At 65.0% G+C, this 55,804-nt stretch carries 52 protein-coding genes (1 of these 52 cut by a window edge); 28 read left to right on the forward strand and 24 right to left on the reverse strand.

Features of this window, described 5'->3' with window-relative positions; translation table 11 throughout:
- Positions 1 to 131 precede the first annotated feature (131 nt).
- The 5 genes from GRX31_RS21930 to GRX31_RS21950 form a co-directional block, all read right to left on the reverse strand.
- Positions 132 to 479, reverse strand: coding sequence for a rhodanese-like domain-containing protein (locus GRX31_RS21930; protein WP_016447089.1), 348 nt, complete (start codon positions 477 to 479; stop codon positions 132 to 134).
- A gap of 77 nt (positions 480 to 556) precedes the next feature.
- Entirely contained in the window at positions 557 to 1,267 is a 711-nt protein-coding gene (locus GRX31_RS21935; protein WP_016447088.1) for a protein-L-isoaspartate O-methyltransferase family protein, read from the reverse strand.
- Positions 1,268 to 1,310: 43 nt separating this feature from the next.
- Positions 1,311 to 4,538, reverse strand: coding sequence for an efflux RND transporter permease subunit (locus GRX31_RS21940; protein ID WP_160854784.1), 3,228 nt, complete (start codon positions 4,536 to 4,538; stop codon positions 1,311 to 1,313).
- A 2-nt stretch (positions 4,539 to 4,540) separates the two neighbouring features.
- Complete coding sequence (locus tag GRX31_RS21945; protein ID WP_047217030.1) at positions 4,541 to 5,782, reverse strand: efflux RND transporter periplasmic adaptor subunit; 1,242 nt, start codon at positions 5,780 to 5,782, stop codon at positions 4,541 to 4,543.
- Complete coding sequence (locus tag GRX31_RS21950; RefSeq protein ID WP_047473219.1) at positions 5,779 to 6,477, reverse strand: TetR/AcrR family transcriptional regulator; 699 nt, start codon at positions 6,475 to 6,477, stop codon at positions 5,779 to 5,781. The genes GRX31_RS21945 and GRX31_RS21950 overlap by 4 nt, the downstream gene beginning before the upstream one ends.
- A gap of 145 nt (positions 6,478 to 6,622) precedes the next feature.
- Between GRX31_RS21950 and msrA the strand changes: the two genes are divergently transcribed.
- From msrA to GRX31_RS21975, 5 genes are all read left to right on the forward strand, one after another.
- A complete protein-coding gene (gene msrA / locus GRX31_RS21955; protein ID WP_016447084.1) occupies positions 6,623 to 7,159 on the forward strand; it encodes a peptide-methionine (S)-S-oxide reductase MsrA in 537 nt (178 codons plus the stop codon).
- Between the two features lie 148 nt (positions 7,160 to 7,307).
- Positions 7,308 to 7,763: a transcriptional repressor gene (locus GRX31_RS21960; RefSeq protein ID WP_160854786.1), complete on the forward strand. Its 456-nt coding sequence runs from the start codon at positions 7,308 to 7,310 to the stop codon at positions 7,761 to 7,763.
- 48 nt (positions 7,764 to 7,811) lie between these two features.
- Positions 7,812 to 8,132 (forward strand): hypothetical protein, encoded by a 321-nt coding sequence (locus GRX31_RS21965; protein ID WP_016447082.1) that lies wholly within the window; start codon positions 7,812 to 7,814, stop codon positions 8,130 to 8,132.
- Between the two features lie 209 nt (positions 8,133 to 8,341).
- Complete coding sequence (locus GRX31_RS21970; protein WP_237426746.1) at positions 8,342 to 8,710, forward strand: hypothetical protein; 369 nt, start codon at positions 8,342 to 8,344, stop codon at positions 8,708 to 8,710.
- A gap of 237 nt (positions 8,711 to 8,947) precedes the next feature.
- Positions 8,948 to 11,146: a TonB-dependent receptor domain-containing protein gene (locus GRX31_RS21975; protein WP_160854790.1), complete on the forward strand. Its 2,199-nt coding sequence runs from the start codon at positions 8,948 to 8,950 to the stop codon at positions 11,144 to 11,146.
- A 35-nt stretch (positions 11,147 to 11,181) separates the two neighbouring features.
- On the opposite strand, the gene GRX31_RS21980 is transcribed toward GRX31_RS21975, so the two are convergent.
- Positions 11,182 to 12,243 (reverse strand): tyrosine-type recombinase/integrase, encoded by a 1,062-nt coding sequence (locus GRX31_RS21980; protein ID WP_160854792.1) that lies wholly within the window; start codon positions 12,241 to 12,243, stop codon positions 11,182 to 11,184.
- A 276-nt stretch (positions 12,244 to 12,519) separates the two neighbouring features.
- On the opposite strand from GRX31_RS21980, the gene GRX31_RS21985 reads away from it, so the two are divergent.
- Entirely contained in the window at positions 12,520 to 13,473 is a 954-nt protein-coding gene (locus tag GRX31_RS21985) for an AEC family transporter (protein WP_160854794.1), read from the forward strand.
- A gap of 31 nt (positions 13,474 to 13,504) precedes the next feature.
- Here GRX31_RS21985 and pdxH read toward each other — a convergent pair whose 3' ends face one another.
- Positions 13,505 to 14,152 (reverse strand): pyridoxamine 5'-phosphate oxidase, encoded by a 648-nt coding sequence (gene pdxH, locus GRX31_RS21990; RefSeq protein ID WP_017405177.1) that lies wholly within the window; start codon positions 14,150 to 14,152, stop codon positions 13,505 to 13,507.
- A gap of 52 nt (positions 14,153 to 14,204) precedes the next feature.
- Between pdxH and GRX31_RS21995 the strand changes: the two genes are divergently transcribed.
- Complete coding sequence (locus GRX31_RS21995; RefSeq protein ID WP_160854840.1) at positions 14,205 to 14,777, forward strand: nucleotidyltransferase family protein; 573 nt, start codon at positions 14,205 to 14,207, stop codon at positions 14,775 to 14,777.
- A gap of 2 nt (positions 14,778 to 14,779) precedes the next feature.
- Here the strand turns inward: GRX31_RS21995 and GRX31_RS22000 are convergent, their stop codons facing one another.
- The gene (locus tag GRX31_RS22000) at positions 14,780 to 15,346 is read right to left on the reverse strand and encodes a MarR family winged helix-turn-helix transcriptional regulator (protein ID WP_013802266.1); all 567 of its coding nucleotides are present in this window, start codon (positions 15,344 to 15,346) and stop codon (positions 14,780 to 14,782) included.
- 243 nt (positions 15,347 to 15,589) lie between these two features.
- Here GRX31_RS22000 and GRX31_RS22005 point away from each other — a divergent pair, with 243 nt between their 5' ends.
- Genes GRX31_RS22005 through GRX31_RS22025 form a run of 5 tightly spaced genes read left to right on the forward strand, consistent with a single transcriptional unit; the run spans position 15,590 to position 21,027 of the window.
- Positions 15,590 to 16,573: a Bug family tripartite tricarboxylate transporter substrate binding protein gene (locus GRX31_RS22005; protein ID WP_160854796.1), complete on the forward strand. Its 984-nt coding sequence runs from the start codon at positions 15,590 to 15,592 to the stop codon at positions 16,571 to 16,573.
- 1 nt (position 16,574) lies between these two features.
- Positions 16,575 to 18,869, forward strand: coding sequence for a xanthine dehydrogenase family protein molybdopterin-binding subunit (locus tag GRX31_RS22010; RefSeq protein WP_160854798.1), 2,295 nt, complete (start codon positions 16,575 to 16,577; stop codon positions 18,867 to 18,869).
- Positions 18,862 to 19,758: an FAD binding domain-containing protein gene (locus tag GRX31_RS22015; RefSeq protein WP_016447072.1), complete on the forward strand. Its 897-nt coding sequence runs from the start codon at positions 18,862 to 18,864 to the stop codon at positions 19,756 to 19,758. Before GRX31_RS22010 ends, GRX31_RS22015 begins: the two co-directional genes overlap by 8 nt.
- Positions 19,755 to 20,261: a (2Fe-2S)-binding protein gene (locus tag GRX31_RS22020; RefSeq protein ID WP_016447071.1), complete on the forward strand. Its 507-nt coding sequence runs from the start codon at positions 19,755 to 19,757 to the stop codon at positions 20,259 to 20,261. Before GRX31_RS22015 ends, GRX31_RS22020 begins: the two co-directional genes overlap by 4 nt.
- Positions 20,251 to 21,027: a CoxG family protein gene (locus GRX31_RS22025; RefSeq protein ID WP_046985491.1), complete on the forward strand. Its 777-nt coding sequence runs from the start codon at positions 20,251 to 20,253 to the stop codon at positions 21,025 to 21,027. Before GRX31_RS22020 ends, GRX31_RS22025 begins: the two co-directional genes overlap by 11 nt.
- A 21-nt stretch (positions 21,028 to 21,048) precedes the next feature.
- On the opposite strand, the gene GRX31_RS22030 is transcribed toward GRX31_RS22025, so the two are convergent.
- A complete protein-coding gene (locus GRX31_RS22030; protein WP_046985507.1) occupies positions 21,049 to 21,660 on the reverse strand; it encodes a superoxide dismutase family protein in 612 nt (203 codons plus the stop codon).
- 150 nt (positions 21,661 to 21,810) lie between these two features.
- Positions 21,811 to 22,434, reverse strand: coding sequence for a gamma-glutamylcyclotransferase (locus tag GRX31_RS22035; protein ID WP_047473238.1), 624 nt, complete (start codon positions 22,432 to 22,434; stop codon positions 21,811 to 21,813).
- A gap of 238 nt (positions 22,435 to 22,672) precedes the next feature.
- Here GRX31_RS22035 and GRX31_RS22040 point away from each other — a divergent pair, with 238 nt between their 5' ends.
- Positions 22,673 to 23,197 carry an OmpA family protein gene (locus GRX31_RS22040; RefSeq protein ID WP_160854800.1) on the forward strand — a complete coding sequence of 175 codons (525 nt, stop codon included), beginning with the start codon at positions 22,673 to 22,675 and terminating at the stop codon, positions 23,195 to 23,197.
- 94 nt (positions 23,198 to 23,291) lie between these two features.
- Here GRX31_RS22040 and gloA read toward each other — a convergent pair whose 3' ends face one another.
- Positions 23,292 to 23,741 carry a lactoylglutathione lyase gene (gloA, locus tag GRX31_RS22045; protein WP_026062330.1) on the reverse strand — a complete coding sequence of 150 codons (450 nt, stop codon included), beginning with the start codon at positions 23,739 to 23,741 and terminating at the stop codon, positions 23,292 to 23,294.
- Between the two features lie 348 nt (positions 23,742 to 24,089).
- On the opposite strand from gloA, the gene GRX31_RS22050 reads away from it, so the two are divergent.
- The 4 genes from GRX31_RS22050 to GRX31_RS22065 are packed head-to-tail and all read left to right on the forward strand — an operon-like array spanning position 24,090 to position 29,637.
- Entirely contained in the window at positions 24,090 to 24,746 is a 657-nt protein-coding gene (locus tag GRX31_RS22050; protein ID WP_016447065.1) for a response regulator transcription factor, read from the forward strand.
- Between the two features lie 19 nt (positions 24,747 to 24,765).
- Positions 24,766 to 25,938: an EAL domain-containing response regulator gene (locus tag GRX31_RS22055; protein ID WP_160854802.1), complete on the forward strand. Its 1,173-nt coding sequence runs from the start codon at positions 24,766 to 24,768 to the stop codon at positions 25,936 to 25,938.
- Between the two features lie 25 nt (positions 25,939 to 25,963).
- Positions 25,964 to 28,897: a hybrid sensor histidine kinase/response regulator gene (locus tag GRX31_RS22060; protein WP_160854804.1), complete on the forward strand. Its 2,934-nt coding sequence runs from the start codon at positions 25,964 to 25,966 to the stop codon at positions 28,895 to 28,897.
- Positions 28,898 to 28,944: 47 nt separating this feature from the next.
- Positions 28,945 to 29,637: a response regulator gene (locus tag GRX31_RS22065; RefSeq protein ID WP_016451730.1), complete on the forward strand. Its 693-nt coding sequence runs from the start codon at positions 28,945 to 28,947 to the stop codon at positions 29,635 to 29,637.
- Positions 29,638 to 29,644: 7 nt separating this feature from the next.
- Here GRX31_RS22065 and GRX31_RS22070 read toward each other — a convergent pair whose 3' ends face one another.
- Positions 29,645 to 30,433: an Hpt domain-containing protein gene (locus GRX31_RS22070; RefSeq protein ID WP_237426747.1), complete on the reverse strand. Its 789-nt coding sequence runs from the start codon at positions 30,431 to 30,433 to the stop codon at positions 29,645 to 29,647.
- Positions 30,434 to 30,701: 268 nt separating this feature from the next.
- Positions 30,702 to 30,977: an H-NS histone family protein gene (locus GRX31_RS22075; protein WP_016447060.1), complete on the reverse strand. Its 276-nt coding sequence runs from the start codon at positions 30,975 to 30,977 to the stop codon at positions 30,702 to 30,704.
- Between the two features lie 454 nt (positions 30,978 to 31,431).
- Between GRX31_RS22075 and GRX31_RS22080 the strand changes: the two genes are divergently transcribed.
- The 5 genes from GRX31_RS22080 (at position 31,432) to GRX31_RS22100 (ending at position 37,804) form a co-directional block, all read left to right on the forward strand.
- Complete coding sequence (locus GRX31_RS22080; RefSeq protein WP_016447059.1) at positions 31,432 to 31,719, forward strand: hypothetical protein; 288 nt, start codon at positions 31,432 to 31,434, stop codon at positions 31,717 to 31,719.
- Positions 31,720 to 32,348: 629 nt separating this feature from the next.
- Positions 32,349 to 32,936 carry a (2Fe-2S)-binding protein gene (locus tag GRX31_RS22085; protein WP_016447058.1) on the forward strand — a complete coding sequence of 196 codons (588 nt, stop codon included), beginning with the start codon at positions 32,349 to 32,351 and terminating at the stop codon, positions 32,934 to 32,936.
- Positions 32,933 to 35,233: a xanthine dehydrogenase family protein molybdopterin-binding subunit gene (locus GRX31_RS22090; RefSeq protein WP_160854806.1), complete on the forward strand. Its 2,301-nt coding sequence runs from the start codon at positions 32,933 to 32,935 to the stop codon at positions 35,231 to 35,233. Before GRX31_RS22085 ends, GRX31_RS22090 begins: the two co-directional genes overlap by 4 nt.
- Positions 35,234 to 35,250: 17 nt before the next feature.
- Positions 35,251 to 36,582, forward strand: coding sequence for a c-type cytochrome (locus GRX31_RS22095; protein WP_160854808.1), 1,332 nt, complete (start codon positions 35,251 to 35,253; stop codon positions 36,580 to 36,582).
- Positions 36,583 to 36,664: 82 nt separating this feature from the next.
- A complete protein-coding gene (locus GRX31_RS22100; protein ID WP_160854810.1) occupies positions 36,665 to 37,804 on the forward strand; it encodes an acyl-CoA dehydrogenase family protein in 1,140 nt (379 codons plus the stop codon).
- Between the two features lie 4 nt (positions 37,805 to 37,808).
- Here GRX31_RS22100 and GRX31_RS22105 read toward each other — a convergent pair whose 3' ends face one another.
- A complete protein-coding gene (locus GRX31_RS22105) occupies positions 37,809 to 38,435 on the reverse strand; it encodes a TetR/AcrR family transcriptional regulator (protein ID WP_160854812.1) in 627 nt (208 codons plus the stop codon).
- Positions 38,436 to 38,577: 142 nt separating this feature from the next.
- On the opposite strand from GRX31_RS22105, the gene GRX31_RS22110 reads away from it, so the two are divergent.
- The 3 genes from GRX31_RS22110 to GRX31_RS22120 are packed head-to-tail and all read left to right on the forward strand — an operon-like array spanning position 38,578 to position 41,552.
- Positions 38,578 to 39,633, forward strand: a complete 1,056-nt coding sequence (locus GRX31_RS22110; RefSeq protein ID WP_043820442.1) for a sugar phosphate isomerase/epimerase family protein — start codon at positions 38,578 to 38,580, stop codon at positions 39,631 to 39,633.
- A 39-nt stretch (positions 39,634 to 39,672) separates the two neighbouring features.
- A complete protein-coding gene (locus tag GRX31_RS22115) occupies positions 39,673 to 40,569 on the forward strand; it encodes an alpha/beta fold hydrolase (RefSeq protein ID WP_160854814.1) in 897 nt (298 codons plus the stop codon).
- A 2-nt stretch (positions 40,570 to 40,571) separates the two neighbouring features.
- Positions 40,572 to 41,552 carry an alpha/beta hydrolase gene (locus tag GRX31_RS22120; RefSeq protein ID WP_160854816.1) on the forward strand — a complete coding sequence of 327 codons (981 nt, stop codon included), beginning with the start codon at positions 40,572 to 40,574 and terminating at the stop codon, positions 41,550 to 41,552.
- A gap of 18 nt (positions 41,553 to 41,570) precedes the next feature.
- On the opposite strand, the gene GRX31_RS22125 is transcribed toward GRX31_RS22120, so the two are convergent.
- The 4 genes from GRX31_RS22125 to GRX31_RS22140 form a co-directional block, all read right to left on the reverse strand.
- A complete protein-coding gene (locus tag GRX31_RS22125) occupies positions 41,571 to 41,780 on the reverse strand; it encodes a DUF4287 domain-containing protein (protein WP_013802290.1) in 210 nt (69 codons plus the stop codon).
- A 71-nt stretch (positions 41,781 to 41,851) separates the two neighbouring features.
- Positions 41,852 to 42,763, reverse strand: a complete 912-nt coding sequence (locus GRX31_RS22130; protein ID WP_016447050.1) for a bestrophin family protein — start codon at positions 42,761 to 42,763, stop codon at positions 41,852 to 41,854.
- Positions 42,764 to 42,892: 129 nt separating this feature from the next.
- Entirely contained in the window at positions 42,893 to 43,213 is a 321-nt protein-coding gene (locus GRX31_RS22135; RefSeq protein ID WP_160854818.1) for a nitroreductase family protein, read from the reverse strand.
- Positions 43,214 to 43,280: 67 nt separating this feature from the next.
- A complete protein-coding gene (locus GRX31_RS22140; RefSeq protein ID WP_160854820.1) occupies positions 43,281 to 44,183 on the reverse strand; it encodes a LysR family transcriptional regulator in 903 nt (300 codons plus the stop codon).
- A 75-nt stretch (positions 44,184 to 44,258) separates the two neighbouring features.
- On the opposite strand from GRX31_RS22140, the gene GRX31_RS22145 reads away from it, so the two are divergent.
- Entirely contained in the window at positions 44,259 to 45,197 is a 939-nt protein-coding gene (locus tag GRX31_RS22145) for a DMT family transporter (protein ID WP_160854822.1), read from the forward strand.
- Positions 45,198 to 45,222: 25 nt separating this feature from the next.
- Here the strand turns inward: GRX31_RS22145 and GRX31_RS22150 are convergent, their stop codons facing one another.
- From GRX31_RS22150 to GRX31_RS22175, 6 genes are all read right to left on the reverse strand, one after another.
- The gene (locus GRX31_RS22150; RefSeq protein WP_160854824.1) at positions 45,223 to 46,818 is read right to left on the reverse strand and encodes a bifunctional aspartate transaminase/aspartate 4-decarboxylase; all 1,596 of its coding nucleotides are present in this window, start codon (positions 46,816 to 46,818) and stop codon (positions 45,223 to 45,225) included.
- Positions 46,819 to 46,872: 54 nt separating this feature from the next.
- Positions 46,873 to 48,564 carry an aspartate-alanine antiporter gene (gene aspT / locus GRX31_RS22155; RefSeq protein WP_337193970.1) on the reverse strand — a complete coding sequence of 564 codons (1,692 nt, stop codon included), beginning with the start codon at positions 48,562 to 48,564 and terminating at the stop codon, positions 46,873 to 46,875.
- 366 nt (positions 48,565 to 48,930) lie between these two features.
- Positions 48,931 to 49,314: a hypothetical protein gene (locus tag GRX31_RS22160; RefSeq protein ID WP_017405154.1), complete on the reverse strand. Its 384-nt coding sequence runs from the start codon at positions 49,312 to 49,314 to the stop codon at positions 48,931 to 48,933.
- A gap of 85 nt (positions 49,315 to 49,399) precedes the next feature.
- Positions 49,400 to 51,127 (reverse strand): L-arabinonate dehydratase, encoded by a 1,728-nt coding sequence (gene araD / locus GRX31_RS22165; protein WP_160854828.1) that lies wholly within the window; start codon positions 51,125 to 51,127, stop codon positions 49,400 to 49,402.
- 14 nt (positions 51,128 to 51,141) lie between these two features.
- A complete protein-coding gene (locus GRX31_RS22170) occupies positions 51,142 to 51,981 on the reverse strand; it encodes an HpcH/HpaI aldolase family protein (RefSeq protein WP_160854830.1) in 840 nt (279 codons plus the stop codon).
- A gap of 20 nt (positions 51,982 to 52,001) precedes the next feature.
- On the reverse strand, positions 52,002 to 53,000 hold the full coding sequence (locus GRX31_RS22175) for a Bug family tripartite tricarboxylate transporter substrate binding protein (RefSeq protein ID WP_160854832.1): 999 nt from the start codon (positions 52,998 to 53,000) through the stop codon (positions 52,002 to 52,004).
- Positions 53,001 to 53,169: 169 nt separating this feature from the next.
- On the opposite strand from GRX31_RS22175, the gene GRX31_RS22180 reads away from it, so the two are divergent.
- Positions 53,170 to 54,204, forward strand: coding sequence for a LacI family DNA-binding transcriptional regulator (locus tag GRX31_RS22180; RefSeq protein WP_070080426.1), 1,035 nt, complete (start codon positions 53,170 to 53,172; stop codon positions 54,202 to 54,204).
- Between the two features lie 316 nt (positions 54,205 to 54,520).
- A protein-coding gene (locus GRX31_RS22185; protein WP_160854834.1) for an iron-containing redox enzyme family protein crosses the window boundary here: on the forward strand, positions 54,521 to 55,804 show its 5' portion. 159 nt of this gene lie beyond the right edge of the window; 1,284 of the gene's 1,443 nt are visible here — the first part of the coding sequence; it begins with the start codon at positions 54,521 to 54,523; its stop codon lies off the right edge, out of view.

The following is a 55,804-nucleotide window of genomic DNA, read 5'->3' on the forward strand; positions in this document are numbered from 1 at the left end:
TAAGCGACATAAGCGACAGGGGCAAGGGGCCGAAGCAGGGGCATAGAGGTCCTCGAATCAAAACACAGTCGTCACGAAGCACCGGGGACGGCGGGTTGGCCGTGTCCCGGGCTTCTTTTGCGTCTTGCCGCTCAGTAGCGCGGCACGCCTGGGTCGCGCTCGCGCGACCAGGCATCGATGCCTCCGCTGATATTGGCCACGGTCTCGAAGCCGTTGTTCATCAGGAAGGCAGCGACATGCATGCTGCGTGCGCCGTGATGGCACAGGCAGGCTGTGGGGTGATCCGGATCGAGTTCCTGCAGGCGCGAGGGAATCTCGCCCATGGGGATGCAGCGCAGCTCGAAGCCCTCGGGGCGTACGCTGGCCTGGGCCACTTCCCAGGGCTCGCGCACGTCCAGCACCAGGGGCAGGGCATCGGAGCCGCTGGAGTGCTGGGTCAGCCAATCGTTGAGTTGCGCGGGAGGCACTTGGGGAAGCATCGGAAAGATCCTTGCGGAATGGAATGGGGTTGCGGCAGCGGCCGTGGTCCTGCGGGCATCGGCCGCTGCAGCGGGTTTCAGAACGTGAAGCGCGAGGGCTCTTCGAAGTTGGCCAGGCGGGCGGTCACCACGTCCCAGGGCTGGCTCGTCTCGAACTGGTGGCCGTTCTTGCGCACCAGCGTGAAACGCATCATGGGCAGCTGGCCGACGATGGCTGCCAGGCGGCCGCCGTCGTTGAGCTGGGCCAGCAGGGCCTGCGGCACCTGGGCCACCGAGCCGCTGAGCACGATGGCGTCGAACTGGCCCAGGGCAGCCGCTGCCGTGGCGCCATCGGCCAGCTTGACCTCGGCATTGGTGATGCCTGCGCCCAGCAGGTTTTCGCGGGCCATCTCGGCCAGCTCGGGCACGATTTCCAGCGTCACGACTTCCTTGGCCTGGGCGGCCAGCAGGGCGGCCATGTAGCCCGAGCCGGCGCCGATTTCCAGCACGCGGTCGGTGGGCTTGATCTTCAGGTCCTGCAGCATGCGCGCCTCGATGCGCGGGGCCAGCATGCACCAGCCCTTGGCGGCGGCTTCCTCGGCCGGGGCGACCAGGGGGATTTCCAGGTCCATGAAGGCCAGGCCGGCATGCTCGGGCGGCACGAAATTCTCGCGGTGCACCTTGCCCAGCAGCGCCAGCACTTCTTCATCAAGCACGTTCCAGGGGCGGATCTGTTGCTCGATCATGTTGTAGCGCGCGTGCGCTTGGGCGCTGTGGTGTTCGGGCAGGCTGTTCAGGGGCAGGCTCATGGGGTATCTCCGGAGAAAGACTTGTCAGGACAAACCTTTGATTCTACGAGTCTCGCGGCAGGGTGGGGGCGCTGGCGGCGCCTTGGCCGGGGGCCGCGTCGTGCTGGTTGCCGTTCCACAGACGCCGCAGCCACTGGGAGAAGTCATCGAGGTAGCAATAGACCACGGGCACGACCACCAGGGTCAGCAGGGAGGAAGTCACCACGCCGCCGATCACCGACTGGCCCATGGGCGCACGCTGCTCGGAGCCCTCGCTGAGCGCGAAGGCCAGGGGCACCATGCCGAAGATCATGGCCAGCGTGGTCATCAGGATGGGGCGCAGCCGCACGCGCGCCGCCAGCAGCAGGGCCTGCTCGCGCGGCAGGCCGTCGCGGATCTGGCCGGTGTCCGGGTCGCTGTGCGGCCCGCGCGCACGGATGGCGAAGTCCACCAGCAAGATGGCGTTCTTGGTGACCAGTCCCATGAGCATGACCACGCCGATGATGGAGAACATGGACAGGGCCGAGCCGAACATCATCAGCGCCAGCACCACGCCGATCAGCGTCAGCGGCAGCGAGGTCATCAGCGCCAGCGGCTGCAGGAAGCTCTTGAACTGGCTGGCCAGGATCATGTAGATGAAGATGATGGCCAGCGCCAGGGCGGACACGGCATAGCCGAAGGACTCGTTCATGCTCTTGGTGGCGCCGCTGAACTGCGTGCGGTAGCCGGGCGGCAGGGCGATGTCGGCCAAGGCCTTGCGGATGTCGGCCGAGACCTCGCCGCTGGAGCGCAGGTAGACGTTGCCGCTGAAGGCGACCTCGCGCGTCATGTCGCGGCGGTTGATCTGGCTGGGGCCGGTGCCGGGCGTGACGGTGGCCACCTGGTTCAGCCGCACGATGCGCATGTTGCCGTCGCCGGAGGTGGAGGGCAGGGCGAAGGGCAGGCGCTCCAGGTCCTGGGGCGTGCTGCGCGACTCGGGCGCCAGGCGCACCTTGACGTCATAGGTCTGGTCGTCGCTGGCGCGCCAGTTGCCCACGGTCTGGCCGGCCACCCAGGTGCGCAGCGCCGATGCCATGGAGCCTACCGACAGGCCCAGGTCGGCGGCCGCATCGCGCCGCACGGTGATGTCGATCACGGGCTTGTCGGGCTTGAGGCTGCTGTCCAGGTCCACCAGTCCGGGAATGCCGCGCAGGCGTTCCATCACCACGCGGTTCAGGCGCTCCAGCTCGCCCAGGTCCGGGCCCTGCAGCGAGAATTCGACCTGTTTTTGCCCGCCCACGGGCTCGCGCTGGCCCACATGGGTGACGGTGATGCCGGGCACGCTTTGCAACTGCTCGCGCAGCACGCCCGACAGTTCGTCACCGCTGCGCTGGCGCAAATGGCGGTCCAGCAGGCGGACGTAGATGCTGGCGTATATCTTGCCCTGGGCCGTGCCGGTGTTGATGGTGGCCAGCGTGTAGCGGACCTCGGGCAGGGCGCGGATGATGGCATCGACCTGGCGTGCCTTGGCCTCGGTGGCCTCGATGGACGAGCCCACGGGCGTGTTGAAGCTCACCGTGGTCTCGGAGAAATCGGCCTTGGGCACGAATTCCGTGCCCAGCAGCGGCACCAGGAAGATGCTGGCCACGAAGATGGCCAGCGCCGCCGCCAGCGTGGCGATCTTGTGGCGCAGCGCCCAGCCCAGCACGTCCTGGTAGAAGTGGGACAGCGAGTCGGTGGCGCGCTCGAACCAAGCCGTGACCCGGCCCAGCGTGCGGTCGTAGAGGCTGCGGCCGCGCTGCTCGCCATGGGCGTGGATGGTCGGGTCGTGCCAGACGCTGGACAGCATGGGGTCCAGCGTGAAGCTCACGAACATGGAGATCATCACGGCCGCCACGATCGTGATGCCGAATTCGTGGAAGAACTTGCCGATGATGCCGCCCATGAAGCCGATGGGCAGGAACACCGCCACGATGGACAGCGTGGTGGCCAGCACGGCCAGGCCGATCTCCTGCGTGCCGTCGAGCGCGGCAGCATGCGCGTCCTTGCCCATCTGCACATGGCGCACGATGTTCTCGCGCACCACGATGGCGTCGTCGATCAGCAGGCCCACGCACAGCGACAGCGCCATCAGCGTGATCATGTTGATGGAGAAGCCGAACCAGTACATGAACAAAAAGGTGCCGATCAGCGCAATGGGCAGCGTCAGCCCCGTGATCACCGTGGAGCGCCAGGAGTTCAGGAACAGGAAGACGATGAGCACCGTCAGTGCCGCGCCCTCGATCAGCGTCTGGCGCACGTTGTTGACGGCCACGCGGATGGGGCGGGCGCTGTCGGCAATCGGCTCCAGCCGCACGCCGGCCGGCACCTCGGCGGCGATCTCGCGCAGCGTGGCGTTCAGGCCGTCCACGACTTCGATGGTGTTCTCGTCCTGGGCCTTCTGCACGGACAGCAGCAGGGTGCGGCTGCTGTTGTACAGGGCCACGGTCTCCAGCTCGCCCGCGCCATCCTGCACGCGCGCCAGCTGGCCCAGCCTCAGGGGCGCGCCGCCGCGCTGGGCGACGATGATGCGCTCGAAGTCCTGCGGGCGCTTCATGCGCGCGTCGATCTGCACCACGCGCTCCTGCTCGCGCGAGCGGATGGCGCCCAGCGGCAGGTCCTGGTTCTCGCTGCGCACGGCGTTCACGATCTGGTCGGGCGTGATGGCATAGGCTTCCAGCGCCTCGGGCTGCGGGTAGATGTTGATTTCGCGCGGCGTGGCGCCCACCAGGTTGACGGCGCCCACGCCGCGCACGTTCTCCAGCCGCTTCTTAAGGACCTGGTCGGCCCAACTGGTCAGCGCGACGGCATCGGGCGCCTTGGCGCCGGCATCGGCCTGGGGCAGCACGGCCACGGACCAGATGGGTGAGCTGGCCGGATCGAAGCGCAGCACGCGCGGCTCCTTGACCTCATCGCGCAGGGTGGGGCGCACCGAGGCGACTTTCTCGCGCACATCCTCGGCAGCGCGGCGGCCATCGACATGCAACTGGAATTCGATGATGACGACGCTGGTGCTCTCATAGCTGCGCGAGGTCAGCGCGTTGATGCCGGCAATAGAGTTGACGCCTTCCTCGATCTTCTTGGTGACCTCGGACTCCACGATCTCGGGCGAGGCGCCCGGATAGTCCACCGTGACCACGACCACGGGGAAGTCCACATTCGGGAACTGGTCCACCTTGAGTCGCTGGTAGGAAAACACACCCAGCACCATGAGGGCCAGCATGAGCATGGTGGCGAACACAGGGTTGGCCAGGCTGACGCGCGTGAACCACATGGTCAGCGGGCTCCGGGGGCTGGCGCAGCCTGGGGCTGCGGGGCCTGCTGCATTTGCTGCATCTGCACCGCCGTGCCTGCGCGCAGGCCGCCCACGCTGCCGGCCAGCACCCTGTCACCGGCCTGCAGGCCGGTGGACACGGCAATCCAGGTGGCCCCATCCTGCGCGCTCTGGCTGCCCAGCGTGACCGGGCGGTGCTGCACGCGCAGCAGGCTCTTGTCCGCTTCGGACTCGCCCGCAGGCTGCAGCAACTGCACATAGGGCTGGGGCTGGTCGGTGCGCACGGCGGTCAGGGGCACGGCCAACTGTTCGGTCTGCCCCGTGACAATGCTGCCCTGCAGGTACAGGCCCGGGCGCACGATGGGAATAGATCTGCCGGCAGCGCCTGCGTTGACCGGTGCAGCCTGCACACGCAGATAGACGGCCACGCTGCGTGAACCTGCCTGGGCGCTGGGGTTGATGCGCACCACGCGCGCGGGCACGGCGGCCACATCGTCGCCCGCGCCCTGGACCTGCAACAGGGCCTGCTGGCCGACCTGCACACGCACCGAATCGGCGGGCGCGAGCTGGGCCACCACCTCGAGCTCGGAGGGATCGACGATCTCCAGCACCCGCGTTTCCACGCCCACGCGCTCGCCGTCCTGCACCAGACGCTGGGCGACCTGCCCGTCCATGGGGCTGCGCAGCACGCTGTCGGTCACGCTCTTGCGTGCCACATCGGCGGCGGCCTGGGCGGCGGCCAGGTTGGCGCGGGCGGCGTCAAGATTGGATTGGGACGTGGCCAGTGCCGTGGTCGAGATGAAGCCCTGGGTGACCAGGGCCTGGTTGTTGTCGTGCTGGCGCTGGGCCAGCTGCAGCTGTGCCTGGGCCGCGTCGGCCTGCTGGCGGGCCTGCCGCCAGCGGGCCTCGACCTCGGTGGCGTCCACGCGGGCCAGTTCCTGGCCCTTGCGCACGCTGTCGCCCTCGCGCACCTGCAGGCCGCGCAGCTCGCCGGCCACATAGGCCTTGACCACGGCGCTGCGCACGGCCTGCACCACGCCGCTGACAGGCACGGTCAATTGCAACTGGCGCGGCTGCAGCTGCACCACCTCCTGCGGGCCCACGCGCACCGGCATCTCGCGCGGCTGGGTGGCCGCGGCAATGGCGGCCTGCTTACTATGCCGGGTGGATGCGGCGCGCCATGCGCTGGCGCCGATGGCGATCAGTAAGGCCAGGCCGATCAGCCAGCCGGTGCGACGCTTCATGGTGTGGGCGGGGAGGTGGGTGGTGTGGTGGCTGCAAGGGGCTGGCACATGCCATGCAGCAGGTAGTCGATCTGGGATTCCAGAAACCGCTCGGGATCGAAGTCGCCGTGCGGCAGGCAGCCGCCCAGCGAATGCTTCCAGATCATCAGGAACATCATCGGGGCGACCACGCAGTGCACGGACAGGTCCAGATCCATGGGCCGGAACTCGCCGCGCTCCACGCCGCGCTGCAGGATGCGCCGGATCAGCTCATGGCCTGGAAGAACCACCTCCTGGTGATAGAACTGCGACAGCTCGGGAAAATTGCCCGCCTCGCTGAGCATGAGCTTGGTGATGCCCGACGCCTTGGTGCTGCCGATGCGCTCCCACCAGGACTTGAAGCAGTAGCGCAGCAGATCGGTGGACGGTGCGCAGTAGTTGTCGAGTTCCTCGCTCCACTCGCCGAAGCGGCCCGCGATGCTGTGGCGCACCACGGCCTTGAAAAGCTCCTGCTTGCTCGCGAAATAGAGGAACAGCGTGCCCTTGGAAACCCCGGCCCGGGCGGCGACCTCTTCGACGCGGGTGGCGGCGTAGCCCTTTTCCACGAAGAGGTCGAGCGCGGCTTCCAGCAGCTCGCCCGGACGCTCGTGCTTGCGGCGGCTGCGCTTTCCGGAAGGCTCGGCGGGGGCGGGTGAAGAGGCGGGGGAGTCGGTCACGGAAAATTAATGACTGATGGGTTAGTTATCGTAACCGCAGAACCGTTCGTCGTCACCTGGCTTGTGCATGGGCTAACCTGTAGGCGCAACGGCCTGCATGCATTGCGTGTGGTCATTTTTTCGATTTCTCACAGAAAAGGCGCATATGACGACTGAAACCATTTATCTGGGCGGCGGCTGTTTCTGGTGCACCGAAGCCGTTTTCGACCGCGTGCGCGGCGTGAGCGACGTGCAAAGCGGCTACGCCAATGGCGATCTGGACGATCCCAGCTACGAAGACATCTGCACCGGGCAGACCGGCCATGCCGAGGTCATCCGCGTGCAGTTCGACCCTGCTGTGATTCCGCTGCGCGACCTGTTGACCGTGTTCTTCGGCACGCACGATCCGACCACGCTCAACCGCCAGGGCAACGACGTGGGCACGCAGTACCGCAGCGCGATCTACACCACGAATGACCATCAGGCGGAGGTCGCACGTACGCTGATCTCCGAGCTGGCCCAGGCGGGCGCGTATGACGCTCCCATCGTGACCGAGGTCCAGCCCCTGGCCAGCTACTGGCCCGCAGAGGACTATCACCAGGACTACTTCCTGAACCATCCCAGCCAGGGCTACTGCGCCTTCGTGGTGGGGCCCAAGGTGCAGAAATTCCGGGGTGCCTTTGCGCGCTGGGTCAAGCAATGAGCCCAGGTGGGCGGGTTGTGTAAGCGGTTGTGATTTGCGGGCATAATGCAACCCGGTTGCGATAACGGTGTCCTGTCGCGCTCTGCAGCCCGCTCTTGCATTGCCCATGTCATCGCCGACTCCCTCCCCCTTGCTCTTGCCTTGCGGCATGCGTTCGACCCGCGCCACGCGGGCCGTGCTGGCGCTGTGGGAGGCGCGCGCCGATGCGCTGTTGAGCGAGGCGGATGTGGAAGCCGCCCTGCATGCCCAGGGCGTGCAGGTCAACCGCGTCACCGTCTACCGGCTGCTGGACCGGCTGGCAGCAGCCGGCGTGTTGCGCCGCAGCGTGGATGCGGCACGCGTGGCCCGGTACGGCAGGCCCCTTCAGGGCGCGGCCTGCGAAGGCGACGCCGCTGCGCACTTCGAGTGTGCGGATTGCCACAGCGCCTTTCGTCTGGGCGGCGAGGCAGGCGGGGGCGGTGAGCAACTGCAGGCCGCCTTGCTGCAATTGCGGCAGGCGCTGGCAGCCAGCGGCCTGCAGGGCCAGGCCATCGATGTGTCGGTGACGGGGCGGTGCCAGGTCTGCAGCGGCACCGGGCACTCCCGGAATGATCCGTCCGCGTGAGGTGGCCGCCTTTCCCTTTTTCTCTTGCATAGCCCTTCAGGATCTCGCATGACTTTTTCCCCCTTCCGTTCCGTTTCCCTGATCCTGGCCGCTGTCTTTCTGGCCGCTGCGGCCCAGGCGCACGATCACGGCCAAGACCATGACCATGCCAAGACCCCGGCGGACGCCAAGGCACAGGGTGGCCCGGTGCAACTGGATGCCCATGCCCGTGCCGACATGGAGCGCCACCGCTCGATGGCCAAGGCCCACGAGGCCGCCGCACAGTGTCTGGCGGCAGGGCGTGACCATGCGCAATGCCACAAGCAGCTGCAGGCCGACTGCAAGGGCCTGGCGCTGGGCAAGTTCTGCGGCATGCGCCATGCGCATTGAGCGCGGCATTGCCCGCCGTGCACTGCTGTGAGCAGTCGCCCGTCTTTGTGACGGGATGCTGGAACCTGCCCCGCCAATTGGCGCATACACTCTGCGCTGCCTGACCCGCTCCTGATTCATCCATGCCCTTCAAACTCCCGAGTCGCCACTCGCCTGCGCCCGCCTCACGGCTTGCGTTGCGCGGTGCCGTGCCGAATCGGGGTTGGCTTTTGGCCTGGTTGCTGGTCTGTTCCATCGCACTGGCGCCGTTGCTGGGCCAGATGCACCGTGTGGTGCATGCTGGCGGCCTGGCCTCGGCCACGGCCCATGGCCCGGTCGAGGTGGTGGCCACCTCCTGCGCTGCACCCGTCGACTGGGTGCACGCGCTGTTCTCGGGCCACGGCCCGGCGGACTGCCAACTGCTGGACCAGTTGCACGAAGGCATGGCGGGGCCACCGCCCGCCGTGGCGCTGCCGCCTTTCTGGGGCGAACAGGCCGAGCCCGCCCAGCCGCCCATCGTGTGCGATGGCCGCGTGCTGGCGGCTTTCTTCGATGCGCGTGGTCCCCCGCATCCCATCACTGCCCGCCTGGCGGCTTGAGCCTTGGGCGGCGGCGCTGCATGCGCCCGCCCATTGAAGCTGTTTGCGCGCGCCTTCCTGCATTGCACGCAAGAGGCGCTGTGCCCAGGTTGGACAGATCCTGAATGCATATCCGATCGGATGGCTGCGTGCGCCTGCATGGCGCACCCCGGTTGTCCGTTTCCGACGCCATTTTTTGCAGCGCCCGCATTCCCACGTCCCTGGGGCCGTGGCCGGCCGCTGCCGGGAAGACCAGTGATGAGAGTGACAACAAAGCAATACCACCAGGACGCCAAGGTGCAGGGGGAGAGGATGAAGCTGCGCCCGCTGCTGCAGCAACTGCTGCTGGCGGGCGTGCTCGGCCCCGCGATGGCAGGGCTGGCCATGGCAGCAGAGCCTGCGGAGGCTGGAGTCGCCGCCGCGCCCGGAACTGCCACCGGCGCCCAGGCGGATGCTCCGCGCAGCGACACGCCTGTGCTCAATGAGGTGACGGTCAAGGCCAGCGGCCTGGGCCTGACCTCGGCCGATATGTCCACGCCAGCCACGGTGCTGGAAGGCGATGTGCTGACGCTGCGCCAGGCCGCCACGCTGGGCGAGACGCTGGACGGCGAGCCCGGCATCCACGCCAGCCATTTCGGTGCGGGCGCAAGCCGCCCCATCATCCGCGGCATGGACGGCCCGCGCGTGCAGATCCTCAGCGATGGCTCGGAGCTGCATGACGCCTCCACCATCAGCCCCGACCATGCCGTGGCCAGCGAGCCCATGCTGGCCACGCAGATCGAAGTGCTGCGCGGCCCTTCGGCGCTGATCTACGGCGGCGGCGGTGCCATGGGCGGCGTGGTCAACATCCTGGACGACAAGATCCCCACGTCCATTCCCAAGAACGGCATCACGGGCTCGGCCCAGCTGCGCGGCAGCACGGGCGCGGGCGAGACGGCCGGCGCGTTCTCGCTGACGGGCGGCGCGGGCCAGTTGGCCATCCATGCCGAGGGCATGGCGCGCGATGCCGGCGACTACCGCGTGGGCAGCGGCTGGGCGCCCAACGGCCAGTCGCAGGGGCGCGTGGGCGGCAGCTTCAACCGCACGGATACGGGCAGCCTGGGCCTGTCCTGGATCGGCACGCAAGGCTACCTGGGCCTGGCCTACACGCGCCAGACCGCGCGCTATGGCCTGCCGGGCCACAACCACAGCTTCGAGGGGTGCCACACCCATGGCGACCATCTGCACTGCGGCGGCCATGACCACGGCGACGAGGACGGACATGACCATGGCGACGAAGAACACGATCACGACCATGGCAGCGTGCCGGTGGTCGACCTCAACAGCGAGCGCTGGGATCTGCGCGGCGAATGGCGCAATCCGACGGCAGGCATTGCGGCGTTGCGCGTGCGCGGCGGCTGGACCGACTACCGCCATGACGAGATCGAGGACGGCCAGGTCTCGACCACCTTCAAGAACCGCGCCCATGACCTGCGCGTGGAGGCCGAGCTGGAGCCCATCGCCGGCTGGCGCGGCGTCATCGGCCTGCAGACCGTGCAGCGCAAATTCAGTGCCGAGGGGGAGGAGGCCTATGTGCAGCCCACCGAAACCCGCCGCAACAGCATCTACCTGCTGGAGGAATACCGCTGGCAGGACTGGCGCTGGCAGGCTGCGCTGCGCCATGAGCGCCAGTCCGTGGATGCCCAGCAAAGCGGCATCTCGCGCAGCCACAGCGGCACATCGTTCTCGCTGGGCTCGGTGTGGAAGTTCACCCCGGGCTACAGCCTGTCGGCCTCGCTGACGCAGGGCAACCGCCTGCCCACGGCCGAGGAGCTGTATGCCAATGGCCTGCACATGGCCACATCCACCTATGAGCGCGGCAATCCCGACCTCAAGCGTGAACGCTCCCAGGCACTGGACATAGGCCTGCGCAAGACCTCGGGGGACACCACGTTCAGCGTCAATGCCTTCCACCATCGCGTCAAGGGCTATATCTATGGCGCCACGCTGGACGAGCATGACGGCCTGCAACTGCTGCAGTACACCCAGGCCGACGCACGCTTCACCGGCGTGGAGGGCCAGGTGCGCCAGAAGCTGTCGCGCCAGTGGGGCGTGACCCTGTTCGGTGACGCCGTGCGTGCGCGGCTGGAAGACGGCTCCGCCTTGCCGCGCATTCCCGCGGCGCGCGTAGGCCTGCGCGTGGACACCTTCTACAAGGGCTGGGATGCCCAGGCCGAGTGGGTGCAGGTGCTGCGCCAGAACCGTGTCACCGCCTACGAGACCGAGACGGACGGCTACGGCATGCTCAACCTCTCGGCCAGCTACACGCTGCGCACCTCGGGTGGCACGCCCTGGCAGTTCTTCATCAAGGGCAACAACCTGACCAACCGCCTGGCCTTCGCCCACACCTCGTTCATCAAGAACGCTGCGCCGCTGATGGGGCGCAATATCACCGTGGGCGTCAAGGTGTCGTTCTAAGGCGGGTTGCCCGCGCTGCGCTCCCGCGCCGTCTGCTACAGGTAATGCTGCAGATGGCGCAGGGCGCGTGTGCTGTCGACGCCTATCCACTGCACCACTTCGGTCTCGGCACGGCCCGCGCGCAACCACTGCACGATGGCCGTGTTGCGCAGCACCTGCGGCCCGACCCGGTGCAGCGGCGCCTTCTGGGCAGAAGCGGGCTGGGCCGCATGGGCACGCTGTATCAGCTGCGAGGCCACATGGAACAGCACGCGCACCGACAGCGGCTGCCCCTCGCGCGAATAAAAGACCGTGGCATCGGGTTGAACGGCCTCCGGCCCGCGCTGGCCGGCGCTGAAACCTTTCCAGTCCTGCAGCGCCTTCACCACCGTTTCCGACAGATCCAGCGTGCGCTGCTGCGCGGCGCGTGCGCCATCGATATGCAATTGACAGGGGAGGCCATCGCCTGGTCCTGCGCATTGCACATCGCGCCAGCACAGGCCGCGCACCTCCTCGGGCGCCAGCGCCAGTTCGTACAGCAGCAGCAAGATGGCGCGGTCGCGCGCCGACTGAAAGCCGTCGGCCATCGGTATGTGGCGGGGCAGGGCATTCCACAGCGGTGCGGGAAGGCAATGGCCCTGGCCGTCTTCGGCAGGGGGGCGCTCCTGCGGCGCCAACCCTGCGGCGGGATTGGCGCTGACCCAGCCGTGGTCCAGCGCATGGTCGTAGATGCGTTCCAGCAGGCGCCAGTAGCGCCTGCGCGTGACCTCGCTGATGCGGCGGCCGGGCTGGTGGCCCGACAACTGGCCTTCGCGCGGGCGCAGGAAATTCTGGACATCCACGGCGGTGGCCTGTTGCCAGGCGCGGGCCTTTGCGTTGACTTTGCCTTTCGGCGTGGTGGGGGAGGGGGAACTTTCTCTGGCGGGCATGCCCGCATCGCCCAGGCTGCGCAGCCAGGCACGCCATACCTTTTCGTAGCCGCTGTCGGGCGCCGTGTCCAGGGCATCCCAGCCCTTGGTGCCCTCGGTTTCCAGCCAATGCCGGAACAGGGCCAGTCCGTCGGGGACAGTGGACGGCGGCTTGCCGGCAGCGGGTGCCTGGGATGGTGATGAAGTCATGGGCGTCGAGAGCAAAACGAATCAACCAATAGGGATGTTCAATGTAACTTACATGAAGTTGAGTGGCAACCTTGTTATCGGCTGATGAATGTCAGTGGCGACAAGTCGCCAGAAAAGGGGGCTGTTCGGCATGAATCTGAGCCTTGGCACGTCCTTGGAGGCTGGTCGGGCCTTCGAGGCCCGGGACGATGCCTGAACGAGGATGGGCCGGGTCTGCGGCGCATAATCTGCGCGCGCCGCAAGCCTGCGCAGGCGCAGCTTCCCGGTCCTGCTTCAGTGAACTCTCCCGTCTTTGCCTCCCTCATCCCTGTCATTCTTTGCATAGGAGCAGGCTTTCTTGCCGCCCGGCTGGCCTGGGTGCGTGCCACAGCCATCAAGGATTTGTCCAACCTTGTGTTTCTGGTGCTTACGCCAGCGCTGCTGTTTCGCACCATGGGTGCGGTGCGGGTACAGGAGCTGGACTTTCAGCCCGTGGCCCTGTATTTCCTGGCGACTGCGCTGATCTTCGTGGTGTCCATGGTGCTGGGCGGCTTTTCCACGCGCTCGGCCGCGCGGGGGCTGGCCAATATGTTCAGCAACACCGTCATGATCGGCGTGCCGCTGGTGGGGCTGGTCTACGGGGAGGAAGGGCTTGTCACGTTGTTCACCCTGGTCTCGCTGCATGCGCTGATCCTGCTGACCGCAGCCACCATCGTGTTCGAACTGGCCGAGGCCCACGAGCGCCAGCGCTGCGGCCAAAGCGCACCGCGCCCCATGTGGCGCACGGTGCTGCAGGCCGTGCGCAACGGCATCGTGCATCCTGTGCCGCTGCCCATACTCGCTGGCTTGCTGTTCGCTCAGACGGGGCTGGTGCTGCCCGAAGTGGTGGACCGGTCCCTGCAGGTCCTGGGCCAGGCGCTGGGCCCCATGGCGCTGCTGTTGGTCGGCGTGACCCTGGCCTACACCAGGGTGGGCCAGAACTTGCGAGAGGCTGCTGGCATCGCGCTGGTCAAGAACCTGGTGCATCCGCTGCTGCTGCTTGCGCTGGCCTGGGCCTTCGGCCTGGGTGGCCTGCCCGTGGCCGTGATGTTCACGGCGGCGGCGCTGCCGGTGGGCGCCAATGTATTCCTGTTCACGCAGCGCTATGGCGTGATGCAGGACGAGGTGTCCGCCAGCATTGCGGTGTCCACGGCGCTGGCCCTGCTTACCGTGCCGCTGATGCTGTGGCTGGCCCAGCGTCTGCCGGGCTGACGGGTTTCAGCAGCGCCAGCAATCGAGGGGATCAGGGCGCCAGGCGCTGGCGCAGCCAGGTTCCAGCTTCAAGCTGGTAGCAAAGGCGGTCGTGCAGCCGGCTCTTGCGGCCTTGCCAGAATTCCCAGCGCTCGGGCACCAGCCTGAATCCACCCCAATGCGGCGGGCGTGGCGGGTTCAGCAGGAACTGCGCGCCGTACTTGGCCGCATTGGCCACCAGTACGCTGCGCCCGCTGATGACCTGGCTTTGCGGGCTGGCCCAGGCGCCAATGCGAGAGTCCAGCGGGCGGCTGTTGAAGTAGGCGTCGCTTTCGGCCTCGCTGACCTTTTCCACCCGACCTTCGATGCGCACCACGCGCTCCAGCTCCACCCAGTGAAACTGCAGCGCGGCAAAGGGGTTGCCCGCCAGTTGCTGGCCCTTGCGGCTGTCGTAGTTCGTGTACCAGACCAGGCCGCGCTCGTCATAGCCCTTGATGAGCACGATGCGTGTGCTGGGCCGCAGGTCGCCGCCCACAGTGGCCAGCGTCATGGCATTGGGCTCGGGCACCTGGGCGCTCAGGGCTTCCTGCAGCCATTGGTCAAACTGCTGCAGCGGATCGGCCAGGGAGGCCGATTCGCTGAGTTCCGCGCGCTCGTAGCTTTTGCGCAGATCGGCGATCGAGGTGGAAATGCTGCTCATGGCCTGCATTGTGCCTGCGCCCGACCTCCCATTTGCTGCGCTAGAGTTGCGCATGCTCAGAGACTTCAAAGGCCGCCCTTGCGTGATCATCCTCGCCTCGGGCCGTGGCGAGCGTTTCCGCGCGTCGGGCGGCACCATGCACAAGCTCGCCGCGCCGCTGGGCGGCAGCACCGTGCTGGAACACACACTGGCCGCCGTCCGCGCCAGCGGCCTGCCCTGGCATCTGGAAGATGCGGGCCACCCCGGAATGGGCGATTCGCTGTCTGCGGCCGTGCGTGCCACAGCCGATGCGCCAGGCTGGCTGGTCTTGCCGGCCGATCTGCCGCTGGTGAGTCCACAGACCTTGCTGAAAGTGGCCGATGCATTGCATGCGGGGGCCCGAGCCGCCCAGCCTGTCCATCAAGGCGCGCGTGGACATCCCGTGGGTTTCGGCGCCGCATGCGGCGCGGCGCTCATGGCGTTGAGCGGAGAGAAGGGCGGGGCGCCTGTGCTGAAGGCGCTGCGCGAAGCCGGACATGTGGTTCAGGTCGATGTGGACGATGCTGGTGTGCTCACCGACATCGATACGCTGGACGATCTGGCGCGCGCTGAGGTGTTGCTGCAGAACCGGCCTGAAGTGGGCTGAATTCAGGCTTCGCCGTCTGCCGTAGCGGGGCCGCCTTCGGTCGCTGGGTCGGCTTGGCTGCCTTGGCAATAACCGCGCAGTTTGAGCAAGGCCCGATACATCACCTCCCGTTCCTCCTGCGTCAGCGCCAGCAGAGCAGCGGCCTGGTGTTGTCGGGCCACGGGCATCACCTCGTCATGCAACTGCCGGCCCGCAGGCGTGATGGAGCACAGGATCTTCTTGCGTGGAGTGGAGCCTTGCGCCAGCAGGGCCACCAGGCCGCGTTCCTCGAGCAGCCGCAGCGCCCGGCTCACCAGGGCCTTGTCCGAAGTGGATTGCACCACCAGCGCGCTGAACGGCAACTCGCCTGCATGCGCGACAAGGGCCAACAGCCGCCACTCCGAAACCGTCAAGCCCGCCGTATCGGCATAGGGCACGGTGATGGTGCGCCGCAGCGCATTGCCCACCTGGCTCATCAGCGTGGTCAGAAAGGCATCGACGGTCAGGCTGCTGCCTGCCTCGTCAAGGTGGGTCCAGGGATTGCCTGCGGGCGTGCTGGGCACAGGGAGAGGAGAAGGTGGGATGGACATGTTCCCATCAATTGTTTCACAGGCTGCCTGACGTTTGTCTTGTGGAATTTCTTTGGAGAAATCAATAGAGGTCAATCAGTGTTTTCAGTAAGTTGATTCATCAACTTGCCGGAGAAAATCGTCATTGATTCTTTTGAGGATCAATGTTTCATGGATGAATCGTATGAATTCATCCCATAGCCAGCCCCAGCTGCCATGCCCGTATCTGACCGATGCATGTCCGCGCTTTCAAAGGAGCCAGTGATGACCCCCCATCGTCGGCAAGGCCTGACCATTGCAGCATTGGCTTTTGCCACCGCTGTCTGTGGTCCGGCATTTGCACAGGACTACCCCGCCAGGCCGATCACCGTGGTGGTCGCCTATCCCGCAGGTGGTGACACGGACGCCATGGCGCGCCTGTTCTCCGAAAAGCTCACGGTGCGTCTGCGCCAGCCCGTGGTGGTGGACAACCGGCCCGGGGCGGGCGGCACCGTGGGCAACAACCTGGTTGCGCGGGCCGTGCCCGATGGCTACACGCTGCTGTTCACGCCCAACCCCTTCACCATCGCCCCCATGGTGATGAGGCTCCCTCCTGCCGCGACCTATGACCCCTTGAGAGGTTTCACCCCCGTGGTGCAGACCGCCAGCCAGGCCGTGCTGCTCGTGACCCATCCCTCCACGGGATTCAAAAGCGTGGCCGACATGGTGGCTGCGGCCAAGGCCGGCAAGACGCTCAGCTACGCCAGTCCCGGCGCAGGCTCGCCCATGCACATAGGTGCCGAGTGGCTGAACCGCGTTGCCGTAGTGAGCATTCAGCATGTGCCCTATCGCGGCGTGGCACCGGCCGTCAACGATGTGGCAGCGGGCCATGTAGGACTGGCCTACGTCACGCTGGGGCCGGTGGCCCAGTACATCCAGGCGGGCAAGCTGCGCGCGCTGGCCGTGACCGACCCGAAGCGTTCGCCCCTGCTGCCCGATGTGCCTTCGCTGGCGGAACTGGGCTACAGGGACATCGCCGCGGGTGCCTGGAATGGCTTCTTCGCGCCCAAGGGCACGCCGGCCGCCGTGGTGCAGACCTTGAACACCCATCTCAACGAGATCCTCAGGATGCCGGAGGTGGCGGCAAAGATGGCCACCTTCGGTGCCGTGCCCGTGGGCGGGTCGCCGCAGGTGCTGGCCGATGTCAACGCTGCCGACTACGAGCGCCTGGGCAAGGTGATCCGCGAACTCGGCATCACCGCTGAATGACATGAATACCTCGAATTCCACGCTGGGCCGCGAGACGGCCCAGGTCACGGCGCTGTCCAAGGTACTAGGTCGTGCCCAGTACACGGGCGACCTCAAACTGCCGGGCATGCTGCATGCCAAGCTGTTGCGCAGCCCCTATCCGCATGCGCGCATCGTGCGCATCGACATTGCTGCAGCGCGTGCGCTGCCCGGTGTGAAAGCCGTGCTGACCGGGGCAGATGCACCGCGCACGCCCTGGGGCGTGAGCCACAAGGAGCGGCGTATCCTGGCCGACGGCCTGGTGCGCTTTGCGGGGGAAGAGGTGGCAGCCGTGGCTGCCGCCACAGAAGAGATCGCCCGCGATGCGCTGGACCTGATCGAGGTCGAGTACGAAGAACTGCCCGCCATCCTGTCGCCCGAGGAAGCCCTGGATGAAGAAGCGCCCGGCGTTCATCCGGGCCGGGGCAACATCGCCCACGAGATCCGCTTCGAGCGCGGCGATGCCGATGCCGGATTCGCCGCAGCTGATCTGGTTCATGAAGCCACGTACACCACGCATGCGCAGTACCCGGGCTACCTGGAACCCATGGCAACCCTGGCCTCCATCGACGCCGATGGCCGCCTGTTGGTACAGACCTCCACGCAGTCGGTTTTCCTGGCGCGTGCCCGGCTGGCGGCGGCGCTGGAGCTGCCGGTGTCCGCCATCCGCGTGGTGCAGGCCACCACGGGCGGCGGCTTTGGCGGCAAGATCGTCGAGGACGACAACCAGCTCGTGGCGGGCCTGCTGGCCCTGCGCACCGGGCGGCCCGTGCGCCTGGTCAACAACCGGCTGGAGGACTTCCTGGCCTGCTGCTCCAGCGTCCCCGAGCGCATCACGCTCAAGCTGGGCATGGCGCGTGATGGCCGCATCCTCGCCAAGCAGGTGCACATCGTTGCCGAGTGCGGTGCCTATGCGGGTCTGTCGGCCGAGGTCATGCACGTCAGTGCCATGCGCAGCGACAACATGCACACGCAGGGCAACGTCCGATCGCACGCCACCCTGGTCTATACCAACAACCCGCCGCACGGCGCGTTCCGCGGCTTTGGCGGTACGCAGATGCTGTTCGCGCTCAACAGCCACATCCACATCATGGCCGAGCAGCTGGGGCTGGATCCGGCCGAAGTCCACAAGCTCAATGCAGTGCAAGCCGGCGACGTGACAGTGCATGGCTGGAAGATCGGCAGCGCCGGCCTCAAGGAGTGCATAGACCAGGCCACCGATGCCATCGACTGGCGCGGCAAGCGCGCCCGCCCCCGCCAGGCCCTTGGCGCCCGCCGCAGGGGCGTGGGCATGGCCGCGGCCATGCATGTCAGCGGCAACCGCACCATGGGCAACTGGGACGGCTCCACCGTGGTGGTGCGCATCCATGAGGATGGCCAGGTGCTTGTGCTCAGTGGCGAGTGCGACATGGGCCAGGGCGCGGCCACCATGCTCAGCCAGATCGTCGCCCATGAACTCACGCTGCCGTTGTCGCAGGTCCGCGTGGCCGCACCCGACACGGACAGCACGCCCTTCGCCATAGGCTCGCTGGCCTCGCGCGTGACCATGGCTGCAGGCAATGCCGCCATAGGTGCCGCGCAGGCGGCCCGCGGCAAGCTGCTGGCCCTGGCCGCCGTCGTGCTGGAGGCGCAAGTTGACGACCTGGAGCTGGCCGATGGTCAGGTGCGCGTGCGCGGCACCGACCGTGCGGCAGGCATGGCCGAGCTCGCACGCCAGCACATCTGGCGCCATGGCGGCGAGGGCATACAGGTCAGCCACACCTGGGATGCCCAGACGCAGATGCACGACGCCCAGCTGCACGGCAACATCGCGCCGGCCTATTCCTTCGCGGCCCAGGCAGTGGAGGTCGAGGTCGATACGGAAACCGGCCAGGTCCGGGTGCTTGACAGCTATGTGGCCGACGACTGCGGCAAGGCGCTGAACCCCGTCGCCATCCATGGGCAGACCAACGGGGCCACCGTCCAGGCCATGGGCTGGGCCCTTTACGAGCAACTGCACCTGGAAGGCGGGCGCCTGGCCAACGGCAACTTCGCCGACTACACCATGCCAACGGCCGACGCCGTGCCCTTGCTGCGCGGCGGCTTTGTCGAGTCCAACGACCCCAACGGCCCCTATGGCGCCAAAGGGGCCAGCGAAACCGCCATCCTGCCGGGAGCGCCTGCCATCGCCAACGCCGTGTACGACGCCATCGGCGTGCGCATATGCGATCTGCCGATCACGCCCGAAAAAATCCTGGCGGCGCTGCGCGCACGCGCCGAGGAGGGCCGTCATGCATGACTTCGACTTCCTGGAGCCCACCTCGGTGGCGGAGGCCAGCCGGTTGCTGGCCGAACTGGGCGAGGACTGCCGCGTGATCGCCGGCGGCACGGCCTTGATGCTGGGCATGCGCCAGCGCATGCTCGCGCCCACGCACCTGGTCTCGCTGGCTGGCATCGATGCGTTGCGCGGCCTGGACTTCGACCCGGTGCGTGGCCTGCGTATCGGCGCCCTGGTGCGCCATGCCGAACTGGCGGCCTCGCCGCTGGTGTCGCATCACTACCCTGTCCTGGCCGGCATGGCGCAGCGCATGGCCAACCCGCAGGTGCGCAATCAGGGCACGGTGGGCGGCAATCTCTGCTATGCCGACCCCTCCACCGACCCGCCCGGCTGCCTGATGGCATTGGGCGCCCAGATCGTGCTGGCCAGCGCAAGAGGCGAGCGCCTGTTGGACATCGAGGACTTCCTGGTCGACTACTACGCCACGGCGCTGGAAGGCGACGAGATCGTCAGCGAGATCCGCGTGCCGCCCATGGGGCAAGGAGACGACCGGCGCAGCGGTGTGTACACGCGCTTTCTGCGCACAGCGGCCGAACACCGGCCGCTGGCCAGCGTGGCCCTGGTGGCGCACACCGCCGGGGGCATCTGCCGCGACGCGCGTCTCGTCGTGGGCGCCTCTACGCCCATACCCGTGCGCCAGCGGCGCGCCGAGGGCTTTCTTGAAGGCCGTGCCCTCACCTGGGCCTTGGCGGCCGAGGCGGGTGACATCGTCGCGGCCGACATCACACCGGTTTCGGACCTGCGCGGCTCGGCGGATTTCCGCCGAGAAATGGTGCGCGTCAACGTGCGGCGCACCGTGGCCGAACTGTTTGGCCTGGACCTGGCACTGGAACAAGGAGAGCTGGCATGAGCCGACATCGCATCGAATGCACCGTCAACGGCGAGCCCTGCAGCGTGGACGTGCCTGCGCGCCGGCTGCTGTCGGATTTTCTGCGTGATGACCTGCACCTGACGGGCACCAAGCGCGGCTGCGAGACGGGCGTGTGCGGCGCCTGCTCGGTGCTGCTGGATGGCGAAGTGGTGAAGTCCTGCCTGCTGCTGGCCGTGCAGGTCCAGGGCCGCGCGCTCACCACCATCGAAGGCCTGGCCGACCGTATTGCTGGGGGTGCGGGCGCAGACCCGTCACAACGGCTGCACCCGCTGCAGCAAAGCTTCATGCAATGCGGCGGCCTGCAGTGCGGCTACTGCACACCAGGCTTCATCATGGCCGCCTGCGATCTGCTGGGGCGCAACCCCCTTCCCGGCGCGGACGAAGTTCGCCATGGCCTCAACGGCAACCTGTGCCGTTGCACGGGCTACACCCAGATCGTGGAATCGGTCCTTGTGGCCGCGGAGAAAATGCATGGAAATTGAGAAAACCCTGACTGTTTCGGCCTCGCGAGAGCGGGTGTGGGCCTTGTTGCTCGATCCCCAGGTCATGGGAGGTGCCGTGCCGGGCATGCAGTCCATCGAAGTGGTCAGCCCCACCGAATACGTGGCGGTGATGCACCAGAAGATCTCCTTCATCAGCGCCAGATTCAAGCTGCGCACACGCATCGTCGAGCAACGCGCTCCCGAGTATCTGCGCGTGGAAGGAACGGGAGAAGACACCTCGGTGGCCAGCTCGCTCAAGCAGCGCAGTGAAATCTTCCTGAGCGCCACGCCGGATGGAGGCACCGACCTGCGCATCAAGATCGACGTGGACCTGCTGGGCCGTCTGGGCGCATTCGGCCTGAGCGTGATGAAGACCAAGGCCGACCGAATATGGGAGGAGTTCGGTAACAATCTGGCCGCGCGGCTCGAAGGCGGGGGAGGGGAGCCCGCTGCGGGCAAGGCGACCGTGCAGGCGCCTGCACCTGTCGCGCCCGCGCCGGCCTCCGAGCCAGCCGGGGAAACGGTGGCGCAAGCCCGGAATTCGCCAGCACCAGCGCCAGCTTCGGAGCTCTCCTCCACGGCCCAAGACCTGCGGGGCCGTGGCTGGTGGGGACGGCTAATCGGCAGCTTGAGCGGTGAGGGCAGCGCGGGCGCTGCCGACACCATTCATGTCGAGCTGCGCCGTGGCGATACCACGGTCAGCGTCCAATGGCCGGGCGCGCGCGCCGAGCAGTGCGCGGCGTGGCTGCGCGACTGCCTGCGCTGAACGCAGACCCGGCCGAGCACATCATCCGCGCGTGATCACCGCACAGGCCAGGCGCGCCCCCGAATTGCCGGTAGGCTGCGTGGTGTAGTCGTCAGGGTCCTTGTGCACGATCAGGCCGCGGCCCACCACGCTGTTGGGACTCTGATCCAGTGCCAGGCCGCGCGAAACGAAATCTATGCTGGCCATGCCTTGCGCGTCGGATCGCAGGCTGGGCAGATCCCCTGCGTGGTGGACAGCGGAATCGAAGCGGCCATGGGCGTGGCCGGTGGGGTTGAAATGGCCGCCCGCGCTCAGGCCATCAGGGCTGGAGCAATCGCCTTTCTCATGGACATGAAAGCCATGCTCGCTGTTGGGCGCCAGCCCCTGAACCGAGCCCTGAACGCGCACGCTGCCATCGGCCTGGGCAGTGAACTGCAGGCTGCCGCTGACCTTGCTGCCTTGCGTGGGCTGCAGCTGGGCCATGGCCACGTTGCGGGCGGCAGGGGCTGCGGTGACGGCTGCCGGGGTGGACGCTGCGGCTGCGGCAGGAGGCTTGGCCTGGCTGCCGCAGGCCCCAAGGGCCAGCACCATGCCGGTTGCCATCAGCAGCTTCACGGCGGTGGACGGGGTGGATGGGGAAGCGTTCAAACGCATGGTGGCAATCTCCTGGTTGATATCCGTGCTGGAAAAGTTGTGAGGCGCATTGCGCGCAGCCGCCATCTTGCAGCGTGCAATACGGTGGATATGTCGGAGAGGGCAGCGTTGTGCGCCTGCGCGCATCAGCGTATCAATCGCATCAAAGCGTCAGCGCGCGGCTTGCGCACCCGCTTCAGGCTGGCCCGCGTAGCTGAGCAGGCGCTGCAAGGCGCGGTCCCGGATGCCGAGGCGCTTGAGCTCATCGAAGGTTGCGCGCGCATAGTCATGCGTGCTGCCATAGATGCCCTTGGCCTCGCTGAAGATGCGGCGATAGTCTTCGGGCGCCAGCTCGCCCGTGTGATTGGGGCTTTGACGGGACAGCGTGAACGCCAGCGCCTGCACCGTGCCCTGGCCGGTGCGGCAGGGCAGCCAGCGGGGGTCATAGACGGCATTGGCCATCTCGCGCTGCCACAGCTTTCTCATGACGTCATGGCCGTGGTGCCGGGGAATGCGGAACACCATGCCCTGGCAACTGCCGCCGGACAGCATGCCAAAGACCAATCCAGGATTCTGGGGCGTGCCGCGGTTGATGGTGCTCCACATCTTCAATGCCCGGTGCCAGCCAAAGACACGGGCCGTGCGGCGTTCGCAGAAATCGAAATCCGGCCGCCAGATCAGCGAGCCGTAGCCAAAGATCCAGAGGTCGTCGCTTCCGCCCCATCGGTGCAGCGCCTCGTCCAGCATGGGCTGGGACTCTCGGCGGGCAAATGAGAATTCTGGCAGGGCGGACATGGGCGCTGTGGCGTGAAGGAACAATGACGTTTTAACGCCTGTCGGCCCAAACGGTGCACAAGCGCCTGCGTTGCCCTTGCACGGCCGGCCTTTTGTCTCTGCGGCGCCACAGTTCGTGCCGGGTGGCATCACGGGGCTTGGGCGGTGCGCAGGGCCGTTGGCGGCGGCCCTCTACAATCGGCCGGTTTTTCGCAGTCTTTCTGGTTTCCTTCAACAGTTCATTCACGGAGAGTGCTTCATGTCCTTCAGTCAATCCGACGACGACAGCCAACAACGTTTTGCCCTGGGCTTTTTGTTTGCGCTGATTGCGCTCGTCGTCTCCACGGTCGTGGGTGTCGTGGTCTACCAGCGCGGTATTGCGCATGGCCCTGCAAAGACGACAACCGGCGCCACACCTGTGCCGGCGATGGCGCCTGTGGTCCTGGAGGAAGACGTGGCGCGTGTCGTTGTCGAAAACGGCGTGGTCAAGTTCTACTTCGCATCGGCCAAGGCCGAGCTGGCGGCTGGCGCCAATGAAGCGCTGGCCGATGTGGTGGCTGGTGTGCAGGGCGGCAAGCGCGCCGTGATCTCTGGATACCACGACGCCACCGGCAGCGCCGAACTCAACGCCGAACTGGCCAAGAAGCGCGCCCTGGCAGTCCAGGCTGCCCTGTTGGCACTGGGCGTGGCCGAGGAAAAGGTCGAACTCAAGAAGCCCGAACAACTGCAGGCCGATGGCAGCAATGCCCAGGCCCGCCGGGTGGAAGTGATCCTGGTGGATTGAACCGAATCAGCAGTGCGGCTGGCAGCAGTCGCAGCTAAAAACAAAGGCCCGGAGCGATGAACGCTCCGGGCCTTTGTTTTTGGGGCTGCGTGGATCAGGAATTGCGCAGGGGATCGAACTTCTCGCCGCCAGCTGGCTGCACGCCGGCATGGGCGCGTGAGTTCTCCTGTATGAGTTCTATCTTGTAGCCGTCCGGATCCGTCACAAAGGCAATCACCGTGGTGCCGCCCTTGACGGGGCCGGCCTCGCGCGTCACGTTGCCGCCGGACGCCTTGATCTTCTCGCAGGCGGCATAGGCATCAGGCACGCCAATGGCGATATGGCCGTAGGCCGTGCCCATGTCGTAGGACTCCGTACCCCAGTTGTAGGTCAGCTCGATCTCGGCCTGGCCAGGGTTGCCGCCCTCGAAGCCCAGGAAGGCCAGCGAGTACTTGTACTCGGGGTTCTCTGAGGTTCGCAGCAGCTGCATGCCAAGAACCTGTGTGTAGAAATCGATGGAACGCTGGAAATTGCCAACGCGCAGCATGGTGTGAAGGATTCGCATCCACGGATTGTGCCGGGATTTGGCGGTCTCTTCACGCGCTCGGCCATGGGGTGAGGTCGCTTCAGCCCCACCGCGGCATCGGTCGCGGGCTCCTGCCCGGGCGCGTGCATCTCATCCACAGACTCCCGCGTGGTCCGGATGCTTGGCCTGCAACGCATTCAACCACCGATTCAACTATCTGTTGAATTCTAGGAGTGCTACCTAGGACTGACGCCCGAATTCGCAGCAATTGGGCCAAAAAATCAGACAAATCTTAGATTTTGAAGTGGAAAAATCAGATTAATCCAATTAAATCCTAGTGCGCCACTGCCTAGAATAGGAATGTTCTTCTTGCTAATTTTTTGAGTCATGAAAAATTTCGTCTTGCGGATACTGATTGCCGATGACCATCCGGCGGTTCTGGCAGGCATAGAAAGTGTTTTGGAGGAAAAAAATGAGATAGAGATTGTGGGTCGAGCGAAAAACTCCACGGAAATCATCAATTTTCTCAGGCAGAACGAATGCGATGTGCTGGTGACTGATTATTCAATGCCCGGCGGAACCTATGGTGACGGCCTGGTCATGCTGAATGTCATCCGGCGACGATTTCCCGGCGTCAAGATCGTGATGCTGACCATGATTGAGAATATTGGGATCATCAAGTCGCTTGCCAATCAGGGGATCTACAGGATAGTCCATAAAACAGATTCTTTGGGGAGCCTGGTGCCGGCGATCTATGCGGCATACACAGATGGTCAATTCATTTCGCCAAGCGCAAGCAAACTGCTTGGCGGCGAATGGCTCGGGGCGGTACGAACATCGATAGAACTGTCAAAGCGTGAAGAGGAAGTTCTGCTGCTTTTCATTTCTGGAATGACAGTGTCTGAAATAGCGAAAAAACTCTATCGCAGCATCAAGACGGTCAGTACGCACAAGGTGGCGGTCATGAATAAACTGGGCATCCGCAAGGACATTGACCTCATTCGCTATGGAATAGAGATGGGATGGATTGATGCCAGAAAATAGTCCCGGTCATGGCAAAAGAATGCTAGTTGCCACAAATGATCCGATGGCCCCATATTGGATACAGCAATGTTGCAAACAGCAAGGAATTTTTCACGGCATTCAATGGATCAGCAATCCGGATGAGCTTCTGGCGGAACTGAAGAAATTCAATGCGGATGCGGCCTTTGTGGATATGGATTTCATCGGCGAAAAGCTGATGAAGTTGCTTAATGATCTGGCACTGTCGAAAGTGGATGTTCCCATCATCCTTGTCAGCAGCTGCGAACCAAGAATATTCCATGCGGTCGCTGACTATGCCCGGAGCCTGGCACTCAACATCGTCTGTGCAATATCTCGCTCCAGAATGGCAAGAGAGGTGCCGGTCAACGGGGATTTCCTGCTGCGTATCCTGGGGCGGACCAAGACGGAGGGCCAGCCCAGGACGATCTTGCCGATTCCGAGAGCAAGGTTGACGAACGCTTTGCACAGCGGCGAAATCGTTGCCCATTTTCAACCCTTGCATCATGCAGGCTCGGGCAGGATCATCGGGGCGGAAGCCTTGGCCCGGTGGCCTATTTCGGCCACGGAACTGTTGCCACCTGCTGCGTTCATGAAGGCCATCGGAGACCATGGATTGATGCATGAGCTCACTCTCCAAATGCTCCTGCAGTCCATCTCTTTCATCAAATCGGCAGCACCTTCAGGGCAGTTCATCTGCAGCATCAATGTATCCGCCTCCCTGGCGGCATCCTGGGAGTGGATGGATTCGGCATTGCGCGTGATCAGGGATGCAGGTGTCTCCCCTGAAAATATCGGTTTTGAGGTGACGGAAGATGGGGCGGATGATCTCGAAAAGTCTCTGGGCGGTGTCATTGCGAATTTACGAATGAGTGGCTTTCAGTGCGCAATGGATGACTTTGGCGTGGGCGGCTCAACCCTAGGGCGCCTGCTTAGCGTTCCTTTCAACCAGATCAAGATTGACAAGGCTTTGCTGCATACTGCAAGAAACCAGGCCCATGCAAAGAGAGTGCTGAGCAAAGCGGTGTCGCTTGCGAAAGATGTTCGGGCACAGGTGGTTGTTGAGGGAGTGGAGGACGTTGATGATCTGGGAATGATCAGGAGGATGGATGCCGATGTCGCCCAGGGATTCTTGTATTCCAGAGCACTTTCCTGCAAAGATTTTATCGACTACATGAGGCGATCATTGGCCTGAGCAATGGCTGTATATCGATGTCCAGATGGAAATCCATAAAAAAGAAATTGCAGAAAAGGAAGATCTTCTGCTTCTGGCCAGATATAACAAGAGACTGCTTTTTGGTGGGGGGCTGATCTTTTCTTTCCTTGTGATCATTGTCGCGTTATTTGCGGCATCGTTCGAGTTCAATGATTTCATGGAGGAAAGAAGGTCAATTTTTCAGAACAAGAGAACTAGAATTCTGGTGGAGATAGAAACAAAGCAGGTCATCATGATGCGTGGAATAATCGCATCAGAATTGCTTTGGGGGCAAGCGCATATATCGCAACCGGCGGGAGTTGGCAGGCCGGGCGCTATGATCACGGGTGTGAGTCCGGTGGTTCTGCTCGAGGATAAGGGCGACAAGCCTGCATGCAGGCGATACAGGGACATGCTGGAGGAGCTTGCATACCTGGCAAACTCGAGTTTTCTTCAGGATGGAAGAGCCATATCTGTATATGCCTTCAGTCCGGATGGCGGGTTCATCGGTGCTCTCCTGCCTCAGATTCCAGATGAGCCTGAGCGGGAACGGATGCTCTTGGAGCTTCAGCAACAGATTGCCGGGCTGCCGAAAGACAAAGGCGTTCCACTTCATTCCGGACAAGTGCGCCACCCCATTTGGCTTCCCCCGGCCAAAAGTATTCTGACGGGTGAAATGTCGTTCCAGGTTGTTGTTTCTGCATTCCACAGGGGTAAGCCATTTCTCACCGTGGTGAGTGACATGCCTACCCAGCATATTGAGAATCTGATGCAGCAAGGTGAGGATAGAAGTTCCTTTCTGATCATGGACTCCCAGGGAAGCGTTGCCCTGGGTGTTGAACCAGAGGGCTACAGCAAAGCGGATTTCTTTGATATTGAAACATCGAAATTCCAAGGCAATCTGGTGAGCCGCTATCTTCTGTTCAAGTATGGTGCTGTATACAAGGATGGTTTTTTTCATTACTACTCGAGGATATCGAATACAAACATGATTCTGCTCCACGTGTTTTCGTGGAAGGATGCGGTTTTTCTAAAGGGAAAATCGTTCGTATATTTGATTCTTTCGTTGATATTCATTGTCTTGTTCTGGTGCTTTTTGATATATTTCTACGAAAAGGTATTTATTCCAATATATGAAAAGGCAAAGAATGTTTTCGATACCGAGCAGCTGAGTCGAACCATCATTGCCATGGCTCCTTACGGACTTGGACTTCTTGATTTCAAGGAGAAAAAGATGCTGTTGGAGAACAGCATGATGTTCAAATACAAGGAGAGTGCAGTACTGCGTGGCCCGGTCCCTGGCGAGCTATTGATCGGCTATTTCCACAGAGTTTATGTGGAGAAATATCTTGGTGGCGGGAAAAGTGACTATGTGCCCGTGTCCAGCGAGGTGGTGATTTCCAACGATGGAACCATTGCACAGCTGTCCATGATCATGGTGAAGGCAAAATACCAAGGTCGAAACGTGCTGTTGTGCGGGTTTGCTGATATCACGGCTCACAAGCAGGTCCAAAGAAGCCTGGAGGATGCAAAGAAGGCTGCGGAAGAGGCAAACCATGAAAAATCATCTTTTCTCGCCGTAATGAGCCACGAGATACGCACTCCACTCAATGCGATACTGGGGAATCTGGAAATACTGGGAAGAAGCATTCTGTCCATGGAGCAGAAAACACGGCTGGACATCATTTCGAATTCCTCACATTCTCTTTTGTCTCTGTTGAATGATGTCCTCGATTTCTCGAAGGTCGAGTCTGGTCAGATGAGTGTCGAGATGGCCGGATTCGATCTCAAGTCCGTGATCAGGCAGGTGGCATCCATCTATAAACCCTTGGTGACAGAGGCAAAAATTGAATTTTCCCTGACCATCGATGATTCGCTGAAGTCTGGTTATCTTGGCGATGCTGAGCGCATCAAGCAAATACTCAACAATCTACTCAGCAATGCCTTGAAGTTCACCAAGAGTGGAAAAATAGAGGTATATGCATCCGACAGATCCGGCGAGCTGAACATCAAGGTATCCGATACTGGAATAGGTATTCATCATTCGCAGCATGCGTTCATCTTCGATGCGTTCAAGCAGGCCGGCTCGGAAATCGCCACGAAGTTTGGAGGAACCGGACTTGGGCTGACGCTGTGCCAGCGGATGGCACACCTCATGGGAGGGGAGATCCGGTTTTCAAGTGTCCTTGGAAAAGGCAGCATTTTCGAGCTGGTGCTGCCCGCATACCATGCGCAGCCCGCATCATCCGCTGTCGCTTGGGAGGATGGCGATGTCCTGCTTTCGGAGGACGAACGAGAGGATTTCTCGGCAAGGATTCTGGTGGTGGATGACCACCCTGTTAACAGAATGCTGTTGCTGGATCAGCTGAGGATCATTGGGTATGAGGCCGATTCTGCAGAAGGAGGGGAATCTGCCTTGAGCATGCTGGCACAGCTGGCCTATGACCTGGTTCTAACCGACCTGCAGATGCCCGGCATGAACGGTTATGTGCTTGCACAGCACATCCGTAAGGATTACCCCGGGATTAGAGTGGGGGCAATAACGGCAAACGCAGGCAAGCATGAAAGGGATAAATGTGCCAAATTCGGCATATCTGACATCATCGTCAAACCAGCCTCCCTGAAAAGCATCAAGGAATTCATTGATAGAAATATCGGCAAGTCCGGGGTTTGCCAAGTGGATGCATTGCCGGCAAGAACAAGCAAGATTTCTGGCTACCGTGACATTCTTGTCTCAACAACACAAGCATCCTTGATCTCCTTGAAGAAATCCTTGGAAAAAAGAGATCTCGTGGCTGTGCATAGGGAAATTCATGCCATGAAGGGGGCATTTGCAGTGGCAGGGTTCAATGACATAGTCCAGGCGCTTGATAGGATTTCTTCTCTTGTCAATGCGCGAGATTTTCGAGCGGTCGATGTGGAGCTCGTGAATTTCATGGACGTTCTGAAAGATCTGTGAGAAAGGTTGAAAGCCGGCTAGTGTCAGGTTATTCATATTTACGCGCCATGGACTATAAAAAATACCTGAAAATATCCGTATTGTTGGCGGACGATCATCCTGGGATAATATCAGGTGTCAGGCATGAATTGTCTGGTGAGTCAGAAATTGCATTGAATGGGAGTGTTTCAAATTCAACCGATCTGATTCAAAAGCTGGAAGAGGGAGGTTTTGATGTGCTTGTATCCGATTACTCCATGCCGACCGGGCAATATGGAGATGGACTGCATCTATTCGGATATATATCGAGAAGATTCCCAAAATTGGGTCTGGTGGTCCTGACCATGCTGGATAACTCGGCAATACTGCAGGCTCTGGGTCGTGTCTCGAACATCAGTATTGTCAGCAAGGCCGATCCGGTGCTGCATCTTGTTCCCGCGATCCACGCGGCATTCACTGGCGGAGTTTATTTTTCGCCAGCCATCGCCGAGCGGCTGGAAAGAGGTGGTGCGGGCGGGTTGGGCGGAGTGCAGGGGGAGAGAAGAGTGCCTGCCGAGCTGAGCCCCAAGGAGTCCGAGGTAGTGCGGTTGTACGCTGCTGGCCTGCGCATTGATGAAATTGCAGCCAAGCTCAACAGGAGCAAGAAGACCATCAGCACGCAAAAAGTCAAGGCCATGCAAAAGCTCGGCATAGAGCGAGACATAGACCTTATGAAATATGCCTTGGAATGTGGGTGGGTGACATCATCGAGATCTCAATGATGCATGTTCATTCCACCTTCAGTGCCTGTATGTCCTGGATGACTGCTTCAAGCTGGAGCTCCAGCAGCGAGAGCGAATGTCTGTGATATGCCAGCCCATCATGGCCCATGCGGCTTTCCAGGTCGGCGCACCGTATTGACAACTCGACCAGATCAAAGAATCTCAGTGAGCCAGACAGGTTGTGAAGCTCTCTTTGCACATCTTCGCAGTTTGGGCTGGATTTGATGGTTGCCAGAGAAGAGCGCGCAGATTCCAGGAAGGCATTTCTGATGGGTGGCGCAATTTTCTCGAAATGAACGACTTCGTCAGTCGGCAGGAGGCTGTCGGGGTTGGCATGCGTTGAATGGATCGCCATCGTCAGCGCATCAAGAATCCCCTGCGGTGAATGCCAGGATACCGCGATGATGCGGGCATTGATCACTCTGGGCTGCATGGGATGGCTGGCTTCACATTCGATGATGCGTGCCGCTCCTGCCACCAGGCGGTTTTCGTCCTTGGGATTCCATGAGGTCTTCGGCCCGCACAGCACGACAACGTGGAACTTCTGTAGCCGATCCTGGCGAATCGCGGTGGGATGGCGGCATGCCGTGGTCACCAAACCCCACTCCTTGAGCAAAGGGAGCAGATGGGCGTGCTGATCGTCGCATGACGAGATGAACAGAATCTGCTGTCCTGAAAATGGCAGATGGGGCCGCAAGAGTGCATCTGCGACAGGTGTCGTTCCAAAGGCGGTCGGTAGCTTGTCAGGACGGCGTGCGGTGGGGGCACTGTCCAGGGCGGAGATCTGTTTTGTCATGGAAGGCCGAACGTCGGGGGCCGGTCTCTACAGCGAGAAATTTCAAGATGCAGATCAGGCCGACTGATTGAACCACGGCATCCATCCACAGTGCATGTCTAAGGGCATGTGCGCGTGCTTGCCGCGATTGCACGGGGCCAGGCCTGGGCAATGCCGCCCTGCAGAAGTGCAGGCACGCCAATTCAGGTGCACGTTCCAGGTGGGGCCAGAATGAAAAAAGCCTGCAAGTGACTGCAGGCTGTTTTCATGGAGGCGTTTATCCAGGGCTTCAGATGGCGAACTGGGCGCGATCCTTGTCCTTGATCCAGGCGGGCGGCTTGCCGCGTCCGGTCCAGGTGTCACCTGTCTCTGGATTGCGGAACTTGGGGGCCACGGTGGAGGAGGCGCGGCGTGCCGTGAAAATGTCGTCGGCTGTCAGGCCGTAATCCTGAACCAGACCGCGAATCTTGGCGATCACATCACTGACTTCTTGCTTGCGTGCTGTCTGGATCTGGGCCTCAAGTGCTTCGCGCTGCGCCAGAAGTTCTTTGTATGTGTTGCTCACGGTAGTTTGCCTTTCATGGATTGAAGCGCGAATATTAACTGTTTTTTAAGAACCGGTTTGCATGCTTTCGATTATTTCCCCCTATGACCACCATTGCCCGTCCCGAATGCGTTCAAACTGCCAGGTAAACCTTGGGTAAAGAGCCGTTGCGCAGTATGGCGCTGTATGTTCTGCGGGTTTTCAAAATCCTGTGCACCCTCGCTTTCGGACTGGGCGGAACTGGATAAGCCGTGACTCCGGGTTCTTGGCCGGCGGTGCTGGGATTGAGCGATGCAAGGGCCGCGCTTTACCCAAACTCCGGTGCGGATTCGGAATCCTTCAAGTCCAGTCTGTACGCTGCTTGCCAGATGAGATGCGAACAAATCAGAGGGTGTGGCCGTCCCGTCGACGTGCCTTGTGCAAGCGTCTGGATTTTTCTGTGCAATGCTGTTTATTTGTACAGTATGATGCAGTCATGAGCATCGATCAGATCGCCTTCGCACTCCCCGCAGCCCTTGCCGTCTGGCTGTCCCAATCCCGTTCCGCCGCGCTTCGGCGATGGGCCTGCCTCTTCGGCCTGGGGGGCATGCCGTACTGGATTTACAGCGCGCTGTCTGCCGGGCGCTGGGGCATGTTGGCCTTGGCCTGCGTGTTTGCGCTGGGGTGGCTTTGGGGGCTGTGGGTGCACTGGCTGACTCCCCGGCGGCGTGTGGCCATGGATTCGGGCCTTGGCACGATCCAGATCACGCCGGGCACCCGCTGATGCTTGGGGTTGCAGCCAGCAGTCTTGCGTGGTGCCGATCCTGCAGACGAGCAGGTGTTTTGCAGGCGCTGCGCATGATGCGTTCGTGAATTTCAAGCGTTCTCACTGGAATTTGATGCAGGTAAAAGCCGAGTGTTTTGCTGGGTTGGTGTGATTTTCGAGCCGACGCGTTGAACGCCTGGGCGGGCTGCGATCTCTATGCCCGGCCGTGCATGGCTGAAAGATCCGGACGGAAATTGCTGCAGCGTGTCCTGCCCTCCTGTGCACTGTGGTGGTGCACTCCTTTTCGCTCTTGGTGCAGGCTCACTGATCAGCCTGCTGCGCTGTGCTTTCGTGGATATTTCCGATGGATGAGTTTGGTCTTGTGCATAAAAAGCCACGGAATTCCGCAGTCTGTGCGGGTGCCGGGATGGCGGCCCACTGGCAGCGGCGAGCAAGTGCGAGGCATAGAATCGTTTGCATACAACAGGCAGCCAGCCATCCGACTTGCCTCTAAAAACCACGTGAAATAGCCCACCCCGCCGGCGGTGGGCTTTCTTTTTCGGGCCCTGCTGCGGCGTGCCTGACGCCTGATTTTTCAGTGCGCACCTATGGTTTGCACCTGTTGTCAACCACAAGGTTTGCACACGATGAAATTCACTCTCAACCAACAAGAGGTCGAGATCCAGGGCGTGAGCCCGGAGACGCCGCTGCTTTATGTGCTGCGCAACGACATGCAGCTCAATGGCCCCAAGTTCGGCTGCGGCCTGGGCGAATGCGGCGCATGCGCCGTGCTGATCGACGGCAAGGTGGCCCGCTCCTGCTCCGTTCCCGTGAGCGTGGTCCAGGGCATGAAGGTCACGACGCTGGAAGGCCTGTCCCAGGATGCGACCCAGGCCGAGCACGCCCGGGTGGCGCGTGACTGGGAAGCTGCCCATCCGGCCGCCGTGCCGGGAATGCCTGCCGGCAAGCCGTCGGCTGACACGCATGGCAAGACCGTCCACACACTGCACCCCGTGCAGCAGGCGTTCATCGACGAGCAGGCCGCCCAGTGCGGCTACTGCACCAACGGCATGGTCATGGCCCTGGTGGCCTTGTTCGACCACAAGCCCACGGCCACCGACGAGGAAGTCACCCAGGCCCTGTCCGGCCACCTGTGCCGCTGCGGCACGCATGTGGAAATCATGCGTGCGGCTGCTCGCGCCCGCGTGCTGATCGCCCAGGGAGGTGCAGCATGAGTGCATCCAACCCCCTTCAACTGACGCGCCGCAACCTGCTCAAGCTGGGCGGCATGGTCATGGTCAGCTCGGTGGCAGCCGCTGGCCTGGTGGCCGAAAGCACGGGTACGGCGCCCGCCGTGGCCGGCGCCTTCCCCATTCCCCCCATTGACCGGGTGAGCAGCTTCATCGCCATTGGCGCGGACGGCAGCGTCACGGCCTACCACGGCCACGTGGACCTGGGCACGGGCATCCGCACCTCGCTGGCGCAGCTGGTGGCCGATGAGCTCGATGTGGAGTTCGAACGCATCACCATGGTTCTGGGCCACACGGGCCGCACGCCCAACCAGGGCCCGACCATTGCCAGCAACACCATCCAGGTGGACGCCATCCCCATGCGCAAGGCCGCCGCGCAGGTGCGCCAGCTGCTGCTGGGCCTGGCTGCCGAGAAGCTGCAGCAGCCCGTGTCCGCACTGACCACGTCCAAGGGCGCGGTGGTGGCCAAGGGCGGCCGGCGCATCGGCTACGGCGAACTGGCCCAGGGCCAGGACCTGAACATTGCGCTGGACAAGGAAGTGCCGCTGCGCACCGGCGGTTTCAACTACATCGGCAAGTCCGTGCAGCGCGTGGACATTCCGGCCAAGGTGCTGGGCGCGCTGGCCTATGTGCACGATGTGCGCGTGCCGGGCATGCTGCACGGCCGCGTGGTGCGCCCGCCCTATGGCGGTGCCGATGCGTCGGCGCCGCTGGGTAGCAGCCTGATCTCTGTGAACGAGCAGTCGGTCGCTCATCTGCCGGGCATCGTCAAGGTGGTGGTGCAGGGCGATTTCGTGGGCATCGTGGCCGAGCGCGAAGAGCAGGCCATTGCCGCCATGCGCCAGCTGGAGGTGAAGTGGAAGGACTGGGCCGGCGTGCCCGACCTGTCGCTGAACGCCATGCACGACACCCTGGTCAAGCACGAGAAGACCGACCGCATGCTGCGCGAGGACGCGGGCATTGACGAGGCCTTCTCGGGCGCCAAGAAGGTGATCGAGGCCGACTACGTCTGGCCCTACCACCTGCATGCCTCCATCGGCCCGTCCTGCGCCGTGGCCGACGTGTCCGCCAGCCAGATCCAGGTCTGGACCGGATCGCAGAACCCGCACGACGTGCGCAAGGACATCGCCACGCTGACCGGCATGGCGGCCGACCAGATCAATGTGACGCGCCTGGAAGCCTCGGGCTGCTACGGCCGCAATTGCGCGGACGACGTGGCATCCGACGCCGTGCTGCTGTCGCAGGCCGTGGGCCGCCCGGTGCGCGTGCAGCTGATGCGCGAGCAGGAAGCCGCCTGGGAGCCCAAGGGCACGGGCCAATTGATCCGCGTGCGCGGCGGCCTGGACGAGAACCATGCCGTGCTGGGCTATGAGCTCAAGACCTGCTACCCGTCCAACGACGCGGCGGCCCTGGCCCTGATCCTGACAGGCAAGGTGCCCAACAAGCCCAAGGTGCTGCAGATGGGCGACCGTACGGCCATCCCGCAGTACGAGTACCCCAAGATGCGCGTGGTCTCGCAGGATGCGGCGCCCATCGTGCGCGCTTCGTGGATGCGCGGCGTCTCGGCCCTGCCCAACGTCTTTGCCCATGAGTGCTGGATCGACGAATGTGCCTACCTGGCCGGTGAAGACCCGCTGGCCTACCGCCTGCGCTACCTGAAGGACCCGCGCGCCGTGGCGCTGACGCACGCTGCGCACAAGCAGGCCGGCTGGCAGGATGGCCCGGCCCACCGCAACCCCGCGCAGGCCGACCAGCGCCTGGTCAAGGGCCGTGGCTTTGCCTACGCCCGCTACTACCACAGCAAGTTCCCCGGCTACGGCGCGGCCTGGGCCACCTGGATCTGCGACGTGACCGTGGACCGCGAGACCGGCGTGATCAAGGTGGACAAGGTCTTCGTGGCCCATGACTGCGGCGAGATGGTCAACCCGGCCGGCGTGCGCCACCAGGTGCACGGCAACATCATCCAGTCCACCAGCCGCGTGCTCAAGGAGTACGTGACCTTCGACAGCAAGGGCGTGACCTCGCTGGACTGGGGTGGCTACCCCATCCTGCGCTTTGACGAGCTGCCCGAGATCGACGTGCAACTGGTCGAGCGCCCCGGCGAAGACCCCATGGGCGCGGGCGAATCGGCCTCCGTGCCCAGCGCCGCCGCTGTCTCCAACGCCGTGTTCGACGCCACCGGCGTGCGCCTGCGCGAAGTGCCGTTCACCCCGGCACGCGTGCTGGCCGCACTCAAGGCAAAGGCTGCCGATGCAGCCCCGGCCGACAAGGCACAGAACTGAGAGCGGAGGACCGGAACATGCACACACTCAAGAAAATCACCCTCGGCGTGGTCGGCCTGGCCGCCGTGGCCGGCGCCGCCTTCTGGCTGGCCACGGGCCGCAGCGAGATCGCGCCCCTGCAGCAGATCCCGGTGCAGGAATTCAGCCAGCAGCAGATCGACCAGGGGCGCCGCCTGGCGCACATGGGCGACTGCGCTGTCTGCCACACGGCACCGGGCGGCCAGCGCAACGCAGGCGGCCTGGCCATGCCCAGCCCCTTCGGCACCATCTACTCGACCAACATCACGCCCGATGCCGAAACCGGCATCGGCCGCTGGTCGTACGAGGCCTTCGAGCGCGCCATGCGCCATGGTGTGGACCGCGAGGGCAACTACCTGTACCCCGCCTTCCCGTACACGGCATTCACCCGCGTGACCGATGAGGACATGAAGGCGCTGTATGCCTTCCTTATGACCGAGCCGGCTGTCTCCAACGAGGCACCCAAGACCGCGCTGAACTTCCCGTTCAACGTGCGCCGTGGCCTGGCCCTGTGGAATGCGCTGTACCTGGAGCCGGGCGAGCAGCCGGCGCCGGCCAACCAGTCGGGCGAGTGGATTCGCGGCGCCTACCTGGTCGAAGGCCTGGGCCACTGCGCCGCCTGCCACTCGCCGCGCAACCAGTTCGGCGCCGAGAAAAAGGGTGCCGACCACCTGGCCGGCGCCTTCATCGACGGCTGGGATGCGCCCGCGCTCAACGACAAGGCCGTGGCTCCGCTGCCCTGGACGCGCGAGGACCTGGTCCGCTACATGCAGACCGGCTTCTCGGAGCGCCACGGCGTGGCCGCCGGCCCCATGGCGCCCGTGATCGAAGGCCTGTCCCACCAGACGGCCGAGGACATCAACGCCATGGCCACCTACCTGATGTCGTACCGCAAGCCTGTGGCCGATGCCGCTGGCACGGGTGACGCCGAGGCGCTGGTGAAGGAAAAGACCGAGGTTGCCAAGCTGCCGGTCGACGCCCAGGGCTATCGCCTGTACCAGGGCGCCTGCATGGCCTGCCACCGTGCCGATCCCAGCGGCGTGCTGGCCGGCAGCAGCTTCGGGGTGCGTCCCCAGCTGTCGCTGAACACCAACCTGTACAGCGACTCGCCGACCAACGCCATCCATGTGGTGCTCAACGGCATCACGCAACCGGCGCGCCCGCAGCTGGGCACCATGCCCGCCTTCCGCCACAACCTCAGCGACGATCAGATCGCCACGCTGCTCAACACCATGCGCAGCCAGTACGGCCTGCAGCCATGGCCTGGCCTGAGCGACAAGGTCAAGGCCCTGCGCGAGGAAACACGCCCCGGCAAGGTGGCGGCGCACTGAGCTTGCGCCGCGTCATCTGCGCAGCCTGTGTGCTGCGCTAGGATGGCAAGGGACCGCTGTTCCCACAGCGGTCCCTTTTTTTATGGTGACCCGCAAGATGACAAGCCCCATGCCCGACCCCATGCCTGAGCCCATGCCCAATTTCCCCCTGCTGACCGACGCCAACCGCCAATGGCTGGATGCACGTGCCCAGGCGCTGGATGCCGGCAACGGCGAGGCCACGGCCGCCGTCGTGCCCTATCTGGCCGAAGCCGGGCTGCTGGGCCACGGCTTGGCTGATGCCTTGGGCGGGCAGGGCGGCAGCGCCGGCGATGCCATCGAGGCGATTGCCCAGGTGGCCACGCACTCCATGTCCGCCGCCTTTGCCTTCTGGGGCCAGCGCGTGCTGATCGAGATGCTGGCGAACACCGGCAATGCGGCCCTGCGCGAGCGCTGGCTGCCCGCGCTGCTGGCGGGCGAGGCGGCCGGTGCCTCGGGGCTGTCCAACATCATGAAATTCCTCAGCGGGTTGGAGGCACTCAATATCCGCGCCACGGCCCGGGAAGGGGGCGGCTGGCTGCTCAACGGCAGCGTGCCCTGGTGCACCAACCTGCGCGGGCCGCGCTTTCTGGCCGCCATTGCCGTGGCGCGTGACGACGGCGCGCCGCCCATGATCGTGGCCCTGCCGTCCGACCGGCCGGGCCTGGAGCGCTCGCCGGATCTGGAGTTGATTGCCCTGCGCGGCACCAACACCGCCGCCTTGCAGCTCAAGGACGTGGCCATCACCGAAGACGATCTGCTGGCCGAGCGCGCCGGCGGATTCCTGCCGCGTGTGCGGCCGGCCTTCCTGGGCATGCAATGCGGCCTGTCCATCGGGCTGGCGCGCGCGGCCTGTGCGCAGGCCGCCTCGCGCATGGGGCAGGGCGGGCATGTGCTGCAGCAGCCGCTGGACGATACCCGCAGCCATCTGGAGCAGGCGGTGGCCGCACTCAGGGCTGGTGTCGAGGCCGGCGATTTCGTGGAGGCACCCGAGCGGCTTTTCGCGCTGCGCCTGGCCCTGCACGACTGCGTGCAGCAGGCCATGCAGCTGGAGCTGCAGACGGCCGGTGGCCGCGCCTACAGCCTGGATGCGGACGATGGCTTTGCCCGCCGCTGGCGTGAATCGGCCTTCATCCCCATCGTCACGCCCAGCGTGATCCAGTTGCGCGCCGAGCTGCAAAAACTGCAAAAGCTCGGCGCCTGACGGCTCAGCCCGCCTTGGCAGCGGGCTGCAGCGCCGGCTCCAGCGCCGTGTCCAGCAGCAGCAAGGCGGTTTGCACTGCAGCCAGCAGCCGTTCGCGCGGCACGCCATCGCGGGCCTGCACGGAGATGCCGTGCAGTTGCGTGGCATAGAAATCCCCCAGCGCCTGCACATCGGTGCCGGCGCGCAACTCGCCTTCATCCAGCGCGCGCTGAAGGCGGTCGATCAGGGACTGCGTGCGCTGGCGGCGGTGTTCGGCCAGCCAGGCGGCGACTGCCTCGTTTTCCTCGGCGCAATTGGTGGCGGCGGTGACCACCATGCAGCCCAGCGGATGGGCATCGTCCGTATAGGTGGCCACGGCATCGCGCAGCACGCGGGCCAGGGCGTCGCGCACGCGCGGCTCCTGGGCCATGGCGCGTTCGGCAAAGCCGCCATCACCGGCCTCGTAGCGCTGCACGGCCTCGCGGAACAGGTCCTGCTTGCTGCCGAAGGCCGCATAGATGCGCGCTGACGCAATGCCCAGCGCCTGCACCAGGTCGGCCATGGACGTGCCCTCGTAGCCGCGCCGCCAGAACGCCAGCATGGCGCGCTCCAGCGCCTGGTCTCGGTCAAATTCCCTGGGTCTTCCGGCCATCTTCCTCATCCTTCTCAACAGTCAGGGCGGCATCTTAGCGGCGCCTTGATGCTGTCTTGCATCGGCTTCGCAAAAGCAGCCGCGTTGGCGTGATACTATTCTTTGTCGATCAACAAATAATAGCTCAACGCAAGGAAATCACATGCAGACCATCAAGGGCCCCAGCCTTCATCTGGCGCAATTTGCCGACAACAAGGCACCGTTCAATTCCCTGGAAGACATCGCACGCTGGGCAGCCGGCGTGGGCTTCAAGGGCCTGCAGATTCCCGCCTGGGACCAGCGCCTGTTCGACGTGGCCACGGCCGCCAGCAGCCAGACCTATTGCGACGATGTCAACGGCATGCTGGCCTCGCACGGCCTGGTGGCCAGCGAGCTGACCACGCACATCTTTGGCCAGCTCGTGGCCGTGCACCCGGCCTACGACGCCATGTGCGACAGCTTTGCGCCCGAGGCGCTGCGCGGCAATCCGGCCGCACGCACGGCCTGGGCGCTGGAGCAGCTCAAGCTGTCGGCCAGTGCATCGCGCCGCATGGGGCTGAGCGACATGGGCACGTTCTCGGGCTCGTTCGCCTGGCCCTATCTGTTCCCGTTCCCGCAGCGCCCGGCCGGCCTGATCGAAACCGCCTTCGAGGAGCTGGCGCGCCGCTGGCGCCCCATCCTCGACGCCTGCGACGAGCAGGGCGTGAACCTGTGCTACGAAATCCACCCCAGCGAAGACCTGCACGACGGCACCAGCTTCGAGCGCTTCCATGAGCTGGTGGGCCAGCACGCACGCTGCAAGATCCTGTTCGATCCCAGCCACTTCGTGCTGCAGCAGCTCAACTACCTCGACTACATCGACATCTACCGCGAGCACATCCGCATGTTCCATGTGAAGGATGCGGAGTTCCTGCCCAGCGGGCGCCAGGGCATCTACGGCGGCTATTCCTCGTGGCTGGAGCGGGCAGGGCGCTTCCGTTCGCTGGGCGACGGGCAGGTGGACTTCAAGGCCATCTTCTCCAAGTTCGCCCAGTACGACTACCAGGGCTGGGCCTCGCTGGAATGGGAGTGCTGCCTCAAGGACCAGGAAGACGGTGCGCGCGAGGGCGTGGACTTCATCAACCGCCACATCATCCGCGTCACCGACAAGATCTTTGACGACTTCGCCGGCGCTCCCGTGGACCAGCGCCAGATCAACGCCATGCTCGGCATCGCCTGAGCAAGCCCGCAGCCAGAGAACCTCAAAAAGAAGCAAACAATGAACGCTTTCACATCGAACGCCCTGCGCAAGCAGGAAGACCAGGCCTGCGGGTTCTCGCACGACTACGTGCGCATCGACGGCCGCCGCATCCACTGCATCACGGCCGGGCAGGGCGCGCCCGTGCTGCTGATCCCGGGCTGGCCCCAGACCTGGTATGCCTGGCGCCACGTCATGCAGGCGCTGGCGGCGCAGGGCTTCCAGGCCATTGCCGTCGATCCGCCGGGCACGGGCTTTTCCGACCGGCCCGACACCGGCTACGACACGGGCTCCATCGCGCTGACCCTGCACCGCACCATGCTGGCGCTGGGCCATGAGCGCTACCAGGTCGCCGGCCACGACGTGGGCATGTGGGTGGCCTATGCGCTGGCCAGCGACCAGCCGCAGGCCGTGCAGTCCCTGGCGCTGACCGAGGCCGTGATCCCCGGCCTGGCGCCCGAGCCCAGCATCTTTGCGCCGCCCGAGCAGAACATCTTCCTGTGGCACTTCATGTTCAACCAGCTGGCCGACCTGCCCGAGACCCTGATCGCGGGGCGCGAGCGTGCCTACCTGGAATTCATGTTCAACCGCTGGTCGCTGCGGCGCGACCGCGTGGCCGTCGACGTCTATGTCGATGCCTATGCGGCGCCCGGTGGCCTGCGCGGCGGCTTTGCCTACTACCGCGCCATTCCCGAAACCATCCGCCAGAACCGCGAGCGTGCGCTGCGCCCGCTGGCCATGCCCGTGCTGGCCATTGGCGCCGAGCACGCCACGGCCGATGCGCCGCTGGCCACGCTGCGCGGCCATGCCGATGACCTGTCGGGCGTGATCGTGCCGGGCTGCGGCCACTTCATCATGGAGGAAGTCGCCGAGCCCTTCATCGCCGAACTGCTGCCCTTCCTGCAAAGGACGCTGTGACCATGGGCCTGGACGCTGACATTGCGCGCTATCTCGCCGAGCTGGCGCAGGCAACCCAGGCCGTGGCCCCGCCCACGCAGCCCACGCTGGCGGCGCTGCGCGAGGCCACCGACGCCGGGCTGCGCGCCCTGCACGGCCCGGCCGAGGCCGTGGCCCGCACCGAAGACTTCACGCTGCCCGCGCGCGACGGTGCACCGCTGCGCGTGCGCATCTACCGGCCGCTGGCCTCGGACACACCCACGCCCCAGCCCGCCCTGGTCTTCGCCCACGGCGGCGGCTGGTGCCTGGGTTCGCTGGAGGTCTACGACAACCCCTGCCGCGCGCTGGCCATGGCAACGGGCGCCGTCGTGGTCTCGGTGGACTACCGGCTGGCGCCCGAGCACCGCTTTCCCGTGCCGCTGCATGACTTCTGCGATGCCATTGCCTGGACCTTTGAGCAGGCCGATGCGCTAGGGCTGGACAGCAGGCGCATCGGCGTGGCCGGAGACAGCGCGGGCGGCAACCTCGCGGCCGCAGCCTGCCTGCTGGCGCAGGAAAAGCAAGGCTGGGGAGCGGCGGGCGCACCGGCCATCGCCCACCAGCTGCTGCTGTACCCGGCACTGGACGCGGCCATGGATTCGCCGTCGTTCCTCCAGTTTGGAGAGGGCCACTACCTCACGCGTGCGGCCATGGAGTACTGCTATGGCGCGTACCTGGGCGATGCGGCATCGGGGCGGCACGAACTTGTCTCTCCGCTGCGCGCGGACCACCTGGCAGGCCTGCCCCAAGCCACGGTGATCAGCTGCGAATACGACCCGCTGCGCGACGAGGCCGAAGCCTATGCGCAGCGGCTGGCGCAGGCCGGTGTGGCGGTGCAGGCTGTGCGCCTGCCCGGCATGGTGCACGCCTGCATGCACATGCTGGGGCTGGCGCCGGCATCACGCCGCCTGTTTGACGAAGCGGGTGCCGCCGTGCGCCAGGCTTTCGGCACGGCCATCGGCTGATGGATTGCTGGGTGCAGGTCAGGCCTGTGCCAGGAACACGGCCACCAGCGCATTCGCATGGCCGTGCCCCATCTGGTGCTGGGCCTTGAGCCAGCCCACCAGTTCCATGTGCTTGCGGGTGTCCTGCTGTTGCAGCAGGTCCATCCAGTGCGCAATCGGCTGGCCGTAGGTCTTCTCGATGGAAGGGAAATACGAGGCCGGTCCCTTGACCTTGCTTGTCTCCGTCATGGCGCTTGTCCTTTTTCTGTGATGCGGGTGGCAGATTGTGCCGCTGGCGCTGTCCGGGCCGGCAGGCAGGGTCAGGTCAGAAACAGCACATCCTTGTGCTGCGGCGCAGGCGGCAGCACCTCGCCGGTCAGCTCGCGCAGCGTGGCCTCGATCATCTGCGACATGGCGTCCAGCGCCAGGTCGTTGGGCGCCGTGCCGAAGGGCTCCTCCAGCTCGGCGCCCAGCGCCTCCAGCGCGAAGAAGGTGTAGGCGATGAAGGCCACGATCACCGGCGTCATGAAACCGATGGAATCCACCAGGCCGAAGGGCAGCAGCAGGCAGTACAGGTAGATGGTGCGATGAATGATCACCGCGTAGGTGAAGGGAATCGGCGTGCCCGCAATGCGTTCGCAGCCGCCCAGTGCCTCGCCCAGCTTGCACAGCGGCGCCTCCATGGCGGGCACCAGCACGGGTTGCAGGCTGCCGTCTTGGCGGCGCGCCTGCAGCCATTCGCCGGCCATGAGCAGCAGCACGGCAGGCTTGAAGCGCGCCGTGGCCAGGCGTTCGCAGTCGGCGGCGGGCAGCAGGCGGCGCATGTCGGCCGCGGCATCGGTGCCGCGCAACTGGTGGCGCAGCGCATGCACAAAGGCCGCCAGAACCATGGCCAGGGCCGGGGCGTGCTGCGGCGCGTCCGTCAAGGTGCGGGCCTGGCGCACCAGGGTGCGTGTCTCGTTGAGCAGGGTGCCCCACAGCGTGCGCGCCTCCCAATAGCGCGCGTAGCTCGTGCTGTTGCGAAAGCCCAGGAAGATGGCCAGCGTCAGCCCGATCAGCGAAAACGGCACGAAGTTCAGCGGCACCTTCCACGCGAACAGCTGGCCGTGCAGCGCCGTGACCAGCACGGCGAACAAGGTGGCGGCCATCAGCTGGGGCAGGATGTCGGGCAGCACGGAGCCTCGCAGCACGAAGAGCATGCGCAGCCAGTGGGGGCGGGGCCGGATGATCATGAAAGCTTGTTCCGTGATGGAAAAGAGGGCGCAAGAGGGTGCAAGAGGGCGCAGCAGCCCCGCAACTCTAACCGCCCCGCGCAGTCAGTGCGCCACCTGCGCGCCACCCTGCACGCGCTGGCTGCGGCTTCAAAGATCGCTGCCGTGGCTGTCGTGGTTGCCGTCTGGCTGGAGAAGGGCCTGTGCCGTGACCGCTGCTGCCTGCTCCGCCTGCCATGCCGTGCGCATGGAAGAGGGCGCCACCGTTGCGCGCGGGGATGGCTGGCTGGTGATGGAGCCCAGGCTGATGAAGCCGGCCAGATGCTCGCCCTCGCGCAAACCCAGCGCTGAATGCAGGGCCGGGTCAAAACAGCGCTCGCCACTGAGCACGATGGCACCAAAGCCCAACTGGTGCGCAGCATTGAGGAGGTTGCCCAGCGCAGCCCCTGCGGCCAGCCATTGCTCGCGCATGGGAACGCGTGAGCGCAGCTATACAGCGAAATGCGTGCGCAGAATGCTTGCCGAACCTCGCCAGGCGTCAGGCCTTGGTCAATTCCTGAGGTGCCTGGCCCAGCGTCGCAATCAACTGCCCATACATGGCATCCACGGCCGCCGAGCCCTGCGAGGCCTTGCTGCGCAGGGCTGAAACTTCCATGGACACCAGCGGCGGCAGCTCGAAGCCGGCCGGCAGGTTCTGCAGCACCTGCAGGTGCGGCGGCACGCTGCAGCGCGTGAACACGGCCACGGCCAGGCCGCTTTCCACAGCGGCCAGCTGGCCGGCAAGGCTGGAGCTGTGATAGACCACGCGGTGCGCGCGCCGCTGGGCCGCCAGGCTGGACAGCGCGGCCGTGCGCGCCAGGCTGGCGGCCTCGTAGACGGCAATCGGCAGGGGATTCTTCCTCCACACCTCGTGCTGCGGCGCGCCCACCCAGACCAGGGGCTCGTGGAACAGCAGGCGCCCACGCTGGGGCCTGTCGCGTGAGACCAGGGCCAGGTCCAGCGTGCCGCGCACCACTTGCGGGATGAGTGCGGTGGACTGCTCGCAGGTCAGCTCGATCTCCACGCCCTGGTAGCGGCCAGCAAAGCTGCGCAGCACCGGCGTCAGATAGGTGGATGCGTAGTCGTCCGGCACGCCCAGCCGCACGCGCCCGGACAGGTCGGGGCCGAACAGAGCCGCCTGCGCCTGGGCTTGCAGCTCCAGCATGCGCCGCGCATAGCCCAGCAGCTCCGCGCCTGCGGGCGTGAGCTGCAGATGGCGCGGGCCGCGCAGCAACACGGGTTGGCCCATGGCGGTCTCCAGCTTCTTGATCTGCATGCTCACGGCGGCCTGTGATCGGTGCAGCAGCGGAGCGGCAGCCGAGAGCGAGCCCGCATCCACCACGGCCACCAGGGCGCGCAGCCAGTCGATCTGCAGGTCGGGGTGGTTCACGGCATGCTCCATGGATTCGAATATCGAATACTAAACCTGCAAACTATTTGCTTTACGAGAATTTGCTGCCACGAGACGATCGTGGCCATGCAAGACAGAACCCATTCCTTACAGGCCGCATCCGTAGCCTCCGCCGCGACCGCACAAGCCGCTCCCACAGCGCAGGAGACACGCGGCCAGTGGCTGATGATCGCGGGCGGCGTGCTGCTGGGCACCGTGGGCGTATTTGTGGAAGAGGCCCGCCAGCACCCGTTGGTCACTGTGCTGTTTCGCTGCGCCTTCGGTGCCCTGGCGCTGCTGGCCTGGGGGCTGGCCACGGGCCGCATGGGCGAGTTGCGCGTGCGCGGCAGGAGCTGGCCGGTGGTGGCGGCCACCGGCGTCCTCATGGTGCTGAACTGGGCGCTGTTCTTTGCCGCCATACCGCGCACCTCCATTGGCGTGGCCACCATCGTGTTCCACATCCAGCCGGTGTGGATCATGCTGTTCGGCACCCTGGTGCTGCGCGAGGCCGTGGCGCCACGGCAGGCGGTGGCCATGCTGGCGGCGTTGCTGGGACTGGTGTTGACCACGGGGCTGCTGGGTGGCGATTCGGCGGCCTGGGGACCGGACCATGTGTCCGGACTGCTCATGTGCCTGGCCGGCTCGCTGTGCTATGCAGCCGTGACCATCCTGGCCAAGACCGAGAAAGTGGTCACGCCGTTTGCGCTGGCCTGGTGGCAGTGCGCGGTCGGCACCGTGCTGCTGCTGTGGGTGCCGCTGGTTCATGGCTGGCCGCAGGCGCCGTCGTCCTGGGCGTGGCTGGCCGGGCTGGGCGTGCTGCACACCGGCCTGGCCTACGCCATCCTTTTTGCAGGCATGGCGCGCCTCACGCTGGGCCGCATCGCCGTGCTGCAGTACGTCTATCCGTTGACGGCCATCGTGCTGGACTGGGTCGTCTACGGGCGTGCGCTGGGCGCGGTGCAACTGGCCGGTGTGGGCCTGATGGCCGGGGCGCTGCTGGTGGTCAAGGCCCGACAGCTGCGATGAGCCGTGCGGGCCTTGTGCGCAGGGCCTACTCCTTGCCCAGCGCCTTGTACTGCTCGTACAGCTCGTCGGCCAGCCGGCGCAGGGCGCGGCCTATGGCGGCGTACTCGTACTCGTTGAGGTTGGCCAGCGAGGCACGACCGGAAGGGCGGTCGGACCCGAAGCCCCGGCCCGGCAGCAGCACGATGCCGGTCTCATCCGCCACGCGGAACAGCATGTCGCCCGTGGACGACTGCTGCACCGCCCATTGCGAGAAGGCCTCGCCGTAGAGCCGGCAGGTGACGTTCTGCAGGTCGATCAGCGTGTAGTAGTTGACCGAGTTGGGATTTTCCAGCGGGGGCATGCCCAGCTCGCGGTACAGCGTGGCCTCGCGGCGGCGGATCAGTTGCTTGAGGGCCTGCTTGTAGGCGTCCGCTTCATCCATGAGCGCAAACAGCGAGAACAGCACCATCTGCACCTGCTGCGGCGTGGACAGGCCGGCCGTGTGGTTCAGCGCCACCACGCGGCTGTCGGCCACCAGGCGGTCGATGAACTTGAGCGAGCGCACATCGGGCAGCAGCGAGCGGTAGCGGTGGTCCAGCGCCTTCTTGGCGGACTCGGGCAACTGCGCCAGCGCATGGTCGAACACGTTGTCCTTGTGCGCCGCGATCACGCCCAGGCGCCAGCCCGTGGCCCCGAAATACTTGGAGAACGAATACACCAGCAGCGTGTTCCGGGGGCAGACCGAGAACAGCGACTGGAATTCATCGGCAAAGGTGCCGTAGACATCGTCGGTCAGGATCAGCAGGTCGGGCCGCTGCTCGGCCACGATGGCGCGCACGCGGTCCAGGCTGCGCTGGTCCATCTTCACGGACGGCGGGTTGCTGGGGTTCACGCAGAAGAAGATCTTGACGTCCGGGTCCTTGAGCTTGTCCAGCTCGGCGTCGGAGTACTGCCAGCCGTTGTCGGGGTCGGCGTGGATGGGCACTTCCTTGAGGTCGTACTGGGCCAGTTCGGGAATCTCGATATACGGCGTGAACACCGGCATGCCGATGGCCACCTTGTCGCCCGCCTTGAGCAGGCCGCTGATGCGCAGGCTCTCGAAGATATAGGCCATGGCGGCAGTACCGCCCTCGACCGCGAACAGGTCCACCGACTCGGGCGGCACGGCGCCGCCTGCCATCTCGCGCACGATGTACTGGCGCACGATCTGCTCGCTCACGGTGAGCATGCGCGGCGGCACGGGGTAGTTGCAGCCCAGGATGCCGTCCACCATCTCGTGCAGGAAGGCGGCGGGGTCCAGCCCCAGCTGGTCGCGCACATAGCTCAGCGACTTGCCCAGGAACTTGACGCCCTCCTGCTCGCGGTGCTCGGCGATGAAGCGCTCGAAGCGGCCCTCGATGCCGTCGAGCTTGGCCAGCCCGCCCACGCCCACCGTCATGTAGGAGTACGACAACTCCGACTCCGCCGCCGCGAACAGCCCGAGCCGGAAGAACGCCCGGCGCGGCGTGGTCGCCAGGAAGTTGGGATTGCCGCGCCCCGCATTGAGCATGAGGCGGTTGGCCTTGCCCGAGGCCACCTTGATCAGTTCGTCCTTGAGTTCGAACGGGCTCAAATTCGCCAGACTCCGATAATCCTTGCTCATTGCGCAGCTCCTTGTGATGGTCCTTGGTGGTCCTTGGGGATAGATCCGGGGTGTTCAGGCAAAGGCAATGACCAGCGGCCCCAGCAATGTGAGGAACACATTGGCCAGCGCATAGGTGATCGCGAACGGTGCCGTGGGAATCGAGTTGCCGGCCTTGTCCAGAATCTCGCCAAACGCAGGGTTGGCGCTGCGCGCCCCCGACAGCGAGCCCGCGAACACGGCCACGTTGTCATAGCGCAGCACGTACTTGCCGAACAGCATGGCGATCAACAGCGGCACGATGGTCACCACCACGCCCAGCAGGAACAGCGTCAGGCCCTGCTGCATCACCGTGGTCACGGCCTGCTGGCCCGACTGCAGGCCCACCATGGCCACGAAGCCGGCCAGGCCCAGGTCGCGCAGCAGCGTGGAGGCGGCCGTGGGCATGTTGCCGAAAGTGTGCTTGCGGCTGCGCCACCAGCCGAACAGCAGGCCCGCCAGCAGGGCGCCGCCGCCGCTGCCCAGCGTGATGGGAATGGAGCCCAGGCGCAGCACCAGCAGCCCGATCAGCAGGCCCACCGTGATGCCCAGGCCGTGGAAGACAAAGTCCGTCTTGTCGCTGGGAACGATGATGGGGCCCACCGACTGCGCAGCCTTTTGCACATCCTGCGGCGTGCCGAACAGCGTCACCACATCGCCCGGCATGACCATGGTGGCCGGCGCAATCGGCACCGGCGTGCCCGCGCGCATCAGCGCCACTGCGTACACGCCGTGCTTGAACTCCTGCGACAGGCTGTCCCGGATGTCCTTCACGCTGCGGTTCAGGTACTGGTTGTTGGAGATGGCCACGTCGCGCCGCACCATCACCACGTCCATGCCCTCGGCGCCCTGCAGCTCCTCGCCCACCGAGGCGCCCAGCGCCACCACGGCCGCGCGCCGGCCCACCAGCAAGATGATGTCGCCGGCCTCCAGCGCCAGGCTGCCGTCCACGCCCACCATCGCGTTCCTGCGCTGTATGCGCTCCACCGTCACCGTGCCGCCGTTGGCGGTGGCGCTGGCCTCCAGCTCCGCCACGGTGCGGCCCGCCTGGCCCACGCGGAAAATGCGGCCCACCAGATCCGGCACGGCCGGTGACTCGCCGGTTCCGTACACGCGCACGCCCTTGAGCAGCTCCTGCTCGGCCTGGATCGCGTCCTCGCGGATCTTGCGGCCCGTCAGCCACTGCAGCACGTTCACGCACATGATGATGGCGCCGAAGGAGCCGAAGATATAGGTCACCGCATAGCCGATGGCCACATTGGCCTGCATGCGCTGCACCTCGTCGGGCGCCAGCCCCAGCTTCTCGATGGCCGAGCCCGCCGTGCCGATGATGGCCGACTGCGTCAGCCCGCCCGCCGCCAGCCCCGCCGCCAGCCCCTTGTCCAGATGGAACACCCGGGCAATCACCACCACCGTGACCAGCCCCGACACGGCCACCACCAGGGCCATCAGGATCTCCTTGACCGACTGCCGCCCCAGTGAACGGAAGAACTGCGGCCCGCTCTCGAAACCCACGGCATAGATGAACAGCGCGAACAGCACCGCCTTGATGCCCGAATCGATGGTCACCCCCACCTGGCTGATCAGCACCGCCGCCAGCAGCGACCCCGCCACGCCCCCCAGCTGGAACGACCCGAACCTGAACTTGCCCACCCAGTAACCGAGCGCCAAGGCAGCGAACAGCGCGATTTCCGGAGCCTGATGAAAGATGCTTCTGAGAAAGTCCACAGCCACCTCTGCTTCTGGGTTGAGGTCCACGGCGGTGCAAGGCAACGGAAGCGGCTGCCTCAGGAGGGCAGGGGGCATTGCGTGCGCGTGGACTGGGAAACGGCGAGTCGCTATTGAAAATAGCTATCGAAAATACTTCTGCACAAATGATTGTGACCAAGAAATATTCAATCGAATATGGCTATTTCATTGGCTTCTTTGGGTCAATCCTTGTTGAGAACAGAGCCACTATTCACGACAAAGACCAACGGCAATGTAGGACTGCGCCGTCAGCAAAAGCGGATACATATACAAGCCTGCCTTGCTTGCAGGCCCAGGATTCCAGTTTTTGGATGAAATCTATTGCCCGCCAGCTGAATTCATCAATTACGCATCTCGCGACCAGATGAGGTGGAGCTCTCCATCCACAAAACCGGCGCTCACCGCTTGCGACTGGCGCAGCCGAAGGGCTCCTGCCGCTTCCGAGGCCACGTAGGAGCCAAGCAGCTTCCTGGCAGCAGCAAGTCCCTTCTCCCACTCGCTTCCCACGACTTCATGCGGCAACTCGAAGTGAGGATCGTCGGACATGAATATGTCATCGCACGCCCAGTCCGGGTCCTGCGGGTCGTAGGTCGGGCAGCCCACAATCTGGAGTTCGTGCGATGTGGGCGAGTCATACAGATTGAAGTGGAATGCTGCGATTCCTTCTGGCAGATCGCCGGACAGTGTTTCGTCGACCCATTGGGAAAATTGCTTTTCAATTGCTTTCATGGTTTCAATATTCTGATGCAATGTGGACCAAAAAAATCTTTCCATCATATAGGGAAGTCTGAAAGAAAGAATTGATTTGCATGCTTCAAAAAATATCCGGCTCCGGCACAGCCCGCCCAAAGCCCGTCTCCAGAAAATCAAAATCGCATCCCTCATTGGCCTGCAGGATATGGCGGCCGAACAGCCAGCCATAGCCGCGCTCGTAGCGCGCGGGCGGGGGCGTCCATGCGGCGCGGCGGGTGGCGAGTTCTGAGTCGCTGACTTCCAGGTGGATGCGGCGGGCGGGCACGTCCACCGTGATGCGGTCGCCCGTCTTGACCAGGGCCAGCGGCCCGCCCACGGCGGATTCGGGCGAGCAGTGCAGCAGGCAGCCGCCGTAGCTGGTGCCGCTCATGCGGGCGTCGGACAGGCGCAGCATGTCTTTCACGCCTTGCTTGAGAAGCCTGGTGGGAATGGGCAGCATGCCCCATTCGGGCATGCCCGCGCCCTTGGGGCCGGCGTTGCGCAGCACCAGGATGTCTTCGCCGTTCACATCGAGATGGGGGTCGTCCACGGCTTGCTTGAGGCTGGGGTAGTCGTCGAACACCAGGGCGCGCCCCGTATGGCGCAGCAGGTGCGGGGCGCAGGCGCTGGGCTTGATGACCACGCCGTCCGGCGCCAGGTTGCCGCGCAGCACGGCCAGCGCACCTTCGGCGTAGATGGGGCTGGACAGGGCGCGGATCACGTCGTCCTCGTGGACCTGGCTGCCCGCAATGTTCTCGCCCAGGGTCTTGCCGTTGACCGTCATGGCCCCGGTGTCCAGATGCGGGCGGATACGTTCCAGCAGGGCGCGCAGGCCGCCTGCATAGAAGAAATCCTCCATCAGATAGCGGTCGCCGCTGGGCCGGATGTTGGCGATCACGGGCACGCGGCGGCTGAAGGCGTCGAAGTCATCGAGGCTGACCGGATGGCCCGCGCGCCGCGACATGGCGATCAGGTGAATGATGGCGTTGGTGGAGCAGCCCATGGCCATGGCGCAGGCAATGCCGTTCTCGAAATGCGCACGCGTGAGCATGCGGGCGGGCGTGAGGTCTTCCCACACCATCTGCACGATGCGGCGGCCGCACTCGGCGCTCATGCGGATGTGGTTGGCGTCGGCGGCCGGAATGGACGAAGCGCCGGGCAGCGCCAGGCCCACGGCCTCGGCAATGCCCATCATGGTGGCCGCCGTGCCCATGGTCATGCAGGTGCCGTGGCTGCGGGCAATGCCGGCTTCCATCTCGCGCCAGGCCTGCTCGTCCAGCCGGCCGGCGCGGCGTTCGTCCCAGAACTTGAAGGCGTCCGAGCCCGAGCCCAGCACCTGCCCCTTCCAGTTGCCGCGCAGCATGGGGCCGGCCGGCAGGTAGATGAAGGGAATGCCCATGGAGATCGCCCCCATGGTCAGCCCCGGCGTGGTCTTGTCGCAGCCGCCCATGAGCACGGCGCCGTCCACCGGGTGGCTGCGCAGCAGCTCCTCCGTCTCCATGGCCAGGAAGTTGCGATAGACCATGGTCGTGGGCTTGACCATGCTTTCCGACAGCGAGATGGCCGGCAGCTCCAGCGGAAATCCTCCGGCCTGCAGCACGCCGCGCTTGACGTCTTCCACGCGCTGCCGAAAGTGGGCATGGCACTGGTTGGCATCGCTCCAGGTGTTGACGATGGCGATCACGGGCTTGCCCATCCAGTCCTCGTAGCCATAGCCCATCTGCAGCACGCGCGAGCGGTGGCCGAAGGAGCGGAAATCATCGGGAGCAAACCAGCGTGCGCTGCGCAGGGATTCGGGGGAACGTGTCATGGTTGTGGGGCTCCTCAGTAGCTGCCGGCGGTGGATGCGGGCCCTGGCGGGTTCGCGGCCAGCGGCCCTTTCCTGAAGCGCGCCGCCGCCGCATCCAGCCCGTCGCGCAGCAAGAGCGTGTCCAGCGCCACGGCCACGAACTGCGCGCCCAGCTCCAGGCATTCGCGCGCCCGTGCCTCGTCCACCATCAGGATCCCCGGCGCCTTGCCGCAGGCGCGGATGCGGGTGATGGCCTGGTCGATGGCCCGGTTCACCACAGGGTGGCGCGCCTGGCCCGGATAGCCCAGGCTGGCCGACAGGTCGGCGGGGCCGATGAAGATGCCGTCCACGCCATCGACGGCCGCAATCGCCTCTATCTGCTCCAGCGCCTCGGCCGTCTCCACCTGCACCAGCAGGCACAGCTCGTCGGCCGCACGTGCCACATAGTCGGCCGTGCGCCCGAAGTTGGCCGCGCGAGTGGAACCGCCCATGCCGCGCATGCCCTGGGGTGCATAGCGCATGGCGCGCACGGCATCCCGCGCTTGCTGCGCGTTCTGCACAAAGGGCAGCAGCAGGGACTGGGCGCCCAGGTCCAGGTAGCGCTTGATCAGCACCGCATCGTTGCAGGCGGGCCGCACCACGGCATGCACGGGCAGGGCGCCCGGTGCGGGCAGGGCGGCGGCCACGGCCTGCAGCTGGCCCAGCATCAGCGGCACGTCGGTGGGCGTGTGCTCGGTATCGAGCAGCACCCAGTCGTAGCCCGCGCCGCCGATCATTTCGCAGACAAAGGGGGAGGGAATGGTGGACCACAGGCCGATCTGCGGGCGGCCTTCGCGCAGCGCGCGCTTGAACGTATTGGCGGGCAGCATGCTCATGGTGACTCTCCTGAAGCTTTTCACTGGACCTGGATGTTTCCCTTGCGCACCACCTCGCTCCAGCGCGCCACCTCGGCGGCGATGAAGCTGGCGGCCTGGGCGGGCGTGCCCGGCGTGGGCTCGTTGCTCATGGCGGCCAGCCGGGCCACCACCTCGGGCTCGGCCAGGAGGGACTGGCAGGCCTGGTTGAGCCGCTCCACCACATCGGCCGGCATGCCCGGCGGCCCCGCCAGGCTGGTCCATGAATAGTTGACGACCTGCGGCTGGCCGGCCTCGGCCATCGTGGGCACATCGGGCAGGGCCGCCAGACGCCGCTCGCCTGCCACGGCCAGCGCACGCAGCTTGCCCGCCTGCGCAAAGCCCACGGCCGAGGTGGCGGGCACGAACAGCAGGTCTGCCTGGCCGCCCATCACATCGGTCATGGCGGGCACATCGCCCTTGTAGGGAACGTTGTTGAAGCTCACGCCGGCCGCCTGGCGCAGCAGCTCCGTCGTCACATGGCTGGACGAGCCAATGCCCGTCAGCGCCACATTCACCATGCCGGGGCTGGCCTGGGCCAGGGCCACCACATCGGCCACCGAAGCGACCTTCAGCCTGGGCGAGGCCAGCAGCAGCATGGGCACGCGCCCCAGCATGGCAATGTGCGTGAAATCCCGCCGCGCGTCGTACTTCACGTTGGAATTGACCAGCTGGTTGATGGCATGCGTGCCCGGCCCGCCAATCACCAGCGTGTAGCCATCGGCCCGCGCCCGCGCCACGGCCTCGGAGGCCAGCGAGCCATTCACGCCGGGCCGGTTCTCCACCACCACGGGCTGACCCAGGCGCTGCGACAGGCGCTCTCCCACCAGCCGGCCCACCACATCGGTCTGGCCACCAGGAGGGAAGGGAATCACCAGCGTGATCGGCCTGACCGGCCAGGCAGCCTGGGCGTGTGCCGGGGCCGGCATCGGGGCCGGAGCCAGGGCTGCAGCCAGCAGGCGCGCCATGGCGCTGCGGCGGTTGGAGAGCGAAGGGCGCATGGTGGTCTCCTCTTGAATGATTGCGCAATCATTTCAAGCAAAGGCAGCGCTCTCCATTCGGACGTACGAGGGGAAAAAATCAGACCGTGCTGATGGACATCATCGTTAACATGACCACGCAATCATCCTCAAGCCGCCTCTCCATCGCCATTCCAGGCAAAGGCCTCGCATGACCCTCCGCACCCTGCGCAACGCCAATGCGCCCACGCTCAAGGACCTGGCCCGCATTGCCGGCGTGTCGCCCATCACCGCCTCGCGCGCGCTGCACCGGCCTGAACTGGTGGCCGAGGCCACGCGGCTGCGCGTGGCGCAGGCCGTGGAGCAATCGGGCTACGTGCCCAACTCCCTGGCGGGCGGGCTGACCTCGCGCCAGACGCGGCTGGTGGCGGCCATCGTGCCTTCGGTGGGGCACTCGCTGTTTTCCGACATGCTCGATGCGCTCATCCACACCCTGGCCGCGCAGCGCTATGAAACCACGCTGGGTATCTCCAGCTATGACCCGGAGCATGAGGAAACCTGGCTGGCCGCCATGCTCAGCCGCCGCCCGGACGGCATCGTGCTCACCGGCACCGAGCACACGGCCCGCACGCGGCGCCTGCTGGTCAATGCCGACGTGCCCGTGGTCGAACTCTGGGACTACCAGCCCCATCCGCTGGACATGGTGGTCGGCTTCTCGCAGGAAGACGCAGGCCGCGCTGCCTTCCGCCACCTGGCCGCCTGCGGCTACCGGCGCCCGGCCATCCTGCGCGCCGATGACAGCCGCGCCGCCCGCCGCGCCCTGGGCTTCACCCGCGCCGCCGCAGAAGCCGGTGCCCCGGTTCCTGCGCAAATCGTCTTCTCGGAAGCCATCCCCCAATCCGGCCGTGGCCGCGATGCCTTGAACGCCCTGCGCGCCCAGGCACCGGAGGCCGATGCCGTCTTCTGCAGCTCCGATGCGCTGGCGCAAGGCGTGCTCTCCCATGCCCACGCGCTGGGCCTGCGCATGCCAGAGGAATTCGGCGTGCTGGGCTTTGGCGACCAGGCCCTGGCGCTGGACGCCTGGCCCGCCCTCTCCACCGTGCGCGTGGACGGCGCCGCCATCGGCCGCCTGGGCGCAGAGGCGCTGATTGCGCGCATGGCCGGTGGCGTGGCGGCGGCCGCGCAGGATGTGGGGTTTGAGGTGGTGGGGAGGGGGAGTACGCGGGGGCACCAGGCTGCGCGCTGAGCGCCAGCGTGAGGCGATGGCCGGGCAGCGGCAGGAAGACCGGCTTTATCTCAGTATCAGCAAGGCGCCGCGCTTATCCATAACCGGGCCCAGCGCAGGGCCAACAGGCCGGCGCCCAGTACCAGCCAATGCTCGCCGGCAAGGCCGGGCCGGTTCCTGTTCCGCTGCCATGAGCGCGGGCGCCAGGGAGACGGCGGTCCGGCCCGGGCGCCTGCGCCAAGGGTAGGCGTATTACGACGCACAGGAAGGCGTTGGCCCGATGGCTGTACCGAGGGCCACACCGCATCCTGAAGGCGTTACGGACCAAAGCCCCACCATGAACACAGAACTGCTGGACCCCCCACGTACCGAGCTGGCCGCTGGCGCAGGCACGCTTGAGCCTTCTTTCCTGCATGTGCCGCTCTACGAGCGCCTGGCCAACCATCTGCCCACCGAACAGGAGCGCCAGGCTGCTGCGGACTTCCTGCACGGCGTGATCGCCGAGACCTCTGCCGATGCCGATGGCCTGCCGGACAACCCGGAGCACCTGACCGACTGGATGCGTGCCAATGTCGAGAAAGTGCACGCCCAGTACCAGGCCTACCTGGCAGAGCGCAAGGCGGGTGCGGCACGCCGCTACTTCGGCAACCGCGCCCATGCCGTGTACTTCCTGCGCAATGTGGCACCTACCAAGCTGGTGGACGGTTCCTGGCTATACGGCCTGTGCGCGCACGCGGGCAACTCACGCATGTCGGACCTGGTCACCACGTATGTAGAGGAACTGGGCGACGGCATGGCCGACAAGAACCACGTCAAGCTCTACCGGGAACTCCTGGCCACGTATGGCCTTGATCCCGTGGAGGACCTGCCCGACGACCTGTACCGGCAGGGGCTGGTACAGCTGGCGTTGGGCTGGAATGCGCAGCAGTTCCTGCCCGAGATCGTGGGATTCAACCTGGGCTATGAGCAATTGCCGCTGCACCTGCTCATCACCGCCTACGAACTCAATGAACTGGGAATAGACCCCTACTACTTCACGCTGCATGTCACCGTGGACAACGCCGACACCGGCCATGCCCGGCGGGCCTGCATTGCCGCCTGGGAGAACGCGCCGCGCATTGACGATGGCGGCGAATACTGGCGCCGCGTACGCGCAGGCGCCCGGCTGGCAGACACGGGCACCAGCACGCTGGACGTGATCAGGTCGTTCGATATCGAAGCTGAGGTGGTGCGCATCCTGGCGCGCAAATCGCCTTCCGGGCATGGCGCGCACTCGGACTTCTGCAAGGTGGCCGGCCGCAGCGTCAATGACTGGCTGTCCCGTCCGCAGGACATGCCTGCCTTCCTGGGCGCGCTGGAGCAGGCACGCTGGATACAACGCAACCGGCCTGCGGAGGAAAGCCGCTTCTGGCAGCTGCTGCAGGGCGAGCGGGCAGAGATGTTCGGTGTTTTCTCTCCCTATGAGCTGCAAGTCATTCATGACTGGCTGCGTGGGCCGGCCAGTGCGGATGGCGCCTCCTTCGAATCCGTGGCCGAGCCCGGCAAACCGGCGCGGCGCATGAGCTTTCGCGTGGCCGAGCGCCTGCGCACATCCCGTGGCGCGCGACCGGACCCGGGTCGC

Origin of the sequence: Delftia sp. CH05 (assembly GCF_009827015.1) — a bacterium.
Taxonomy (GTDB): Bacteria; Pseudomonadota; Gammaproteobacteria; order Burkholderiales; family Burkholderiaceae_C; genus Comamonas; species Comamonas tsuruhatensis.

What these genes read in the sequence shown, in the direction of transcription:
- GRX31_RS21995 (WP_160854840.1), top strand. Translation starts at nt 14,205, where the DNA reads ATGCTCAGAGACTTCAAAGGCCGCCCTTGCGTGATCATCCTCGCCTCG.
- GRX31_RS22115 (WP_160854814.1), top strand. Translation starts at nt 39,673, where the DNA reads ATGAACGCTTTCACATCGAACGCCCTGCGCAAGCAGGAAGACCAGGCC.
- GRX31_RS22005 (WP_160854796.1), top strand. Translation starts at nt 15,590, where the DNA reads ATGACCCCCCATCGTCGGCAAGGCCTGACCATTGCAGCATTGGCTTTT.
- GRX31_RS22160 (WP_017405154.1), bottom strand. Translation starts at nt 49,314, where the DNA reads ATGAAAGCAATTGAAAAGCAATTTTCCCAATGGGTCGACGAAACACTG.
- GRX31_RS22145 (WP_160854822.1), top strand. Translation starts at nt 44,259, where the DNA reads ATGCAAGACAGAACCCATTCCTTACAGGCCGCATCCGTAGCCTCCGCC.
- GRX31_RS22120 (WP_160854816.1), top strand. Translation starts at nt 40,572, where the DNA reads ATGGGCCTGGACGCTGACATTGCGCGCTATCTCGCCGAGCTGGCGCAG.
- GRX31_RS21930 (WP_016447089.1), bottom strand. Translation starts at nt 479, where the DNA reads ATGCTTCCCCAAGTGCCTCCCGCGCAACTCAACGATTGGCTGACCCAG.
- GRX31_RS22035 (WP_047473238.1), bottom strand. Translation starts at nt 22,434, where the DNA reads ATGTCCGCCCTGCCAGAATTCTCATTTGCCCGCCGAGAGTCCCAGCCC.
- GRX31_RS22110 (WP_043820442.1), top strand. Translation starts at nt 38,578, where the DNA reads ATGCAGACCATCAAGGGCCCCAGCCTTCATCTGGCGCAATTTGCCGAC.
- pdxH (WP_017405177.1), bottom strand. Translation starts at nt 14,152, where the DNA reads ATGAGCAGCATTTCCACCTCGATCGCCGATCTGCGCAAAAGCTACGAG.
- GRX31_RS22055 (WP_160854802.1), top strand. Translation starts at nt 24,766, where the DNA reads ATGCTAGTTGCCACAAATGATCCGATGGCCCCATATTGGATACAGCAA.
- GRX31_RS22100 (WP_160854810.1), top strand. Translation starts at nt 36,665, where the DNA reads ATGGTGACCCGCAAGATGACAAGCCCCATGCCCGACCCCATGCCTGAG.
- GRX31_RS21965 (WP_016447082.1), top strand. Translation starts at nt 7,812, where the DNA reads ATGACTTTTTCCCCCTTCCGTTCCGTTTCCCTGATCCTGGCCGCTGTC.
- GRX31_RS22150 (WP_160854824.1), bottom strand. Translation starts at nt 46,818, where the DNA reads ATGAGCAAGGATTATCGGAGTCTGGCGAATTTGAGCCCGTTCGAACTC.
- GRX31_RS22060 (WP_160854804.1), top strand. Translation starts at nt 25,964, where the DNA reads ATGGAAATCCATAAAAAAGAAATTGCAGAAAAGGAAGATCTTCTGCTT.
- GRX31_RS22025 (WP_046985491.1), top strand. Translation starts at nt 20,251, where the DNA reads ATGGAAATTGAGAAAACCCTGACTGTTTCGGCCTCGCGAGAGCGGGTG.
- GRX31_RS22070 (WP_237426747.1), bottom strand. Translation starts at nt 30,433, where the DNA reads ATGACAAAACAGATCTCCGCCCTGGACAGTGCCCCCACCGCACGCCGT.
- GRX31_RS21940 (WP_160854784.1), bottom strand. Translation starts at nt 4,538, where the DNA reads ATGTGGTTCACGCGCGTCAGCCTGGCCAACCCTGTGTTCGCCACCATG.
- GRX31_RS22180 (WP_070080426.1), top strand. Translation starts at nt 53,170, where the DNA reads ATGACCCTCCGCACCCTGCGCAACGCCAATGCGCCCACGCTCAAGGAC.
- GRX31_RS22170 (WP_160854830.1), bottom strand. Translation starts at nt 51,981, where the DNA reads ATGAGCATGCTGCCCGCCAATACGTTCAAGCGCGCGCTGCGCGAAGGC.
- GRX31_RS22175 (WP_160854832.1), bottom strand. Translation starts at nt 53,000, where the DNA reads ATGCGCCCTTCGCTCTCCAACCGCCGCAGCGCCATGGCGCGCCTGCTG.
- GRX31_RS22105 (WP_160854812.1), bottom strand. Translation starts at nt 38,435, where the DNA reads ATGGCCGGAAGACCCAGGGAATTTGACCGAGACCAGGCGCTGGAGCGC.
- GRX31_RS22030 (WP_046985507.1), bottom strand. Translation starts at nt 21,660, where the DNA reads ATGCGTTTGAACGCTTCCCCATCCACCCCGTCCACCGCCGTGAAGCTG.
- GRX31_RS22015 (WP_016447072.1), top strand. Translation starts at nt 18,862, where the DNA reads ATGCATGACTTCGACTTCCTGGAGCCCACCTCGGTGGCGGAGGCCAGC.
- GRX31_RS21980 (WP_160854792.1), bottom strand. Translation starts at nt 12,243, where the DNA reads ATGACTTCATCACCATCCCAGGCACCCGCTGCCGGCAAGCCGCCGTCC.
- GRX31_RS22140 (WP_160854820.1), bottom strand. Translation starts at nt 44,183, where the DNA reads ATGGAGCATGCCGTGAACCACCCCGACCTGCAGATCGACTGGCTGCGC.
- GRX31_RS22090 (WP_160854806.1), top strand. Translation starts at nt 32,933, where the DNA reads ATGAGTGCATCCAACCCCCTTCAACTGACGCGCCGCAACCTGCTCAAG.
- GRX31_RS21935 (WP_016447088.1), bottom strand. Translation starts at nt 1,267, where the DNA reads ATGAGCCTGCCCCTGAACAGCCTGCCCGAACACCACAGCGCCCAAGCG.
- GRX31_RS22095 (WP_160854808.1), top strand. Translation starts at nt 35,251, where the DNA reads ATGCACACACTCAAGAAAATCACCCTCGGCGTGGTCGGCCTGGCCGCC.
- GRX31_RS22135 (WP_160854818.1), bottom strand. Translation starts at nt 43,213, where the DNA reads ATGCGCGAGCAATGGCTGGCCGCAGGGGCTGCGCTGGGCAACCTCCTC.
- GRX31_RS21975 (WP_160854790.1), top strand. Translation starts at nt 8,948, where the DNA reads ATGAGAGTGACAACAAAGCAATACCACCAGGACGCCAAGGTGCAGGGG.
- GRX31_RS22020 (WP_016447071.1), top strand. Translation starts at nt 19,755, where the DNA reads ATGAGCCGACATCGCATCGAATGCACCGTCAACGGCGAGCCCTGCAGC.
- GRX31_RS22080 (WP_016447059.1), top strand. Translation starts at nt 31,432, where the DNA reads ATGAGCATCGATCAGATCGCCTTCGCACTCCCCGCAGCCCTTGCCGTC.
- GRX31_RS22125 (WP_013802290.1), bottom strand. Translation starts at nt 41,780, where the DNA reads ATGACGGAGACAAGCAAGGTCAAGGGACCGGCCTCGTATTTCCCTTCC.
- araD (WP_160854828.1), bottom strand. Translation starts at nt 51,127, where the DNA reads ATGACACGTTCCCCCGAATCCCTGCGCAGCGCACGCTGGTTTGCTCCC.
- gloA (WP_026062330.1), bottom strand. Translation starts at nt 23,741, where the DNA reads ATGCGAATCCTTCACACCATGCTGCGCGTTGGCAATTTCCAGCGTTCC.
- GRX31_RS22050 (WP_016447065.1), top strand. Translation starts at nt 24,090, where the DNA reads ATGAAAAATTTCGTCTTGCGGATACTGATTGCCGATGACCATCCGGCG.
- GRX31_RS22130 (WP_016447050.1), bottom strand. Translation starts at nt 42,763, where the DNA reads ATGATCATCCGGCCCCGCCCCCACTGGCTGCGCATGCTCTTCGTGCTG.
- GRX31_RS22010 (WP_160854798.1), top strand. Translation starts at nt 16,575, where the DNA reads ATGAATACCTCGAATTCCACGCTGGGCCGCGAGACGGCCCAGGTCACG.
- GRX31_RS22085 (WP_016447058.1), top strand. Translation starts at nt 32,349, where the DNA reads ATGAAATTCACTCTCAACCAACAAGAGGTCGAGATCCAGGGCGTGAGC.
- GRX31_RS22065 (WP_016451730.1), top strand. Translation starts at nt 28,945, where the DNA reads ATGGACTATAAAAAATACCTGAAAATATCCGTATTGTTGGCGGACGAT.
- msrA (WP_016447084.1), top strand. Translation starts at nt 6,623, where the DNA reads ATGACGACTGAAACCATTTATCTGGGCGGCGGCTGTTTCTGGTGCACC.
- GRX31_RS21960 (WP_160854786.1), top strand. Translation starts at nt 7,308, where the DNA reads ATGCGTTCGACCCGCGCCACGCGGGCCGTGCTGGCGCTGTGGGAGGCG.
- GRX31_RS22040 (WP_160854800.1), top strand. Translation starts at nt 22,673, where the DNA reads ATGTCCTTCAGTCAATCCGACGACGACAGCCAACAACGTTTTGCCCTG.
- GRX31_RS21945 (WP_047217030.1), bottom strand. Translation starts at nt 5,782, where the DNA reads ATGAAGCGTCGCACCGGCTGGCTGATCGGCCTGGCCTTACTGATCGCC.
- GRX31_RS22000 (WP_013802266.1), bottom strand. Translation starts at nt 15,346, where the DNA reads ATGTCCATCCCACCTTCTCCTCTCCCTGTGCCCAGCACGCCCGCAGGC.